This is a genomic window from Sinorhizobium meliloti (assembly GCF_017876815.1).
GTDB lineage: Bacteria > Pseudomonadota > Alphaproteobacteria > Rhizobiales > Rhizobiaceae > Sinorhizobium > Sinorhizobium meliloti.
Map to the genome: position 1 here is coordinate 2,107,275 of NZ_JAGIOS010000001.1, position 54,980 is coordinate 2,162,254.

Annotated in this window: 55 protein-coding genes, 1 tRNA gene and 1 pseudogene (2 of these 57 cut by a window edge); 29 read left to right on the forward strand and 28 right to left on the reverse strand. The window is 63.0% G+C overall.

The annotated features are described in order from the left end of the window. Positions 1–112, forward strand: the 3' portion of a protein-coding gene (locus JOH52_RS09910) for a prephenate/arogenate dehydrogenase family protein (RefSeq protein WP_013844824.1). The gene continues 815 nt to the left of window position 1, outside the view; only the last 112 of its 927 coding nucleotides appear in the window; the start codon falls outside the window, past its left edge; its stop codon occupies positions 110–112. A gap of 31 nt (positions 113–143) precedes the next feature. Here the strand turns inward: JOH52_RS09910 and JOH52_RS09915 are convergent, their stop codons facing one another. Further along, on the reverse strand, positions 144–1,157 hold the full coding sequence (locus JOH52_RS09915) for a DUF2125 domain-containing protein (protein WP_010970108.1): 1,014 nt from the start codon (positions 1,155–1,157) through the stop codon (positions 144–146). Positions 1,158–1,462: 305 nt separating this feature from the next. Here JOH52_RS09915 and JOH52_RS09920 point away from each other — a divergent pair, with 305 nt between their 5' ends. Beyond that, positions 1,463–2,017: a gamma-glutamylcyclotransferase gene (locus JOH52_RS09920; RefSeq protein WP_013844823.1), complete on the forward strand. Its 555-nt coding sequence runs from the start codon at positions 1,463–1,465 to the stop codon at positions 2,015–2,017. 9 nt (positions 2,018–2,026) lie between these two features. Here JOH52_RS09920 and JOH52_RS09925 read toward each other — a convergent pair whose 3' ends face one another. From JOH52_RS09925 to ftsE, 4 genes are all read right to left on the reverse strand, one after another. Continuing rightward, positions 2,027–2,809 (reverse strand): lysophospholipid acyltransferase family protein, encoded by a 783-nt coding sequence (locus tag JOH52_RS09925; protein WP_010970106.1) that lies wholly within the window; start codon positions 2,807–2,809, stop codon positions 2,027–2,029. Positions 2,810–2,910: 101 nt separating this feature from the next. After that, positions 2,911–3,609 (reverse strand): YdcF family protein, encoded by a 699-nt coding sequence (locus JOH52_RS09930; RefSeq protein WP_003527433.1) that lies wholly within the window; start codon positions 3,607–3,609, stop codon positions 2,911–2,913. A gap of 105 nt (positions 3,610–3,714) precedes the next feature. Beyond that, a complete protein-coding gene (locus JOH52_RS09935) occupies positions 3,715–4,731 on the reverse strand; it encodes a cell division protein FtsX (protein ID WP_013844822.1) in 1,017 nt (338 codons plus the stop codon). Continuing rightward, complete coding sequence (gene ftsE, locus JOH52_RS09940; protein WP_010970104.1) at positions 4,724–5,407, reverse strand: cell division ATP-binding protein FtsE; 684 nt, start codon at positions 5,405–5,407, stop codon at positions 4,724–4,726. Before ftsE ends, JOH52_RS09935 begins: the two co-directional genes overlap by 8 nt. Before the next feature lie 364 nt (positions 5,408–5,771). Here ftsE and JOH52_RS09945 point away from each other — a divergent pair. The 3 genes and pseudogenes from JOH52_RS09945 to JOH52_RS09955 all read left to right on the forward strand — a co-directional run bounded on the left by JOH52_RS09945 (position 5,772) and on the right by JOH52_RS09955 (position 7,408). Continuing rightward, positions 5,772–6,214 (forward strand): annotated as a pseudogene (locus JOH52_RS09945) (hypothetical protein). A gap of 63 nt (positions 6,215–6,277) precedes the next feature. Next, positions 6,278–6,823, forward strand: a complete 546-nt coding sequence (gene hpt, locus JOH52_RS09950; protein WP_003527423.1) for a hypoxanthine phosphoribosyltransferase — start codon at positions 6,278–6,280, stop codon at positions 6,821–6,823. Between the two features lie 225 nt (positions 6,824–7,048). Continuing rightward, positions 7,049–7,408 (forward strand): response regulator, encoded by a 360-nt coding sequence (locus JOH52_RS09955; protein ID WP_003527419.1) that lies wholly within the window; start codon positions 7,049–7,051, stop codon positions 7,406–7,408. Between the two features lie 99 nt (positions 7,409–7,507). On the opposite strand, the gene JOH52_RS09960 is transcribed toward JOH52_RS09955, so the two are convergent. Continuing rightward, the gene (locus tag JOH52_RS09960) at positions 7,508–8,671 is read right to left on the reverse strand and encodes an IS4-like element ISRm16 family transposase (protein ID WP_003537933.1); all 1,164 of its coding nucleotides are present in this window, start codon (positions 8,669–8,671) and stop codon (positions 7,508–7,510) included. 66 nt (positions 8,672–8,737) lie between these two features. Between JOH52_RS09960 and JOH52_RS09965 the strand changes: the two genes are divergently transcribed. Continuing rightward, the gene (locus JOH52_RS09965) at positions 8,738–9,940 is read left to right on the forward strand and encodes an IS256-like element ISRm3 family transposase (protein WP_010967204.1); all 1,203 of its coding nucleotides are present in this window, start codon (positions 8,738–8,740) and stop codon (positions 9,938–9,940) included. Positions 9,941–10,269: 329 nt separating this feature from the next. Here JOH52_RS09965 and JOH52_RS09970 read toward each other — a convergent pair whose 3' ends face one another. From JOH52_RS09970 to argH, 4 genes are all read right to left on the reverse strand, one after another. Next, the gene (locus tag JOH52_RS09970; protein ID WP_013844821.1) at positions 10,270–12,927 is read right to left on the reverse strand and encodes a TIGR02302 family protein; all 2,658 of its coding nucleotides are present in this window, start codon (positions 12,925–12,927) and stop codon (positions 10,270–10,272) included. Between the two features lie 140 nt (positions 12,928–13,067). Beyond that, complete coding sequence (gene lysA, locus JOH52_RS09975) at positions 13,068–14,336, reverse strand: diaminopimelate decarboxylase (RefSeq protein ID WP_010970101.1); 1,269 nt, start codon at positions 14,334–14,336, stop codon at positions 13,068–13,070. Positions 14,337–14,350: 14 nt separating this feature from the next. Beyond that, positions 14,351–14,551 carry an LPS translocon maturation chaperone LptM gene (gene lptM / locus JOH52_RS09980; RefSeq protein ID WP_003527415.1) on the reverse strand — a complete coding sequence of 67 codons (201 nt, stop codon included), beginning with the start codon at positions 14,549–14,551 and terminating at the stop codon, positions 14,351–14,353. Positions 14,552–14,746: 195 nt separating this feature from the next. Then, positions 14,747–16,150 (reverse strand): argininosuccinate lyase, encoded by a 1,404-nt coding sequence (gene argH / locus JOH52_RS09985; RefSeq protein WP_010970100.1) that lies wholly within the window; start codon positions 16,148–16,150, stop codon positions 14,747–14,749. 25 nt (positions 16,151–16,175) lie between these two features. On the opposite strand from argH, the gene tlpA reads away from it, so the two are divergent. Further along, on the forward strand, positions 16,176–16,850 hold the full coding sequence (tlpA, locus tag JOH52_RS09990) for a thiol:disulfide interchange protein TlpA (protein WP_010970099.1): 675 nt from the start codon (positions 16,176–16,178) through the stop codon (positions 16,848–16,850). Positions 16,851–16,887: 37 nt separating this feature from the next. Here the strand turns inward: tlpA and JOH52_RS09995 are convergent, their stop codons facing one another. From JOH52_RS09995 to JOH52_RS10005, 3 genes are all read right to left on the reverse strand, one after another. Further along, on the reverse strand, positions 16,888–17,760 hold the full coding sequence (locus tag JOH52_RS09995) for a 3-hydroxybutyryl-CoA dehydrogenase (RefSeq protein WP_010970098.1): 873 nt from the start codon (positions 17,758–17,760) through the stop codon (positions 16,888–16,890). Positions 17,761–17,903: 143 nt separating this feature from the next. Then, a complete protein-coding gene (locus JOH52_RS10000) occupies positions 17,904–18,833 on the reverse strand; it encodes an electron transfer flavoprotein subunit alpha/FixB family protein (protein WP_010970097.1) in 930 nt (309 codons plus the stop codon). 116 nt (positions 18,834–18,949) lie between these two features. Beyond that, the gene (locus tag JOH52_RS10005) at positions 18,950–19,699 is read right to left on the reverse strand and encodes an electron transfer flavoprotein subunit beta/FixA family protein (protein ID WP_010970096.1); all 750 of its coding nucleotides are present in this window, start codon (positions 19,697–19,699) and stop codon (positions 18,950–18,952) included. Between the two features lie 57 nt (positions 19,700–19,756). Between JOH52_RS10005 and JOH52_RS10010 the strand changes: the two genes are divergently transcribed. Continuing rightward, positions 19,757–19,963, forward strand: coding sequence for a hypothetical protein (locus JOH52_RS10010; protein ID WP_127510538.1), 207 nt, complete (start codon positions 19,757–19,759; stop codon positions 19,961–19,963). Positions 19,964–19,998: 35 nt separating this feature from the next. Here JOH52_RS10010 and JOH52_RS10015 read toward each other — a convergent pair whose 3' ends face one another. From JOH52_RS10015 to JOH52_RS10030, 4 genes are read right to left on the reverse strand one after another with little or no spacing between them, the layout of a single operon-like run. Next, complete coding sequence (locus JOH52_RS10015) at positions 19,999–20,790, reverse strand: rhomboid family intramembrane serine protease (RefSeq protein WP_010970095.1); 792 nt, start codon at positions 20,788–20,790, stop codon at positions 19,999–20,001. A 38-nt stretch (positions 20,791–20,828) separates the two neighbouring features. Continuing rightward, on the reverse strand, positions 20,829–21,407 hold the full coding sequence (locus JOH52_RS10020) for a cob(I)yrinic acid a,c-diamide adenosyltransferase (protein ID WP_010970094.1): 579 nt from the start codon (positions 21,405–21,407) through the stop codon (positions 20,829–20,831). Between the two features lie 17 nt (positions 21,408–21,424). Further along, on the reverse strand, positions 21,425–21,628 hold the full coding sequence (locus tag JOH52_RS10025; RefSeq protein ID WP_003533478.1) for a twin transmembrane helix small protein: 204 nt from the start codon (positions 21,626–21,628) through the stop codon (positions 21,425–21,427). Positions 21,629–21,650: 22 nt separating this feature from the next. Further along, a complete protein-coding gene (locus JOH52_RS10030; protein WP_003533481.1) occupies positions 21,651–22,484 on the reverse strand; it encodes an SDR family oxidoreductase in 834 nt (277 codons plus the stop codon). 170 nt (positions 22,485–22,654) lie between these two features. On the opposite strand from JOH52_RS10030, the gene JOH52_RS10035 reads away from it, so the two are divergent. Continuing rightward, entirely contained in the window at positions 22,655–23,530 is an 876-nt protein-coding gene (locus JOH52_RS10035; protein WP_010970093.1) for a YihY/virulence factor BrkB family protein, read from the forward strand. 18 nt (positions 23,531–23,548) lie between these two features. Here JOH52_RS10035 and gluQRS read toward each other — a convergent pair whose 3' ends face one another. Further along, positions 23,549–24,445, reverse strand: a complete 897-nt coding sequence (gluQRS, locus tag JOH52_RS10040; RefSeq protein WP_010970092.1) for a tRNA glutamyl-Q(34) synthetase GluQRS — start codon at positions 24,443–24,445, stop codon at positions 23,549–23,551. Between the two features lie 152 nt (positions 24,446–24,597). Between gluQRS and JOH52_RS10045 the strand changes: the two genes are divergently transcribed. Continuing rightward, positions 24,598–25,245, forward strand: a complete 648-nt coding sequence (locus JOH52_RS10045; protein ID WP_010970091.1) for a DNA-3-methyladenine glycosylase family protein — start codon at positions 24,598–24,600, stop codon at positions 25,243–25,245. Between the two features lie 105 nt (positions 25,246–25,350). Further along, positions 25,351–25,908: an HNH endonuclease gene (locus JOH52_RS10050; RefSeq protein ID WP_003533486.1), complete on the forward strand. Its 558-nt coding sequence runs from the start codon at positions 25,351–25,353 to the stop codon at positions 25,906–25,908. Between the two features lie 31 nt (positions 25,909–25,939). Here the strand turns inward: JOH52_RS10050 and JOH52_RS10055 are convergent, their stop codons facing one another. Beyond that, positions 25,940–26,449, reverse strand: a complete 510-nt coding sequence (locus JOH52_RS10055) for a disulfide bond formation protein B (RefSeq protein ID WP_013844819.1) — start codon at positions 26,447–26,449, stop codon at positions 25,940–25,942. Between the two features lie 318 nt (positions 26,450–26,767). Here JOH52_RS10055 and JOH52_RS10060 point away from each other — a divergent pair. Next, a tRNA-Leu gene (locus JOH52_RS10060) sits at positions 26,768–26,852 on the forward strand. A gap of 61 nt (positions 26,853–26,913) precedes the next feature. Here the strand turns inward: JOH52_RS10060 and JOH52_RS10065 are convergent. Together JOH52_RS10065 and JOH52_RS10070 are read right to left on the reverse strand one after the other, a co-directional pair. Further along, a complete protein-coding gene (locus tag JOH52_RS10065) occupies positions 26,914–27,396 on the reverse strand; it encodes a GNAT family N-acetyltransferase (protein ID WP_003533488.1) in 483 nt (160 codons plus the stop codon). Continuing rightward, entirely contained in the window at positions 27,396–27,680 is a 285-nt protein-coding gene (locus JOH52_RS10070) for a type II toxin-antitoxin system TacA family antitoxin (protein ID WP_003533490.1), read from the reverse strand. The genes JOH52_RS10065 and JOH52_RS10070 overlap by 1 nt, the downstream gene beginning before the upstream one ends. A gap of 204 nt (positions 27,681–27,884) precedes the next feature. Between JOH52_RS10070 and JOH52_RS10075 the strand changes: the two genes are divergently transcribed. Beyond that, entirely contained in the window at positions 27,885–29,531 is a 1,647-nt protein-coding gene (locus JOH52_RS10075; protein WP_010970088.1) for an AMP-binding protein, read from the forward strand. A 15-nt stretch (positions 29,532–29,546) separates the two neighbouring features. Here the strand turns inward: JOH52_RS10075 and JOH52_RS10080 are convergent, their stop codons facing one another. The 4 genes from JOH52_RS10080 to secA form a co-directional block, all read right to left on the reverse strand. Beyond that, positions 29,547–30,818 carry a GNAT family N-acetyltransferase gene (locus JOH52_RS10080; protein WP_010970087.1) on the reverse strand — a complete coding sequence of 424 codons (1,272 nt, stop codon included), beginning with the start codon at positions 30,816–30,818 and terminating at the stop codon, positions 29,547–29,549. Positions 30,819–30,821: 3 nt separating this feature from the next. After that, positions 30,822–32,210, reverse strand: coding sequence for a lipopolysaccharide biosynthesis protein (locus JOH52_RS10085; protein WP_003533497.1), 1,389 nt, complete (start codon positions 32,208–32,210; stop codon positions 30,822–30,824). A 153-nt stretch (positions 32,211–32,363) separates the two neighbouring features. After that, on the reverse strand, positions 32,364–33,563 hold the full coding sequence (cml, locus tag JOH52_RS10090) for a CmlA/FloR family chloramphenicol efflux MFS transporter (protein WP_013844818.1): 1,200 nt from the start codon (positions 33,561–33,563) through the stop codon (positions 32,364–32,366). 234 nt (positions 33,564–33,797) lie between these two features. Next, the gene (gene secA / locus JOH52_RS10095) at positions 33,798–36,509 is read right to left on the reverse strand and encodes a preprotein translocase subunit SecA (RefSeq protein ID WP_003533499.1); all 2,712 of its coding nucleotides are present in this window, start codon (positions 36,507–36,509) and stop codon (positions 33,798–33,800) included. 245 nt (positions 36,510–36,754) lie between these two features. On the opposite strand from secA, the gene JOH52_RS10100 reads away from it, so the two are divergent. The 6 genes from JOH52_RS10100 to JOH52_RS10125 all read left to right on the forward strand — a co-directional run bounded on the left by JOH52_RS10100 (position 36,755) and on the right by JOH52_RS10125 (position 41,171). Beyond that, complete coding sequence (locus JOH52_RS10100) at positions 36,755–37,609, forward strand: peptidylprolyl isomerase (RefSeq protein ID WP_010970085.1); 855 nt, start codon at positions 36,755–36,757, stop codon at positions 37,607–37,609. Positions 37,610–37,769: 160 nt separating this feature from the next. After that, positions 37,770–39,011, forward strand: a complete 1,242-nt coding sequence (argJ, locus tag JOH52_RS10105) for a bifunctional glutamate N-acetyltransferase/amino-acid acetyltransferase ArgJ (protein ID WP_010970084.1) — start codon at positions 37,770–37,772, stop codon at positions 39,009–39,011. Between the two features lie 76 nt (positions 39,012–39,087). After that, positions 39,088–39,906, forward strand: coding sequence for a GNAT family N-acetyltransferase (locus JOH52_RS10110; protein ID WP_003533502.1), 819 nt, complete (start codon positions 39,088–39,090; stop codon positions 39,904–39,906). 5 nt (positions 39,907–39,911) lie between these two features. Then, a complete protein-coding gene (gene mutT / locus JOH52_RS10115; protein WP_003533503.1) occupies positions 39,912–40,319 on the forward strand; it encodes an 8-oxo-dGTP diphosphatase MutT in 408 nt (135 codons plus the stop codon). Positions 40,320–40,599: 280 nt separating this feature from the next. Next, positions 40,600–40,920: a hypothetical protein gene (locus tag JOH52_RS10120; RefSeq protein ID WP_003533504.1), complete on the forward strand. Its 321-nt coding sequence runs from the start codon at positions 40,600–40,602 to the stop codon at positions 40,918–40,920. A gap of 77 nt (positions 40,921–40,997) precedes the next feature. Further along, positions 40,998–41,171 carry a Flp family type IVb pilin gene (locus JOH52_RS10125; protein WP_010970082.1) on the forward strand — a complete coding sequence of 58 codons (174 nt, stop codon included), beginning with the start codon at positions 40,998–41,000 and terminating at the stop codon, positions 41,169–41,171. A 9-nt stretch (positions 41,172–41,180) separates the two neighbouring features. Here the strand turns inward: JOH52_RS10125 and JOH52_RS10130 are convergent, their stop codons facing one another. Next, positions 41,181–42,077, reverse strand: a complete 897-nt coding sequence (locus JOH52_RS10130) for a methyltransferase domain-containing protein (RefSeq protein ID WP_010970081.1) — start codon at positions 42,075–42,077, stop codon at positions 41,181–41,183. Positions 42,078–42,271: 194 nt separating this feature from the next. On the opposite strand from JOH52_RS10130, the gene JOH52_RS10135 reads away from it, so the two are divergent. From JOH52_RS10135 to JOH52_RS10150, 4 genes are all read left to right on the forward strand, one after another. Further along, positions 42,272–43,018, forward strand: a complete 747-nt coding sequence (locus tag JOH52_RS10135) for a ComF family protein (RefSeq protein WP_010970080.1) — start codon at positions 42,272–42,274, stop codon at positions 43,016–43,018. Between the two features lie 48 nt (positions 43,019–43,066). Beyond that, positions 43,067–43,324, forward strand: a complete 258-nt coding sequence (gene grxC / locus JOH52_RS10140) for a glutaredoxin 3 (protein WP_003533511.1) — start codon at positions 43,067–43,069, stop codon at positions 43,322–43,324. A gap of 96 nt (positions 43,325–43,420) precedes the next feature. Then, on the forward strand, positions 43,421–44,278 hold the full coding sequence (locus tag JOH52_RS10145) for a carbon-nitrogen hydrolase family protein (protein ID WP_013844815.1): 858 nt from the start codon (positions 43,421–43,423) through the stop codon (positions 44,276–44,278). Then, on the forward strand, positions 44,275–44,703 hold the full coding sequence (locus JOH52_RS10150; RefSeq protein WP_010970077.1) for a DUF1178 family protein: 429 nt from the start codon (positions 44,275–44,277) through the stop codon (positions 44,701–44,703). Before JOH52_RS10145 ends, JOH52_RS10150 begins: the two co-directional genes overlap by 4 nt. Positions 44,704–44,715: 12 nt before the next feature. On the opposite strand, the gene ubiG is transcribed toward JOH52_RS10150, so the two are convergent. Then, positions 44,716–45,462 (reverse strand): bifunctional 2-polyprenyl-6-hydroxyphenol methylase/3-demethylubiquinol 3-O-methyltransferase UbiG, encoded by a 747-nt coding sequence (gene ubiG / locus JOH52_RS10155; RefSeq protein WP_014529871.1) that lies wholly within the window; start codon positions 45,460–45,462, stop codon positions 44,716–44,718. Between the two features lie 151 nt (positions 45,463–45,613). Further along, complete coding sequence (locus tag JOH52_RS10160) at positions 45,614–46,159, reverse strand: dihydrofolate reductase family protein (RefSeq protein ID WP_010970075.1); 546 nt, start codon at positions 46,157–46,159, stop codon at positions 45,614–45,616. A 348-nt stretch (positions 46,160–46,507) separates the two neighbouring features. Between JOH52_RS10160 and JOH52_RS10165 the strand changes: the two genes are divergently transcribed. The 6 genes from JOH52_RS10165 to clpB all read left to right on the forward strand — a co-directional run. After that, positions 46,508–47,782 (forward strand): aspartate kinase, encoded by a 1,275-nt coding sequence (locus JOH52_RS10165; protein ID WP_003533520.1) that lies wholly within the window; start codon positions 46,508–46,510, stop codon positions 47,780–47,782. 190 nt (positions 47,783–47,972) lie between these two features. Beyond that, entirely contained in the window at positions 47,973–50,240 is a 2,268-nt protein-coding gene (ptsP, locus tag JOH52_RS10170) for a phosphoenolpyruvate--protein phosphotransferase (RefSeq protein WP_003533522.1), read from the forward strand. A 68-nt stretch (positions 50,241–50,308) separates the two neighbouring features. Further along, complete coding sequence (prfA, locus tag JOH52_RS10175; protein ID WP_010970074.1) at positions 50,309–51,391, forward strand: peptide chain release factor 1; 1,083 nt, start codon at positions 50,309–50,311, stop codon at positions 51,389–51,391. 6 nt (positions 51,392–51,397) lie between these two features. Continuing rightward, the gene (gene prmC, locus JOH52_RS10180) at positions 51,398–52,279 is read left to right on the forward strand and encodes a peptide chain release factor N(5)-glutamine methyltransferase (RefSeq protein ID WP_010970073.1); all 882 of its coding nucleotides are present in this window, start codon (positions 51,398–51,400) and stop codon (positions 52,277–52,279) included. Between the two features lie 331 nt (positions 52,280–52,610). Then, positions 52,611–53,255 carry a DUF4167 domain-containing protein gene (locus JOH52_RS10185; protein WP_003533528.1) on the forward strand — a complete coding sequence of 215 codons (645 nt, stop codon included), beginning with the start codon at positions 52,611–52,613 and terminating at the stop codon, positions 53,253–53,255. A 341-nt stretch (positions 53,256–53,596) separates the two neighbouring features. Further along, positions 53,597–54,980: the 5' portion of an ATP-dependent chaperone ClpB gene (clpB, locus tag JOH52_RS10190; protein WP_010970072.1), read on the forward strand. The gene runs 1,223 nt beyond the window's last position; the window shows 1,384 of its 2,607 coding nt (coding positions 1–1,384); the start codon lies at positions 53,597–53,599; the stop codon falls past the right edge of the window.

Below are 54,980 nucleotides of genomic sequence, written 5' to 3' on the forward strand. Positions count from 1 at the left end.
CAAGCTCTTCGATCTCTTCACCCGCACGCGGGCGATACGCCGCTCGATCGTTCAGGCCGGTCAGGACACCGCGATGCCCGATTTCGGCCGGCACGCGATGGACCAGAAGTAGGCTGCCGGAAGCAGGCTGCGAAGACCGGCGCTCACAGCGCCGGTAGCATGCCGATCGGAACGAAGGCGAGGAAGGCGGTCCCGTCGCGGACGTTCAGTTTGACTGTCGCTTCGTTCTTGCCGCCCGCAAGCGCCTTCAACATGTTGGCGACGTTGTCGATCAGGTCGGTTTCGTCCGGAGCAATCTTCACAAAGTTTTCCCGCCAGGCATCGATGTTCGCAAGCGTGAGAGAGAATTCCCCCGAAATCAGCCCCTGATCATTCACCGAAAAGGGGCCGGTGAGTTTTGCGCTCATTCCGGAGCCCGCATCGAGCGTCAATTGCCGCAACTCGCCTCTGGTGCCGCGGAGCATATGGGGCGGCAAAGTGCCCGCCTGAAGCCACTCTGCCTTGTCCGCAACGGTCAGGTCCATTGCGACATCGGCCGGTGCGGCAAGACTGGGTCCCTGGTCAGGGCGCAGGTCGAGCTTTTCGATGCTGAGTGCCGCGTCTAGGTTACCGCCGTTCTGGCGCAGATGGAGCTCGCCATGGCTGGCGCCGAAGCCGAGGCCCTTGCCCGTCAGGGGGGAGCGCGCGGTGCCGGTCAGATTGTCATAGGCCAGCGAGGTGCGGTCGATGCCGGAGAGGGTCGCCGCGACACTTGCGCGGAGCAGCGTCCAGTCGGCGGAAATCGTGACGCCGGGGGAAACGCGGATTTCGGCGGGGCCGTCGAGCTCGAGGACCGCACGCCCGGGCTGATAGACCTGCGCCGCCGTTCGCAGCGCGCCGAAGGACGCGGAGGCGCCGCGGCGCGTATCGTCGAGGCGCACCTTGTCGCAGAACAAACCGAGGCGGAAGGGAAAGCCGCGCACCTCCATCTCGGCGCATTCGCCGCTGAAGCCGATCGCCTGGCCCTTCGTCAGATAGGCAGTCAGCCGCTTCTGGATCTGGTCCGCGGCAAGAAACCAGCTGGCGGAATAGAGGCCGCCCACGAACACGATACCTGCTGCCAGCCACAAGAATTTCCTGCCGGTAGGCGATGGCTTGGCGACGGCGGTCACAGTCATGTTGTCGGGTACTCCACACTGGATCACGATGATTTCAGGTCGGGTCGACCTAAAACTCATCTCGCTCTTGCCGCCGGGAGCGGCCTTTCGGGTGGCCGATTCCCCTGCGGCGAACTAACCTTCATCCGCAATCGCGACACGGCCTATCGGCGCGACCAGTTCGATTGCAAGAGAATTGCTGCACAATTTTGTCCTTCGACCGATACGGTCCCGGGAATTATGCAGTAAAAAATTCCGGTAGGCCGCAGGAGCGTCGAATATCGATTCGGTGGACTGATTCGGCGGCTTCCCGGCGGCACGTTTGAATGGCAGTGGATATGGACGAATTTTGGGTCTTTGGCTACGGCTCGTTGATGTGGAATCCGGGCTTTCGCTTCGAGGAGAAGCTGACGGCGCGCGCTTTCGGCTACCGCCGCTCCCTCTGCGTGCGTTCCTGGGTTCACCGCGGGACTGAACGGCACCCCGGCCTGGTACTCGGGCTCGACTATGGCGGCTCCTGCATCGGGACGGCATTCCGCGTGGCGCCTGCGCAAAAGGCGGAGGTGATCGACTATCTGCGCGAACGCGAGCTGGTCACCCACGTCTACAAGGAACGAACCATGCCGGTACAACTTTCCAGCGGACAGCGCGTGTCCGCGCTGACCTATGTGATCGATCGCTCACATGTCCAGTATGCCGGTGCGCTGAGCGCGGAGGAGGCGGCCGCGACGGTCGCCGTCGCCACCGGCAAGTCCGGGCCGAACAGCGAATACGTTCTCAATACGCTCGAACATCTTCGCGAAATGGGTATCCGCGACCATTGGCTGGAGGAGGTTGCCGCGAAGCTGGCGGCCGGCGGAGCTGAGTCGCTCCGGGCCTGAAGGGGGAGGCTACCGAGCCCCGAGTTCGCGCAGCCGCTGTTCGGCGGTGGGCGGCAGCGGCAGGTGCGGATTTGCCCGCACGGTTTCGATGAGGAGGTCGTCGCTCGCAGCCTCCGTAACTTCCACCAGCTTCGCCAGAAATGCGTCCGGATCCAGCCCGGCCTCGATCGGCGGGAGGACACGCACCTTGAAGTGGCCAGGGAAACGGAGGAACTTGCGCCGCGGCCAGAACAGCCCCGGATGCATCGCGACGGGAACCACCGGCACCTGGAGATCCCGATAGAGCCGGGCGATGCCGTATTTGTACTCCGGCGGTGCGCCGGGCGGGCGGCGGGTCCCCTCGGGGTAGATGATCAACTGACGCCCCGTCGCCATCTCGTTTTTCGTGCGGTCCATGACCTCGGTCATCGCCTTGCCGCGCGCGGCGCGGTTCACCGGAACCATGCGCTGCTTGACGATGTACCAGCCGAACAGCGGTATCCAGGTGAGCTCCCGTTTGAGGATATAGAAGGGATCGTCGAGCCAAGGCAGAAGCGCATAGGCGTCCCAGAAAGACTGATGCTTCGGCGCGAAGATGTAGGCGCCCTTCGGAATGTTCTCGAGGCCCTCGATCTCGAAGGTCGTGCCGACGATCTTCGCGAGCAGCCAGTGGTTGCTGCGCGCCCAGTTCTTGGGCACGAACCAGGCCGTCTTGCGCGGCACAAGGAAATAGAACGGCGTCAGCACGATCATCTGCACGATCAGGTTGGCATAGAAGACCAGATTGAAGAGGATCGAACGCAGGATGATCATCAGGCAGACTCTCGGGTGCGGGTGCGGTGCGCCACGCTGCCTACACGAATATGCGGCGGAGGAAAACAGCCTCGCGACGAGAGCACCTTTCTATGCCGGTCCTACTCCCCGGCCGGCGCAATATGAGAGGGGCCCGACCTGAGGCCGTTCGTCCAGCGGGCGCCCATCACATCGCGCAGCGTGGCGACCGAGTATTTGCCGTATTCGAGCAGAATGGCCTTCAGCACCAGCGGATTGCGCAGCCAGTTGGTCGTCTTGAGATCCGAATTGACGACCGGGTAGGCGATGAATTCGGTTTCGGGCCTGGCGCGGCGCAGTTCGAGCAGGCTGCGCGGCATGTGGTAATTGTTCGTCACCACGAGGATCGTCCGATAACCTCGGTTTCGGATCCACAGCGAGGTTTCGGTCGCATTGCCGATCGTATCGATCGCCGCATGACCGATATCGACGCAGCATTTGAACAGGTCGGCCGAGCTCTGGGTGTTGCGCCTGATCTGGCTTCGTGTCGTCGACGGATGAACACCGGAAATCAAGAGCCGCTTTCCGGCACCGAGTTTCAGGAGATCGACCGCCTGGTCTATTCGTTGGAAGCCGCCGGTCAGCACCACGATCGCATCCGCTTTCGGAGTGGCAGGCGGCTGCAGCGAGGCGACGGTATCGGCGAATTGCAGGAAGCCGGCGATGAATACGGTGAGAAAGGCGAGCAGCACGAAGAAGCCGCGGCGCAGCACTTTGCGCAGCAGGCTGCGGGACTGGCGACGGCGCGCGGCCCTCTCCAGCCATTTGCCCCTTTCGGCCATCCCGCTCCCGCGTAGTTCTCCCGCCTTCATGATTCTCATCACATAGCCGCAGATTGCGGCAGGGAATAGATCGATTGCGGGCAATTCATGGCCTTCCGGGCGATTTCAACCCTGAAAGGTGTCGGTCCGGCCCGGATCCGATCGGATAAGGTCGATCTCGTAGATCGTCCGCATGACGGTAAGGCGCGCCGTCAAGGTCGTCAGCAGGGCAATGACGACGATAATGCCGAAGATACCAAGATAGCCGGTGTAGCCGATGGCGAAGGTACCGAACAGAGCGGTCGCCTGATCCGTTTCAGGGGTTGCAAGCGTCTGCGACTGCCAGAAGCTCGCCAGCGCAAAGGACAGCGCAGCGAGAAGGCCGCCGGCGCCGGCGCCCTTCAGACTGATTCGGAGAAAGTGCTTCTGGAATTCGGCGGCGACGAAACTCGCTTCCGCTCCGACGAAATGAAGGACCTCGACGATGTGGCGATTGCCGGACAGCGCGCCGCGGGTGGCGAAAACCACCGTCAGCACCATCGCGGAGAAGACCAGTACCAAGACGCCGGTGCCGATCATCGTGGTTGTACTCGCCATTGCTACCAGGCGATCGACCCAGGTGCGATGATCATCGAGGAAGGCCTGCGGGATGGTTTCGGTGAGCGCCTTTCGCATCGCGGCGAAATCGGGGGGATTGCTCTCGTCGATCGTGACGACGACGAGCCGCGGCACGGGCAGTTCGTTCAGGTCGAGCCCGCCACCGAGCCACGGTTCCAGGAGGCGTGCCGTCGCCGCGCGGTCGATGATCGTGCCGCCCGTCGTGCCGCTGAAGGTCAGCGCCAGATCCCGGGCATCGGCGAGCGCCCTCTCCATGTCGAGGTTGTCGTCCGGCTTGATCTGGATGGTGATCTCACGGGAGATCTGCGATTGCCAGCTCTGGGCGGTCGCCCGCACCATGCTGACGCCGCCGAGGGTCAGGCAGGCGAGAAAGGACATGATGGCGATGACGCACATGAGCGCATGGCCGGAAACGTTGACCGAAGGCACGATCGGCCCCGTCGGGCGCACGCGCATCTCGCTGCGGCGTTGCTGCTGCTGCGGCGGAGGGTTTGACTCGCGGCGGGGAACACGGTTCTCATTCATAGATGTCGAGCCGTCCCTGTGACAGGATCATCCTCCGGGCCTCGACCTGATCCATCAAGGACAGGTCGTGCGTGGCGATCACCACCGCGGTCCCGAGTCGATTGAGTTCCATGAAGAGATTGAGCAATCGCCGCGCCATCGGCGGATCGACGTTGCCGGTCGGCTCGTCGGCAAGCAGAATCTCCGGCCGGTCGATCAGAGCCCGAGCGATCGCGGCGCGCTGCTTCTCTCCGCCGGACAGCACCGGCGGCAGCACGTTGAGGCGCTCGCCGAGGCCCACCCATTTAAGGAGCTCGAGCACGTCGGAGCGATAGCTCGACTCCTCCTTGCCGCGGACCCTGAGGGGCAGGGCGACGTTTTCATAAGTCGTCAGATGGTCGAGCAGCCGAAAGTCCTGGAAGACGATGCCGACCCGGCGGCGCAGCATCGGAAACTCCTCACGGGGAATGGAGGAGATGTTGCGGTCGAACATGCGGATGAGGCCGCGCGTCGGCTTGAGCGACAGGAAGAGGAGCCGGAGCAGCGTCGTCTTGCCGGCGCCTGACGGACCGGTCAGGAACTGGAAGGAACGGCGCGGAATATCGAATGTCAGGTCCCGGAGAATCTCTGGTCCCATGCCATAGCGCAATCCGACGTTTTCAAAGTGAATCAATGGGACAGCCCAGTCTCTCGTCACGACCCTCGCTAAATCCGCCGAAGGCCGGATTATCGCAGCTCCACCCGTCTATCAGATGCGCCACGGCCGGTGAAGCACTTCAAGCACCGCATGTCTGCTTGCACAGGCTCCGAATTCAGGAACATGCAGTAGGACGGCACTGCTGCCAAGGCAAAACCGCGCATGCCGCTATGGTTAAGCAAGGGTTAACGTTCCATGAAAAGACGCGGCTTTCGCGGCCTTCTTTCCAAAACATTAACCATTTCGGTTTACGTCTCGTCAGGATTCGAAGCAATGCCTTGCATCCATGCAGATGGCATGTGCATCGAGCGAAGACGTACGGCGCTGCAGGCAAGACGATCGGCGCCGTCACCGGGGAGCGCCCATGCAGGCATTTCGCGCAAAGACCGCGGGCATCGACCTCATTCCACCGGAGCGCGCCTCGCGTTCGAGCGCCGCTCAGCCGAGGCGCCTCGACTATATCGATGTCGAATTCGAAACGGTTGCGCCGACCGCACGGCGCAGCCCCTATCCGGGGTGTTCAACGACAACCGCCGGGCCGGCGCCCGGCAAAAGGCCAACGCGGCGGCCGCCCCGGGATTGCGGAGTGCAGCACGGCGGATCCTGGTCGCGGCCGGGACCAGGCTCGATGCGATGTCGCCCCGGCGCTTTGCCGGCCTGGCCGCCTTTCTCGGACTTACGGTATTCCTGCTGATCGCCGGTTTCGGCGGCGACGGGCGGGCCGACATGCACCCGCTGCCGACGAAGGGCGGAAAAATGCCGGACTTGACGGTTTCCTTTGCCGAAGGCGGTGCTTCCGCTCGCTGAATGTGCTAATCGCGGCTAAAGAAGGGAAGGCTGGTGTTCTTCCTTGCGAATGGAGAAACCCGCATGCCCGTCGTCCGCGGCAAGAATATCGAAGTCCTCTACAGCGCCGAAACCATTGCGGCGAGAAATCAGGAAATGGCCGCCGATATCGTTCGTGGGCCGCATAAGGACCTTCTGGTCATCTCGATCCTGAAGGGCTCCTTCATCTTCGCGGCCGATCTGATCCGCGCCATGCATGCGGCGGGCCTTGCTCCGGAGGTCGAGTTCATCACGCTTTCGAGCTACGGAACCGGGACCGAATCCAAGGGCGTCAGGATCACCAAGGATATCGACAGCGATGTGCGTGATCGCGACGTGCTCCTCATCGACGACATTCTGGAGTCCGGCCGCACCCTGCGCTTCGCCAAGGAACTGCTCCTGGAGCGCGGCGCACGAAACGTCACGATCGCGGTGCTGCTCGACAAGCGGGTGAAGCGCCGCGTCGACCTCGAAGCGGATTATGTCGGCTTCGAGTGCCCGGATCATTTCGTGGTCGGCTACGGAATGGATGTCGCCTACGCGTTCCGCGAACTGCCGTTCGTCGGAGTGGTGACGGGCGACGCAACCTAACTTGGCTCGTACCTTTTCTGCTGTGCGTCTGTCACGGGCACCGTCTCGGCGCCGCCGAATGATTAAAATGCCTCCTATCGTGTTTACCGGAATCAAACGAAAAGCTGTTTGTTTGGATGACGTATCGCGGTCGCATGAGGCGGCGGACGATACGGAGATCCAACGGAGCGTCCATGGCATCCAATCGCCGCGCCGCTCCCCGCAGAAAAAATACGGGAGGCCATGATGGCGAAAATCCTGATCACCGAGGACGAAGATGGCTTGCGCTCGTTCGTCGCGCGCGCTTTGCGGCTCGACGGGCACGAAACGGTTGAAGCCGGGGACGGAGCCGATGGGCTTGCCTGCCTTCGCGATCAGCCGTTCGACCTCTTGCTATCCGATATCCGGATGCCGGTCATGGACGGCATCGAGCTTGCGCATCAGGCGGCCGCCGCATTTCCGGCATTGAAGATCCTGTTGATGACCGGCTACGCCGAACAACGCGAGCGTGCCGACGACCTCTCCGGCAAGGTCGTCGACGTCATCGAGAAGCCATTTTCACTGCCCGACATCCGCAAGGCCGTAGCGCTCGCACTGGCCGCCTGACGCCGCCGTCGAGAGGGACGCGGTTGATGTGTCCGCGCGGCCCCTCATCCGGCTGCCGCCACCTTCTCCCCGCAAGCGGCAGGGCTGTCCGGGGAAAATTCATGCATAGCGGAAGACCATTTGGTTTGGGATGGTCCGGGGTTTTGGTCGGCTTGGATTGACCTGCGGCGGCTTGTGGATTTCGGCGATGCTTTTGCGCTGGAACAGGCACTGGGTGACGAGGTCGGTGAAGCGCAGGATCGGTAGAGGGACGCGGGCGAGGCGGGCGGCGATGCGCAACAGTGCATAGGCGATCATCGCGGCGAAGATCTGCAGGCGGATGGCGTTGTCGTTGTTGCCGAGGAACTTGCGGATCTTGAGGTGCTGTTTGATCCAGCGGAACAGAAGCTCGATCTGCCAGCGATCCTTATAGAGCTGGCCGATCTCGACGGCGGAGCGCTCGAGGTCGTTGGTCAGAAGCGTGATCGTATCGCCGTCCTGGCGCTTGACGATTACCCGGCGCAAGCCGATCGGCAGCTTGGAATCGCCCTTGCTGGCGAGGCTGACCTGGCTGTCTTCGAGGACCAGGAAGCCATCGCCTTGAGGTTGCTCAACGGGGCGTTCAGCGACCAAAGCCAGTCCCATGTTGGTCTTCGGCCGGGTGACGAAACTGGCGCCGGCTTCGGCGATCGCCGTCCACCAGCCGTAATGGCAGTAGCCCTTGTCGAAGACATAGGTTGCGCCCTTTTCGATGGTGATCGTGCGGCCGATCTGGGCGTCGTTGACGTTGGCGTCGGTGATGTCGAGGATGCCTGGACAATCGGCCTTGGGATCATAGACGACATGCAGCTTCATGCCGCGGATGCGGCCGTTCGACTTGGCCCAATCGTACAGCTTACCCAGCGGTATCGGGGTCGAATCGATCAGCCGCAGCATCTTGGTGCCCTCCCGGCGCGTCTGCCGGTCGAGCTGACCGGCCAGAAGCGCGAAGGTCTCGGCGAAGACGGCGACCGGGCGGCGGCGGTTGGCGTCCGACAGCGTCGAGCGCATCAGCCGGCCACTGCCGAGATGGTAATGATGCTGACTGTTGGCGTTGAAGCTCGCCTCCAACCCGCGCAGGCTGGTCGTGGCGCTCAACTGGGCATAGATCAGTGCCACCAGATGATCCCAGCTGGTAAAGCACTTGTCGTAGGCATCCCCGGCATGACGATCCACAATCGCCTGAAAGCTGCGGCGATCAATCGCTTTCAGCAGCTGGGCGAAAATGCTAGGGGTGAACCGCATGCTCCGTCGGGACTGTCAGGAATTCTGTGCGGTGGGCCATGATGATGAAAAGGAGAGAATCATCACATGGCTATCGAGAAAGAACTTCTGGACCAGCTCCTGGCTGGACGTGATCCATCCGAGGTTTTCGGCAAGGACGGTTTGCTGGACGATCTGAAGAAGGCGCTTTCAGAGCGCATCCTCAATGCGGAGCTTGACGACCATCTCGACGTCGAGCGCCTGGAGGGCGGCCCCGCCAACAGGCGCAACGGTTCCTCCAAGAAGACGGTTTTGACTGGCACATCGAAGATGACGCTGACCATCCCGCGCGATCGGGCGGGTACCTTCGACCCAAAGCTGATCGCCAGATATCAGCGCCGGTTTCCCGATTTCGACGATAAGATCATTTCGATGTACGCCCGTGGTATGACAGTGCGCGAGATCCAGGGGCATCTTGAAGAGCTCTACGGCATCGATGTGTCGCCGGATCTGATCTCGGCGGTGACCGATACGGTTCTGGAGGCCGTTGGAGAGTGGCAAAACCGGCCGCTCGAGCTTTGCTACCCCCTCGTGTTTTTCGACGCCATCCGGGTCAAGATCAGAGACGAGGGCTTCGTACGCAACAAAGCCGTCTATGTCGCCCTGGCCGTGCTCGCTGACGGCAGCAAGGAGATCCTCGGGCTCTGGATCGAGCAGACGGAAGGGGCAAAGTTCTGGCTGCGGGTCATGAACGAGCTGAAGAACCGCGGTTGCCAGGATATCCTAATCGCCGTGGTCGACGGCTTGAAGGGCTTCCCCGAGGCCATCACCGCCGTCTTTCCCCAAACAATCGTCCAGACCTGCATCGTCCACCTGATCCGGCACTCGTTGGAGTTCGTATCCTACAAGGATAGAAGGACCGTTGTGCCGGCGTTGAGAGCCATCTACCGCGCCCGAGATGCCGAGGCGGGCCTGAAGGCGCTGGAGGCCTTCGAGGAAGGGTACTGGGGCCAGAAATATCCCGCTATCGCTCAAAGCTGGCGGCGCAACTGGGAACACGTCGTTCCCTTCTTCGCCTTCCCCGAAGGGGTCCGCCGCATCATCTACACGACGAACGCAATAGAGGCCCTCAACTCGAAGCTTCGGCGAGCTGTGCGTTCCCGCGGGCATTTCCCTGGTGACGAAGCCGCGATGAAGCTGTTATATCTCGTTCTTAACAACGCGGCCGAGCAATGGAAACGGGCGCCGCGGGAATGGGTCGAGGCAAAGACACAGTTCGCCGTCATCTTTGGCGAGCGGTTCTTCAACTGATGAAACCGGCCCACCGCACAGAATTCCTGACAGTCCCTGCTCCGTCTCCTTTTCTGAGTCTCGACAACCAGAAAATAGACGGAAAAACGCCGTCTGACGGGGCATGCGCCTGCGACATTTCGATTCACCCGGAACTTTCCCCGGACAGCCCTGCGCAAGCGGGGAGAAGGGATATGCCGCGCCCGCTCGCTCCCTCGAACGGGCGGTGAATGCAGAGTTCAGTTGGCGCCGCTTGTCTCTTCGCCCCGCGTGCGGGGAGAAGGTGGCCGGCAGGCCGGATGAGGGGCTGAAACGCGCGTAAGCGCCGAAGGGCCCATCCGCCCTTGCCATCACCGCATGTCGAGCAGCCGCTCGAGATACTGCCGCTCCAGCTCGGGCGACAGGCTGTCACCCAACTTACGACGGATCTCTTCCAGAATCTGGCGGGCGCGCTGCGTGTCGATCTCGTCGGGCACCTTCACCTGATCGCCGAAATCGGGGCCGGCGTTCTGCTGCCGGCGTCCGAGCGGGTCACGTCCGTTCTGACCATATTGCGGAATGCCTTGTCCGGGACCTTGCCCCTGACCCTGGGCCTGCATTTGGTTCATCATGTCCTGCGCGCCCTCGCGCAGGGCCTGCAGGGCCCGGCCCTGGCTGCCGACCGCCTGCTCGCCCTGGCCCTTCCCGAGAGCGCCGGCGGCACCTTCCATCTCGCGCTGCGCCTGACCGAAGCCCTTGCCGGGCTTGATCCCCAAATTCTCGAGCCCCTTCTGCAGGTCGCCGAGTTGCTTGCCGAGCGATTCCTGCTGCTCTCTCAATAGCTTAAGAGCCTCCTTCAATTGCTCGGCGGTCATGTCGTCCATCGGGTTGGGTTGGCCATTGGGGTCACCCCGCTGCCCCGGCTCCTGGGGCATGTCCTGGCCGAAGAGTTCCTCGTCCTCGCCTTCGAGCGGATCGCCGCGCTGCATCCGGTCGCGCAGTGCCTGGTCCAGCTTGAAGGTTTCGTCCATCAGTTGCTGCTGCTGCTGCATCAGCTCGCCGAGCTTGTCCATCTGCTGCCGCATGGCGTTGTTCTGCTCGCCCATCTGCTGCTGCATGCGTCCGGCCTGGAGATTGTTCATCATCCTCTGCAGCTCGGAGAGCATCTGCCGCGCCTGATCGCGCGCGCCGGAACGGGCCAGATTTTCGATCTGGTCCATCATCTTCTGCAGGTCCTGCTGGCGCAGAACGTTGTTCATCTCGGGATTGGCGGCGACTGCCGGGTTCTTCGCGGCCTGCTCGGCGAGCGCCTGCATATATTCCTGCATCGCCTGGCGAAGCTCGTCCATCAGCCGGGCGATTTCCTCGTCCGAGGCGTTGCGTTCGAGCGCGTCCGACAGCGCCTGCTGCGCGTCGCGCAGCCGCCGGTCAGCGAGCGACAGGTCACCGTCCTCGATGCCGAGAGCGATTTCCCACAGGTGGTCGGCGGCATCGCGCAGCATGTCGTCATTTCGGGCGAGCTGCATGCGCGTGCGTGCCGACTTCAAGAGCAGGAAGTGGGTGGCATTGGGGATCGTCTCCTCGGGGTAAAGCGTGAGCGCATCATTGAGATCGATCGCGCGCGGCAATTGGTTGGCGTCGAGCGCGAAGACCTGGCGCTGTTCTGCGACGGCAGCGGCGAGGGGTTCGAAGAACCGGCGCGCAGGCAGAACGATCTCCTGCGGCACGCTTCGTCCCTCCTGGCCGGCTGCATCACGAGCGACGAGCGTGACGCTCACGCGCTTTCCGGCAAGCGGATGCTCACTCAGATTGCGGCTCGTCGTACCCTTTGCCTCACGGGCATTGCGGCGCGGCAGATCGAGGCGATATTCGGGAGGGGCATAGAGCGGATGGGCATCCTTTGCGGGCTCCTCGAGGGGCTTGATTTCGGCCCAGGCCTGGGCGATGCCGTAGTCGTCATGTGCCAGGTAGCTGATATCGAGCGCTGCATTGACGGTTGGACGCGGTGCGCCGTCGAAAGCGATGCCGGGCACGCTGTCGGGCGTGATCTTGAAGCTCCAGCTCTGGCCGCCGACGGAGAGCGTTCCGTCCTTGGCGATCTTGTAAACATGATTGCGGACCGCATTCGGAGTTGCCTGGGGCGTTTCAGACCGGGGCGTTTCAGGTTTGGCTGTTTCCGGCCTGGATGTCGCCTCCGCCTTGGCGTCGGACGGCGGGATTGCCAACGGCTCGTTGCCCGCCTCGGCGTAGCTGACCGTTTCCTCCGTCCCGGCCCCGGTTATCCGCACCGTAAGATCGCTGAACTGCGGTATCGTGATCTGAGCCTTCTCCTGCGGATCCTTCTCCTGTGCTGGGTCCGTCGCGTCCTGACGGCCCGTGAGAAAGATCGGCGCGCGGCCGGTATAGGCTGGCGGCGTCACCCATGCATCGATACGGATGTCGGCAGCCGTTACCTCCTGCTCGGGCAAGCGAAAGGCGTCCGAAATCAGTCCGGCGCGGTTCGAATAGGAATAGGCGAAGGCGATGCAGGCAAGGAGGACGGGGATGGCTCGCAGCGCCCACGGGTCATGCCGTGCGATATCGGGCCGCGGCAGACCCGTATCGAGTTCCCTGACCATGCGCGCCATACGCGCCTGATGTTCGCGCCAGAGTGCGGCGCCGAACGCGCCTTCCGTCGCGGGCGCATCGTCCTGGACGCGGATCGCCTGATGGGGCAGCCGGTTGCGCTCTTCCAGCATCCGGTCCGCCTCGGGCGTTTCCGGCCAGCGAATGCGGGTCAGCGGCAACAGGGAGACGAACAGCCCTACGACGAAGAGAAGAAGAAGGGCGGCATGCAGCCAGAACGGCGCGGCCCGAAAGAGGCCGACCCAGCCGGCGGAGAGAAACAGAAGAACGAGCGAGGCAGGGACGAGCATGCGTGGCAGCAGCTCTTCGGCCAAAAGAACAGAACGGGCGAGGAATCGCTTCGCCGCCAGCATCCTGGCGAACGACTGCGGTTTTGGCGTTTCATCCTGCCGGAATTGCGTCATCCGCCGAAACTTCCTTTCGATCCTTCGACCGCGGGCGGTCAATGGTCAGGATAACATTGTTTGTGGCGAAGACGAGGGCGGCCCGTAAAACAATGCGTGATCGCCGCAGGCAACCCCAATCGTGAACGCGTCGCTGGAGCTCAGTCGAGCCAGTCCGGCACCGAGTCGAGGCCGATCAGCTCGTCGTAGTCCCGGCGCGGGCGGATCACGTGGAAACGATCGCCCTTGACGAGCACCTCGGGCACCAGCAGGCGGCTGTTATAGGTTCCCGCCTGTACGGCACCGTAGGCGCCGGCCGAGCCGATCGCGAAAAGATCGCCGGGCTTCGGCATCGCCATCTCCCGGTCGAGCGCCAGATAGTCGCCGGTCTCGCAGACCGGCCCGACGACATCGGCCTTGATGCGCGGCGCGCTTGCGGCGGAAATCTTCACCGGCCGTATCTCGTGATAGGCTTCGTAGAGCGTCGGTCGGATGAGATCGTTCATCGCTCCATCGACGATGACGAAGGTCTTGTCGCCGCCGTCCTTCACATAGACCACTTCGGTCACGAGAATGCCGGCATTGCCGACGATCAGCCGGCCCGGTTCGGTGACGATCTTGCAGTCGAGGCCCTTGAGCTGGTTCTTGACGATATCGGCATAGGCGTCCGGCAACGGCGGCGGATTGTTGTCTTCACGGTAGGGAATGCCGAGACCGCCGCCGATATCGACGTGCTCGATGACATGCCCGTCGGATCGCAGCGTATCGACCAGTTCGCGCAACAGCTTGAAGGCATCGTCGAAGGGCTGCAGCTCGGTGATCTGGCTGCCGATATGCATGTCGATCCCGGTCACTTCGATGCCGGGAAGCTCGGCGGCATGAGCGTAGACGCCACGTGCCCGCTCCCAGGAAATGCCGAACTTGTTTTCCTTCTTGCCGGTCGAGATCTTCGCATGGGTGCGGGCATCGACGTCGGGATTGATGCGGAAGGAAACCGGCGCTCGTCTGCCGGCGCGAACGGCCCTCTGGTTCAGGACCTCCAACTCCGGCTCGGATTCGACATTGAAGCAATAGATGCCTGCCTCGAGAGCAAAATCCATCTCGCGCGCTGTCTTGCCGACGCCCGAGAACATGATCCGGCCTGCCGGAATGCCCGCTGCAAGCGCGCGGCGCAGTTCGCCCTCGGACACGACGTCCAGGCCTGCGCCGAGACGGCCGAGGGTTTTCAGCACGGCCTGGTTCGAATTGGCCTTCATCGCATAGCAGACCATGGCGTCCACATCGGCAAAGGCTTGCGAAAAGACCTTGTAATGGCGCTCCAGCGTGGCGGTGGAATAACAGTAGAACGGCGTGCCGACGGCGCGCGCGATCTCGGTCAGGGGCACGTCTTCGGCGTAAAGAATTCCGTCGCGGTATTGGAAATGGTTCACGGTCTTTCCTCGGCTCAGAGGAGGGGGTCAAGCAGGAATGGGCGGTCGTCGACGGTTTGCTTCGGCGCGACAGTACCGGCGGGCGTTTTCGTGTTGATCGGTGTGCTGGCTCCCGGCCGGTCGAGGTCGCCCTTACGCCCGCAGCCGGCGAGAACCAGCCCCGGGATTGCCAGAAGAAGCGCGATTCGGGCGGCCTTCCTGAATGTCATCGTCATTTCCCTTTGCCGAAGCTGAGAGCCGGTTGATCTTGGGAGCGCGGGGGCGGCAGGAACCTGTTCCCTGTACCGCTCCGGTGCGATGTCTTACCGATTTTTCAGCGCCTTGTGCACCCTGTTTCTGCGAAGGGCAGGGAGCCTTGGAGCCGACGCATTTTCCCACGGAAAACCGTTACACACTTTTCCTGAAGCGCTCTAGTTGCGCGCCCGCCACCAGGCGATCTGCTTGCGGACCTCGGAGGGCGCAGTGCCGCCGAAACTGGTGCGGCTTGCCACGGAGGCCTCGACCGTCAGGACGCCGTAGACCTTGTCCGTTATCGCGGAATTGATCGCCTGCAGCTCGGCAAGCGGGAGGTCGGCGAGATCGCATCCCTTCTGTTCCGCAAGCGCGACGACGCGGCCGGTCACATGGTGGGCGTCGCGGAACGGAAGGCCCGCCTCGCGCACCAGCCAGTCGGCGAGATCGGTGGCTGTCGAGTAGCCGGAGCCTGCTGCGGCCTTCATCCGGTCGGCGCGTATCGTCACGTCGCGGATCATGCCGGTCATGGCCGCGATTGCGAGTTCGAGGCTCTCGGCCGCATCGAAGACTTGTTCCTTGTCTTCCTGCATGTCCTTGGAATAGGCGAGGGGCAGACCCTTCATCACCGTCAGAAGGGCAACCAGCGAGCCGTTGACCCGGCCGGTCTTGGCGCGCACGAGCTCGGCCGCATCCGGGTTCTTCTTCTGCGGCATGATCGACGAACCGGTCGAAAAGGCGTCCGACAGGCGGATGAAGCCGAATTGCGGCGTCGACCAGATGACGATTTCTTCCGCGAGCCGCGACAGATGGGTCGCCGCGATCGCGGCGATCGACAGGAATTCAAGCGCGAAATCGCGGTCGGAGACGGTATCGATGGAATTGCGCGTCGGCTCGCGGAAGCCGAGTGCCTTGGCGGTCATGTGCCGGTCGATGGGGAAGCCGGTGCCGGCAAGCGCGGCTGCGCCGATCGGGCTTTCGTCCATGTGCTCGATCGCGTGGCGAACGCGCGCGCGGTCGCGGCCGAACATTTCCACATAGGCCATGCAGTGATGCCCGAAGGTGACCGGCTGCGCCGTTTGCAAATGGGTGAAGCCGGGCATTACCGTTTCGGCATGCTCCTCGGCGCGGTCGAGAAAGGCAGCGATGAGCCCGGTCAGCGCCTTCTCGGTCTTCTGCAGCTCCTCTTTGACCCACAGGCGGAAATCGAGCGCGACCTGGTCGTTGCGCGAGCGCGCCGTATGGAGGCGCCCGGCGGCCGGGCCGATGAGGGCCGCCAGCCGCGCCTCGATGTTCATGTGGATGTCTTCCAGCCGGCGCGAGAATTCGAATGCGCCGCTGTCGATCTCTGACAGGATCGTGTCGAGGCCGTGAACGATCTTGTCTTTGTCTTCGGCGGAAATGATGCCTTGATGCGCCAGCATCGTCGCATGCGCTATTGAGCCGCGGATGTCCTGGGCATAGAGCTTCTTGTCGAAGCCGATCGAGGCATTTATCTCCTCCATGATCGCGTCCGGGCCCGAGGCGAAGCGACCGCCCCACATCTGGTTGGAGGATTTCGTCTCGGAACTGCCGTCAGCCATCAGGATGCCCGCCTTGGAGAATGAAATGCCAGACCAGAAGAAACGCCCTCCGGCCCTTAAATTGTTCGCGCTCGCCGCCCTTCTGGGCGTGATCGCCGGTGCGGCTGCGGTATACGTGAAGGAGACGGGGTCTGGCAATGGCGGCGTCACGCCGACGGCGGACGCCAGCTGCCCGCTTGCCGGGCAAAAGGTGGCTTCGCTCACCCCGGTGATGCGCGGCCAGGTGGCGGCGATGACGCCGGCGGACAAGGCGCGCCCGATCGGCGGCCTCGATTTCGCAGGTCCCGACGGCAAGCCGCTGACGCTTGCCGCCTTTGCCGGCAAGACCGTTCTGGTCAACCTCTGGGCCACCTGGTGCGTGCCTTGCCGGGAGGAGATGCCGGCGCTCAACGCCCTGCAACAGACGCTCGGGGGCGACCGTTTCGAGGTGGTCGCAATCAACATCGACACCGGTGCCGACGACAAGCCGAAGGCGTTCCTCGACGAGGTCGGCGTTCATGCACTCGGCTACTACCGCGATGCCTCGATGGGGGTTTTCAACACGCTCAAGAAGGAGGGGCTCGCCTTCGGCCTTCCCGCTACCTTGCTCCTCGACGAAAAGGGCTGCCTTCTGGGGTCGATGAACGGACCGGCCGTATGGGACAGCGATGATGCGAAGAACCTGATCGAGGCGGCGTTGGCTCCGCCTGCGGGGAGTTGAGGGATCGCCGCAGGAGCCTTCCGCGTTGCCTGAAAGGTCAGCGCGTCGGTACGGGCACCTCGCCCCGGTAGTCGTAGAAGCCGCGGCCGGACTTGCGGCCGAGCCAACCGGCCTCGACATATTTTACCAGCAGCGGACAGGGGCGATACTTTGAATCCGCCAGGCCGTCATGCAGCACCTGCATGATCGACAGGCAGGTGTCGAGACCGATGAAGTCGGCGAGCTGCAACGGGCCCATCGGATGATTGGCGCCGAGCTTCATGGCCGTGTCGATGGCATCGACGGTGCCGACGCCTTCATAGAGCGTGTAGATCGCCTCGTTGATCATCGGCAGCAGGATGCGGTTGACGATGAAGGCCGGAAAATCTTCGGCGACGGTGACGGTCTTGTCGAGATGCGCGACGAATTCCTTTGCCGCCTTGAAGGTCTCTTCCTCCGTGGCGATACCGCGTACGAGCTCCACCAGCTTCATCACCGGGACCGGGTTCATGAAGTGGATGCCCATGAACCGTTCGGGACGATCGGTCGCGGAGGCGAGCCGGGTGATGGACAGGGACGATGTGTTGGTCGCCAGGATAGCATCCGGCCTCATGACCGGGCAGACCTGCCCGTAGATCTTGCGCTTGACGGTTTCGTCTTCGGTGACCGCCTCGATGACGAGATCGGCCTGCGCGAGGTCGTTGATGTCGCCTGAGCCCTTGATCAGGGAAAGCGCCCGCTTGCGGTCCTCGTCGCTCATCTTGCCGGAGGAGACCTGCCGGGCCAGATTGCCGTTGATGGTGGCAAGTCCCGCCTCGATGCGGTCCGCAGCGATATCGTAGAGCTGAACCTTATATCCGGCGGCTGCCGAAACATGGGCAATGCCGCAGCCCATCTGTCCTGCGCCGATAATTCCCACCGTCTTGATCATTGAAGCGAACACCCATGTTCAACAGGTTGCGGCAATGACGCTGCCGCAGATGCAAAAATACCGGACCGGCAGGGCCGGCCCGGTATGATTGTTAATGCCATGCCGGCACTTTTTCCAGCTTTTTCGTGCCGGTAGCCGGTGCGTCAAAGCGCCTTTTCGAGTTCCGGCAGGACTTCGAAGAGATCGGCGACGAGGCCGTAGTCGGCGACCTGGAAGATCGGCGCTTCCTCGTCCTTGTTGATGGCGACGATCACCTTCGAATCCTTCATGCCGGCGAGGTGCTGGATCGCACCGGAAATGCCGCAGGCGATGTAGAGGTCGGGGGCGACCACCTTGCCGGTCTGGCCGACCTGCCAGTCGTTCGGCGCATAGCCGGCATCGACGGCGGCGCGGGAGGCGCCGACGGCGGCGCCGAGCTTGTCGGCAACCGGCAGGATGACTTCCTTGAACTTCTCCGAGGAGCCGAGCGCCCGGCCGCCGGAGATGATGATCTTCGCCGAGGTCAGTTCCGGCCGGTCGGACGACGACAGGGCATCGGAAACATGGGCGGAAAGGCCCGGATTCGCCGCGGCGGCAACCGTCTCGACCGGTGCCGAGCCGCCTTCTTGAGCGGCGGCAAAGGAGGCGGTGCGCACGGTGATCACCTTCTGCGGCTCGCTCGTCTGCACCGTCTGGATGGCGTTGCCGGCATAGATCGGCCGCCGGTACGTGTCAGCCGAGACGACCTCGATGATCTCCGAAACCTGTGCGACGTCGAGAAGGGCTGCGACCCGCGGCATGACGTTCTTGCCGACCGAGGTGGCGGCGGCAACGACGGTGTCGTAATTGCCGGCGAGCGAAACGATCAGGGCCGCCAGCGGCTCGGCGAGATTGTTGGCGAGCGAGGCGTCCTCGGCGACCAGCACCTTGGCAACGCCCGAGAGCTTGGAGGCTTGTTCGGCGATGCCTTTGACGTTCTGACCGGCAACCAGCACATGCACGTCGCCGCCGATCTTCGCTGCCGCCGTTAGTGCCTTCGCCGTCTGGTCGGAAAGGTGGCTGTTGTCGTGGTCAGCCAGAAGCAGAATGGCCATGGTAGAATTCTCCCTTTCGATTGAGCTCAACGATCCGTTCCGGATCGGAGCTCATGAGTCTGAAGTGGTTCATGCGTTTGTCCGGAAACCGGTATCCACTTTCCGGACGCATGAACTTAAAGCACGCCGGCTTCGGTCTTGAGCTTCTCGACGAGCTCGGCGACCGTCTTCACCTTGACGCCGGCCTTGCGGCCGGACGGCTCTTCCGTCTTCAAGACTTTCAGCCGCGGGCTGGTGTCGACGCCGAAGTCGGCCGGGGTCTTCTTGTCGAGCGGCTTCTTCTTCGCCTTCATGATGTTCGGCAGCGAGGCATAGCGCGGTTCGTTGAGCCTGAGATCGGTGGTGACCACCGCCGGCAGCTTCAGTTCGACCGTCTGCAGGCCGCCGTCGACCTCGCGGGTGACGTTGACCTTGCCGTCGCCGATCTCGACCTTGGAGGCAAAGGTGCCCTGGGCCCAGCCGAGCAATGCCGACAGCATCTGGCCGGTCTGGTTGGAATCGTCGTCGATCGCCTGCTTGCCGACGATGATCAGCCCCGGCTGTTCGGCCTCGGCCACGCCCTTGACGATCTTGGCGACGGCGAGCGGCTCGACCTGGTCTTCCGTCTCGACCAGGATCGCCCGGTCGGCGCCCATGGCGAGCGCGGTCCTGAGCGTCTCTTCCGCCTTGGCCGGGCCGATCGACACGACCACCACTTCACTCGCCTTGCCGGCTTCCTTCAGCCGCAGCGCCTCTTCGACCGAGATCTCGTCGAACGGGTTCATCGACATCTTCACATTGGCAAGCTCGACGCCCGATCCATCCGCTTTGACCCGGATCTTGACGTTGTAGTCGACCACCCGTTTCACCGTCACAAGTATTTTCATGGATTCTTTCCCTCCAAGAACGTTCGCAGGAAAATGCGCCTTAACAAGGCGGCCTGATTGTCGGTTGGCGACATCGATACGCGTTTTTGCTCCATAGACAAGCCGTTCTTGACGCTAAATCGCGATGAACCAACGCCAATTCGATATGACCGCGCTTATTCGTACTTACGTTTACGTACAGGTAAAAAAATCCGCTGGCAAGCACAGCCGCAAGGCCGGCTTCTCTCGGGCATCGCCGCCAACGAAGCGCGTGCAATCCATTGAAAACTTGACGTTAATTTCTCGACCTTGCCTCGAGTTCAAGTCGGTCGGCCCCAATGCGGAGCGGGCTTGGAAGCTCCGGCGGCCACAGGCGATGTCTCTTCAGGCGTTCTCTCCCGGTGCTCGACGGCGCGTGGAGTGACGATTGTGCGATCGAACAGCGGCACACCGGGGCGTCGCAAAAGGACCACGAGCACAAGGCCCGCTACGATCCCGCCGACATGCGCGCTCCAGGAAACGCCGCCGCCGGGATCGGCCAGGAACATGAAAAACTGCTGGCCGATCCAGAAGGCGAGCGGAATGGCGGCGGGGAGCGGCAGGGGGATGCGGAAAAGCACGAGCACCCAGACCCGCACCTTCGGGTGCAGGAGGAAATAGGCGGCGACGACGCCGGATATGGCGCCGGAGGCGCCGATCAGCGGCGCCTCCGAGGCCGGCTCGAGGAGCCCATGGGCCAGCGCTCCGGCGGCCGCGCACAGAAGATAGAACACGAGAAAACGGAAATGCCCGAGCGCGTCCTCGACATTGTCGCCGAAGACCCAGAGGAAAAGCATGTTCATGGCGAGATGCATGAAATCGCCATGCAGAAAGGAGTAGGTGACGAAGGTGAATTCGTCCGGAACGATCACCAGCGAGGGATCGAGGTCGGCATAATCGAAGATGATCGCGGGGATATAGCCTAGCCCGAGGATCGCAGCATTGGCGAAATCCTCGGTTGCGACGGGCCCGATAGCGAGCCAGGCAACGAAATCGATGACGATCAGCGTGATCGTCACATACTGCATCCTTATGTGCTTCAGCTCGTTCCTGTCATGCAGCGGTATGAACATGTGATCCCCGAGACGACACGCGCCGAAACAAAAATACGTTATCTGTTGTTGCCGGGGACCCAAAGGACGTCGGCGCGCCCCTTGTCATTTGCCCAGCGGGCCGCGACGAACAGGAAATCCGAAAGGCGGTTGACATAGGCAATCGCCTCCGTGCTGACGGCCTCGCCTTCCATCGATGCGAGTGCGACCATTTGCCTTTCGGCGCGCCGCGCCACGGTACGGGCCACATGGAGGGCGGCCGAAGCGGCGCTGCCGGCCGGCAGGACGAAGGAGCGCAGCGGTTCGAGGTCGGCATTCAGCCGGTCGATCTCCCGTTCGAGGCGCTCGACCTGGGCAGCGACGATGCGAAGCGGCTCGTATTCGGGCTTCTCGCCCGTGTCCGGCGTGGCGAGATCGGCGCCAAGATCGAAGAGATCGTTCTGGACGCGCATGAGCATCGCGTCCAGATCCGGGATCGCATCCGTGTGCTGGCGGGCGAGGCCCACAAAGGCATTCGCCTCGTCTATCGCGCCGTAGGCCTCGACCCTGAGATCACTTTTCAGACGCCGCGGGCCGGAGACGAGGCCGGTCGTGCCGTTGTCGCCGGTCCGGGTGTAGATCTTGTTCAATTTTACCATGATGCTGTCGCTTTACCTCAGCTCGGGCGGCCGCCGCCGGTCACCCAGAGCGTCAGCATGATCAGCACGATGGCGACGGCCTGGAACAGCACGCGGGCCTGCATGAGTTTGTTGGAGGTGTTGCCGCTGCCGCCCTTGGCCATGTTGAGCAGGCCGCGGATCAGCACGATCGCTACCAGGCCCATGACGAGCAGGGTCAGACCGGTAAGGAAGCTGTTCATGGCGTAAATCCTTGTGGTTCGGTCAGCCGAGGCGACCGATGATGCGATAGAACAGTGCCGCCGGCAGGAGCTTTTTGAGAAGCGCTCCCTGCCTGGCCGGCCTTGTCACTATATAATGCGGCCTCGGACGGCGTGCCGTCAAAGCGTGTTTCAGTGCAGCGTAAACGGCGTCGGGGCCGAGCTTGCCGGGTGCTGGTTTGCTCTCGCCGCGCAGGCGCCGCATCTGCCGCTCGTATTCCGCACGATGGACGGAATTCTCGAGATCGATGAATCGCTCGATATAGGCGATCGCATTGGTCGTGAATTTCGAGGCGATCGGACCGGGCTCGATCAGGCTCACGCCGATGCCGCTGCCGGCGAGCTCCATCCTCAATGTGAGCGAGAGCGCCTCGAGCGCGAACTTCGAGGCATTGTAGGCGCCGCGCCAGCGATAGGGCACGAGGCCGAGAATGGAGGAGCACTGGACGATGCGGCCATGCCCGCGGGCGCGCATCGCCGGGATGACGCGCCGCGTCAGGTCGTGCCAGCCGATGACGTTGGTTTCGAGCTGGAGCCGCAGGGCCTCCGTCGGCAGGTCCTCCACCGCGCCGGCCTGGCCGTAGGCGCCATTGTTGAAAAGCGCATCGATCCGTCCGCCGCTCAGCGCCATCACGGCTTCCACCAGCGCGGCAATCGTCTCCGGCCGGGTATAGTCCATGATGAAGGTCTCGATGCCTTCGGCCTCCAGCGGTGCCTGATCCTCCGGCCGGCGCACGGTCGCGAAGACCCGCCAGCCGTCCCGCTGCAGCGCCCGGGCGCAATAGGCCCCGATTCCAGAGGAGCAACCGGTGACGATGATGGTGGGGCGATCCGGCATCCACGCGATTCCTGTAGAAATCCAAGCCCCATTTCCCATATTCATCGTTGGGATACAATTGAATTGCAAAGGCGATGGCTGGGACCCGAACGTGACGTCAAGGCCGGTCGCAGGTGCCGCGCCGGCTGGTCCTCATCAGGAGCGGGATTGGTGAAAGAGTGGGAGACGGAATGCCGGCATTCGTTCGCATCATCTGGAAGGTCGTGTTCGATGCGCTCTGGCATTTCAGCGAGGACGATGGCTGGGCGATGGCCAGTCACGTAGCGCTTTCTTCCCTGATGGCCGTCTTTCCCTTTCTGATCTTCGGCACCGCGCTCGCCAGTTTCCTGGGCGCCGATCAGTTCGCGCAGACGGCAGTCCATCTGATCTTCGACACCTGGCCGGAATCGATCGCCAAGCCGGTCGCCGACGAAGTCGTGCGCGTATTGACCATCCCGCGCGGCAGCCTGCTTACGATCTCCGTTCTTGCTGCAGCCTATTTCGCCTCGAACGGTGTCGAAGCATTGAGGATCGCGCTCAATCGCGCCTACAGGGTTGCCGAAAGCCGCTACTGGTATGTGACGCGGCTCGCGAGCCTCGGCTTCGTGCTCGGCGCCGTGCTCATCCTGGCCGCCCTCAGCATTCTTCTGGTCGCGGTGCCTCTGGCGGTCCGCAATGCGGATCAGTGGTTCCCCTGGCTGGATGCGCTGATGGCGGCGGTGGACGATTGGGGCTTGCCGCTGACGCTGACCATGCTGACGGCAGGCTTGCTCGTCGCCCATCTGTGGTTGCCGGCCGGCCACCGCAATGTCGTAGACGTGCTGCCCGGCATCTTCCTCACGCTCGTGCTGTGGTCCGTGGGCGCCTACGCCTTCGCCTCCTATATCGCGAATTTTTCCAACTACGTCACGACCTATGCCGGGCTCGCTTCCATCATGATCGTCCTGGTCTTCCTCTACATGCTTGGCGCGATCTTCATCATCGGTGCGGAAATCAACGCCGCCATCCTGAAATACAAGGTGAAGCTCATGGTCAGGCGCAGTTTTCAGGGAGGCCGAGGAGAGTAAGAACGCGGATTCCTCTCCTCATCGCTCGCCAAGAACCATCGCCCTGACATCCGCAGGCCTGTGCCCGGCGGCTCGGAAGGCGGCAATGCCCGTGTCGCTGTCGCTCTTCGACAGTTTCCGGCCGTCCGGTCCGAGCACGAGCCGATGATGGTGATAGACCGGCTGCGGCAGATCGAGGAGCCGCTGCAGCAGGCGATGCACCGATGTCGCGTGGTAGAGGTCGCGGCCGCGCACGACGTGGGTGATGCCCTGCAGGGCATCGTCGACCACGACCGAGAGATGATAGCTCGACGGCGCATCCGAACGCGACAGGATGACATCGCCCCAGGCGGCCGGATCGGCGACGATCGACGTGGCTTCGCCCGATTGGCTCAACCCCGTTTCCCGCCACGTGAGTGGCTCGCCCGCGCACCGCACGGCCTCTCCCATGTCGAGACGCCAGGCATAGGGTCGGCCGCTCGCCAGGAGAGCAGCCTGCTCGTCCGGCGTGAAGCCGCGCTCGCGGCCGGGATAGAGCGGTGTTCCGTCCGGGTCGCGCGGCCACGCTTGCCCCTTTGCCTCCGCCGCGGCCACCGCCGCCCGTATTTCACCGCGCGTCATCACGGCGGGATAGACGAGACCCATCGCTTTCAAGCGCTCGAGCGCAGCGGCATAGACGCCGAGATGTTCGGATTGGCGCCGCACCGGCTCTTCCCAATCGAGGCCGAGCCAGGCGAGGTCCTCGAAGATCGCGGCCTCGAATTCCGGCCGGCAGCGCGTCCGGTCGATATCCTCGATCCTCAACAGGAAACGGCCGCCCATGGCTGCCGCCATGTCGTGATTGAGGATCGCCGACAGGGCGTGGCCGAGATGCAGGAGACCGTTCGGACTCGGCGCGAAACGAAAAACCGGTTGTTCTGGTCGTGAAATCGGCATTCTTTTCCTTTGCCATGGAAGCGTTGTAAAGATCACCCGCTTTCTACAGGGCCGTGTGCGTGTCAGACGCAAGGGACGCTGCAGCACTTTGGTTTTGCTGCAAGTGTCCTTCAATCGGCGGCGATTTAAGGACACTTTCAGTGGGAGGATGCATGCGGATTATCCGGACACACGAGGATATAGAGGCCGGTCTTGCCGGTCTGGTGATGCTCGATGCCCGGCTCGAACACGTCATCGATAAGGCGGGGCCGGTACCCTTGAGGCGCACCGACCCCGGTTATCGCGGCCTCGCCAACATAATCGTCTCCCAGATGGTTTCGAAGGCGAGCGCGGCGGCGATCTGGAACCGGATGGAGGCCTCGCTCGGCGAGATCACCGCAGACGCGGTGCTTGCGCTCGACGACGACGATTGCCGACGCTTCGGTTTGTCCCGGGCCAAGGCCGATACGCTGAGAAGGGTCGCCGCTGCCGCGACCGCGGGCGAGATCGATCTCGACGCCATCTGCAACGAGGAAGCGGTTAAGGCAATTCACGAACTGACGGCGATCAAGGGTATCGGCCGCTGGACCGCCGAAGTCTATCTGCTCTTCTGCGCCGGCCATCCGGATGTGTTCCCGGCCGGCGATGTCGCCCTGCAGAATGCCATCGGCCATGCGCTCGGGCTCGAACTGCGACCGACGGCAAGCGAGGTCGATTCGCTCGCGGGCGGCTGGTCGCCATGGCGCAGTGTCGCCGCGCGGCTATTTTGGGCCTATTATGCGCAGGAAATGCGCCGCGATGCGCTTCCCGTGACGCCCTGAAGAAAAAAGCGGATCCTTTACTCCCTTTTCTTTGTGGCTTCACAATCCTGTCGCAACGCGCCTAATATAGAAGAGGCAGATGCCGAATCGCTCAGGAGAATACGCTTGACGATTGCAGTCTCACCTCAGGCCCTGCCGGCGCTCGTGTTGAACGCCGACTATAGGCCGCTGAGTTATTATCCCTTGTCGCTCTGGTCCTGGCAGGACGCGATCAAGGCGGTCTTTCTCGACCGTGTGACAATCCTCGCCGAATACGAACACTCCGTCTCGTCGCCGAGTTTCTCGATGCGGCTGCCGAGCGTCGTCTGCCTCAAGAGCTATGTCCAGCCGTCACGCCACCCGGCCTTTACCCGGTTCAACGTTTTCCTGCGGGATAAATTCGAGTGCCAGTACTGCGGCTCACCGGACGACCTGACCTTCGACCACGTGGTCCCGCGTGCCCATGGCGGCCAGACCACCTGGGAAAACGTCGTCGCCGCCTGTTCTCCGTGCAATCTGCGCAAGGGCAGCAAGCTGCCGAAGCAGGCAGGCATGTTCCCGCATCAGAAGCCCTATCATCCGACGGTCCAGGATCTGCACAATAACGGCCGGCTTTTTCCGCCGAACCATCTGCACGACAGCTGGATGGACTATCTCTACTGGGATGTCGAGCTGCAGCCGTAAGGGCGTCGGTGCCGCTGCCGGCGCTGCGGGCTTACGCCTTCAAGGCACCACGCAAAGCGATCGCTGCAAGAACGAGGCTCGCGATAACGTTCCAGCCTGCGAAAGAAAGCCCGAGCACGCGCATTGCCGCGTCGCTGCAGGAAGGCGCGTGTTTGGCGTCGAGATCGCCGAGCAGGTCGCCGACGTCGGGAGAGATGCCCTGGGCCGTGGTGGCGCAGGTCGAGGGTCCTTCCCAGAAATGCCACTCCGCGCCGGCATGATAGACGCCGAGGCCGGCGCCGACCAGCATCAGCATGCCGACGGCGAGCAGCAGCGTGCGCGTGGTCCAGGCGGGCAGCTTCAGGACACTGGCGAGGATGGCGAGAACCCCGAGCGGTATGCCGTAATAATAGGGATCGCGCTGGAGCAGGCAGAGCGCGCAGGGTATGTAGCCACCGATGTGCTCGAAGCCGAGCGCCCCACCGACGGTCGCCACCATGCCGATCGTGACGAGCACGGCGCAAAGAAACTGCCGGCGCTGAGCAAACGAAGCCTCGATCATGCACACCTCTCGCCGCGCGCAGAGCGGCGAACATGTCGCCCGGGCGCCCGTTAAATCGAATTCCGGCTTCTTAAGCAGGATTGCTCCCTCTGTAAATCGCCTCGTGCGTTCAACCGCTTGCACGCTTTTGTGATCGGTCGGAGCGGGGCGGAGAAGAACGGAAGCGGGTTTGTACGCTTGCGGTTCCCAGGGGCGACCGATGCCGTTCGTGCCGCATCGGACCAAAATCATGCGATCGACGAAAATCGCAAACTTCGTGGTTGACCGGCGCGAAAACGATCGTGTAAATCCCAAGCGCTGATATCACGCAAGCCTCTAGCCCCATTGGCGGAATTGGTAGACGCGCTCGACTCAAAATCGAGTTCCGAAAGGAGTGCTGGTTCGACTCCGGCATGGGGCACCATCCTGCTACCGCGACCTTTGCGCGTCTGTACGGAGAACGGCACAGACTTCGTGGAAGTGCTCTAACGGCGCTTGCCCTTGAGCGACAACACCAGCGTCATGGGATGGTTGGGTGAGCACTGGAAGCCGTAATGTTCGTAAAAGGCTTTCGCCTCGCCCGAGATGGCATGCACGAGCAAGCCCCGTATTCCCATGATGTCGGCCGCCTGCGAGGACCGCAGGACGGCATCTTGCAATAGCGCCGCGCCCAACCCTTTGCCCTGCCAGTCGCGGTCGATAGCAAGGCGACCGAGCACCGCCATCGGGATGGGATCCGGCATGTTGCGCCGGACAGAGCTCGGCGCGTCGGCCAGATCGAGGGCACCGGATGCAAGGCAGTAATAGCCGACCACGCGCCATTCTTCAGCGATAACATAGGTGCGCGACGCGCCACTGGCCTGATTAGCGTGCGCACGGCGGCGCAGCCAGTCATCGAGCGTGTCGTTGCCGCTCTGGAAGAGATCGAAGTCGTGGGCTTCACCAAGAGGCGTCGGCGCCGACAGCATCAGGACTGCCAGGGTTTCGGCGCATTCATCAGGCGTTCGAAGCCGTCGCCACTTGGCGGCTGGTCAAGAATGTCTAGGTAGTGCCGATAGCTGTGCTCATCGACCCGCACCAGCGTCTGATCGAGCAGCGTGTCTTCGGCCGCGCGGTAGGCTGCGTCGATCATAAAATCGGAGCGGGTCTTGCCGCGAATGCTCGCGGCGCGATCGATCACCTTGCGTATATCCTCTCGGATTCGCAGGTTGACGGGCTTCGCGTGGGTGTCAGTCGACGATTTCGTGGCCATGAAGGACTCCTTCCACGGCGCATGATAGCATATCCAGATACACAATGTGTATCCGCCCCGGCGAATTTTCGTGCGGGACGCTTCTGAAGCGCAGTGGAATCGTGATGAGGCCTGCGTCTGCTCCGCTTCCCCGTCGGCTGCCCCATTGAATTCGCCCGCCCGCAAATGTTAGCTGCGTTGCAGCAATCTCAGTGCAGCAGGCCCATGCTCCCGAAGATCGAAGACTACGACGAACTCTATCGCGAATTCCGCTGGCGGATCCCTGAGAGGTTCAATATCGGCGTGGCCGTGAGCGACGCCTGGGCCGCGCGTGATCCGGAGCGCATCTGTCTTCAGCATTTCAGCCCGGACGGCGCGCATCTTGCGCTGACCTATGGCGACTTCGCCGCGCGTTCGTCCGCCTTTGCCGGCGGGCTTGCCGCGCATGACGTGAGCCCCGGCGAACGCGTCGCCATCCTGCTGCCGCAGGGTTTCGAGGCGGCGATCGCCCATGCGGCGATCTATAAACTCGGCGCCATCGCGCTGCCGCTGGCACTGCTCTTCGGCGTCGAGGCGCTTGCCTATCGGCTGAAGGATGCGGGCGCGGCAGCAGTCGTCACCAATCGCTTCGGCTATGAGCGGCTTGCGGCGATCCGCGGCGAGCTGCCGGAACTTCGTATGGTCGTCCTGGCCGAGGAGGACGAGAAGCCCGGCACGGTTCGTTTCCGCGATATCGCGGCAGGGCAGGGCCGCTTCGACCCCGCGGAGACGAAGCCGGACGATCCGGCGCTGATGATCTACACCTCGGGAACGACCGGACCGCCGAAGGGGGCCTTGCACGGGCACCGCGTGCTGCTCGGCCATCTGCCGGGATTTCAGTTCCATCATCATTTCCTGCCACAGCCGGGCGACCGCATGTGGACGCCCGCCGACTGGGCCTGGGCAGGCGGTCTCCTGAACGCTCTGCTGCCGTCGCTTTTCTTCGGTGTGCCCGTGGTTTCCTCGCCTGCGCAGAAATTCGATGCCCATACGGCGTTCCGGATCATCGAAGAGATGGAGGTGCGCAACGCCTTCATCCCGCCGACGGCGCTCAGGCTCCTCAAATCCGTCGAGCGGCCGCGCGATCGCTGCGCGCTCAAGCTCCGCACCGTCGGTTCGGCGGGAGAGGCGCTCGGGCGGGAGACCTTCGAATGGGCCAGGGCGGCGCTCGGCGTCGAGGTGAGCGAATTCTACGGCCAGACGGAATGCAATATCGTCATCTCCTCTGCGACCGGTCTCGGCGTGGCGAAGGCCGGCTCGATGGGCAAGGCGGCACCGGGTCATCAGGTCGCGATCATCGACGGCGAGGGGCGGGTGCTGCCGCCCGGCACGGTCGGGCAGGTGGCGATCAGGCGTCCCGATCCGGTGATGTTCCTCGGCTATTGGCGCAACGAAGAGGCGACCGAGGCCAAGTTTATCGGCGACTGGATGACCACCGGCGACCAGGGCGTCATGGACGAAGAGGGCTATTTCACCTTTTTCGGCCGTGACGACGACGTCATCACGTCGTCAGGCTATCGCATCGGTCCGAGCGAGATCGAGGATTGTCTCGCCGGGCACCCGGACGTCCAGCTCGCCGCGGCCGTCGGCAAACCGGACCCGCTCCGGACCGAGATCGTCAAGGCCTATGTCGTGCTGAAACCCGGCGTCGCTGCCGGCGACGAGACCGCGGCAGGGATCCGCGACTGGGTGAAGAACAGGCTGTCGATGCATGAATATCCGCGCGAGATCGCTTTCGTCGACAGCCTGCCTTTGACCACCTCGGGCAAGGTGATCCGCCGGCTTCTGCGGGAGAAGGCGGCGGCAGAGGCGCGCGCCGCGTCCGGCGGCTGACGGCCGGCTGCAAGATCAGCGGCCTGCCAGCGCCCGGATCTTTTCACGCAGCAGCCGGGCCATGTTTCGGGTATTGCGATAAAGATGGAGCTGCGCGGCGACCTGGCGCACGTCGCGGTCGCGGTTCTGTGCCAGCCCGATCACGAGCGTGCCCATTTCCTCCCGCTCCTGCCACAGGCGGCTCATCACCGGATGATCGGGCACCGCGCAGGAGTCGGAGCGGATGATATTGGCATCGTCGAGATGCCACTCCGTGAGCTCCGCGACAAGCAGCTTGCCCGGGGAGTATTTTGCGTAGCGCTCGTCATAGGCGGTCTTCCAGGCAAAGGCTTCGCCGGCCATCAGCAGAACGATGACGGTCGCGATCGCCTTGCCGTCCAGGTCGAGCGTGTGAATGCGCACGCTGTCAGCCTCGGCGAGATTGTTTACCGCTTCCCTCGCGAAAGCGGCGCGGAACCGGTCCATGATCATGGCGCTGCGTTCGCGGCCTTTCCAGCCGGACGCTTCGAGGACCAGGAACTCCTCCATGCGCAGGCGGATCTCATCGGGTTGGCGCGCGACATTGTAAACCAGCGCCCCCTGCTTCGCGAGATTGTTCCACTGCCGCTTCAGCTCCCTCAGGTGCTGGGAGCTCACGGCCTCGCGCAAATAGGTGGGGCCGTCCAGCAGGCTTTCGAGCATCGGCCGGCTGAATGTATCCGTCACCGTCAGCGGCAGGTTTTCGCCGATCGCAACGGCACGGGCAAGCTGCGCAAATTTGCCGTTCAACCTGATATCCGGAAGCACGAGCACCGGCGGCAGGCCGGCGGAAGGTGCGGCCAGCGCTTCATAAAGATTGCTGATCGTTTCGGCCGCGTCCTCCGCATCGAGGAGAGGCGTGCCCAGCGGCCCGAAGGGATTGGACCAGGCGCGAATAATGGTCGCGCCGATCGAAAAACCCGGCTTTTCTATCGAGAACGGCATGAGAAAGCGGAGGCGGCTTCTCTGCTCGCTTTGGTCGCGGATGACCGCAAGCCGGATCACCCGATCCTCGAGGCGCGGCATGGCGGGCGCGAGAAAGCGCCCGGTAAAGAAGACGTTCTGCTCGATGGCGCGATTGGAGAGAAAGTCGAGCTCCCGCTGCAGGTCGTATCCGGCTCTCGCCGGATAGACCGCGAGGTGCCGTCCGGGCCTTCCGACCATCAATGTCCGTTCGGACTGCAACGTATCGGGTCCGGATTGCGCGAGGCCGCCAAGCAGGCGGTTGGCGCTGCCGTTCACGTCTGCGGGAAGGACATTGCCGATCATGGCTCAAATCGCCTCGTTCTTGTTGTTCATGCGCCCCGCGCCGGCAACGGCCCGCAGGGGAAAGCCGAAAGTGCGCCTGACGGCGAAATGCAGGATGGCTGCCTCCACGAACATCGCGCCCGCAGTGGCGGCAGCTGCGCCCGTCAGGCCGAAGACCGGGATGAGTGTCACGTTCAAGGCGATGTTGGCTCCGAGCGCAGCCGCATAGAGCAGGACGCAGAGCTTTTGCCGCCCCGCCATCGTGAGCAGCGTTTCGGCCGGCCCGACAAATGCCTTGGCGAGAATTCCCGTCAGCAGGATCGCCATCAAGGGGGCGCCGGTGGTGAAGGCCGGGCCAAACAGCGAAAGCAGCATGTTGCCGGCTGCGAGCACGCAGCCGCCGATCACCAGGGACGGCCAGAAGGACCAGCGCGCGCTTTCGACAGCGATTTCCGCCAGCTGCCGGCGGTCGCCTGCGGCCATTGCCGCGGAGAAGCGCGGACCTGCCGCTGCCTTGACGGCGAACATGACGAAATGGACGAGTGCCATGGTCTTGGCCGCCGCAAAATAAACCGCCACATCGTCGGGTTTCAGATAGAGGCCCACGATGACGACGTCGGAATTGGTGAGCAGGAACCCGAAACCGTCGACCAGAAAAATGGGAAGGGAGACGCTGAGCCACCGCCCGAGCTCGATCTTCATCGGTCCGCGCACGTAATGGCGGCCGAGCCGCCATGCCATCGTCACGAATTGTCCGAGCGTGGTGACATAGGCCGCCGCCAGCGCAGCGCCCATGGCTGTCGTCGCGTCGCGCGGAAGCCCGGCGGCGATCGCGATGACCATGAAACCGAGGATCAGCAGCGGCCGCACGAGATAGGTCGGGCTCATCGCGACGATGGGCCAGCTATGCGCCCGCGCGGTGCCGTCCAGTACATCGCCGAGCGCGATCATCGGCAAGGTGAACAGGCCGAGATAGAGGGGAATCACATAGTAGCTTTCGATGGCGGAGCCGAAGAGCCAGAGGCCGGCTCCGCCGACGGCGGCGAGCACGGTCGCGGAAAGCATCGCAAAGACGCGCGCCGTCGTGGTCAGGCCGCGGATATTCGCAAGCGCGGCGGTCGTATGGTATTCCGGCAGAAAGCGGATCACGGTCGCATGGAAGCCGAGGCAGGACAGGTTTCCGAAGAGGACGACCAGCACCCAGACGAAAATGAAGATGCCGTATTCGAACTCGCCGACCAGGCGCGCAAGGACGATTTGCGAGACGAAGGCGATGGCTGCGCTGACGATGCGGATCAGAAAGGCGATGAGCGCCACGCGCTGTGCACGGTTCCTGGGATCGTCCCCCGCAAGAAGCGGCGCGAGGCCGTGCAGGAGACGAGGCAGGCGATATCTCAGCGCCGACGGCAGCATTCGTCCGGCCGATTGACATACCGCCATGAACACGAGGACACCCTGACATTACGCAATACTGGGCTTCACTTCTGTCAGATCAGCGTTAACAAAGGGTTCAGCACCCTCGCTTGAGAGCGGGGAAGCCGGGCTCTTGCCCGACTTCCTCTTCAATCATGCCTGCACATGCCTTCTGGAATGCAACTGCCGGCGCGCGATCAGCACAACGCCGGCCATAATCGAGGCATAGACGACAAGCGGCCACGCGCTGTCGCCGGGCAGTCCGATCACGAGCAGTGTCCCCGCCGTCCCGACGATGAGGCTTTGGACGCAGAAATAGACTGCGACCGCCGAACCCGCCATGTCTCCAAAATCCTCGAGAGCGCCGTTTGCGGTCACCGATACGGTGAAGACGATGCCGACCGCCATCACCCACATCGGCATGACGAAGGTCCAGGACGAAGGGACGCCGAACGTTTCCCCGGCAATCAGGAGCGCTGCCCCGAGAAGCAACATGCACATGCCCCGCAGGAGGCTGCCCGAAGTTCCCCATCGGGAGACGAACCGCTCGGCAAAGCGCGCCGTGATGATCATCACGATTGCTACAGTTGCAAAGGCGAGGCTGAACTGCAGCTCCGAATATCCTGCCTTGTCGATCAGCACGCGCGGCGAGGTGGAAAAGAACACGAAGAACGTGCCCATGGCGGCGCTGAAGCCGAGGGTATAGGTCCAGAAGGCGAGGCTGCGGAAAAGGGGGCCGAATGCGTGCCGCGACAGCGCTGCCGCCGAAGGGCGGGATTCATGCCAGCGAGGCAGTGCCTGCAGCAGCGCGATTATGGCTAATGCACCCAGCGTAACGAAGATCGAGCGCCATCCGAACCTCTCCGCCAGCATGGCACCGGTTATCGGCCCCAGAGCGGGAACGAATGCCAGAATGGAACTGAACAGGCTGTAGATGACCACGCTTTCCGGGCGGTCGGCATATACATCCCGGATCGTTGCAAAGGTGGCCACCAGAGCCGCAGATGCGCCAACCGCCTGGAGGAAGCGGAAGGCGACGAAAGGGATGGCGCTGGAGGAAGCCGCGAGGCAGAACGATGCGGCGGCGAACAGCATCGCTCCGCCGATCAGGACTGGCCGTCGCCCGATGCGGTCGGAGACGGGCCCGAAGACGATCTGGCCGAGGCCGAGCATCACCATATAGAGGCTCAGCGTGAGCTGAACCACGGCGGGGCTGGTGCCGAGAATACCGGGCATCGCAGGAACGATCGGGAGATAAATATCCATGGCCAGAGAGGCGAGGATATCGAAGGGCGCCATCAGCAGCAGCGCTGCCGGCAGCGAATAGCGCCAGACATGGTTTTTTGTAGGCATGGAAAGACATCCGCTCAAATGAGGAACATTCGGCGGCGGTCTGCCTGCGGCACGGGGGGTCGGCTCGACAGACGCCGCAACAACAAGGAAAAGCGTTGTTGCGGCTTACTTGTCCGACGACTTTTGAGCTCCCATGCTACGGCTCCATGCACATCTTGAGGCGAAGTTGCCTGCCATGTCAGTGGCAGGCCGACAATCGTCCGCGCGCCCGACGGGACGCGCAGCGCCGTGCGGTCAGGCTTCGTAAATGCCGTGGCAATGCTTGTATTTCTTGCCCGAGCCGCAGGGGCAGGCTTCGTTGCGTGCGACCTTACCCCAGGTGGAAGGGTCGGCCGGATCGCGGTTCGCAGGGGCGACCGCCAGCAGCGTCTCGCCGGCCTGCGCGAAGTCGTCCTCGCCTGTCAGGGGATCGATATGATGCGCCTGCATCGGCGGCAGCGGCTGCGGTTCCTCCGGCGCCTCGCGGACCAGTTCGACCCGCATCAGCTGCGCCGTGACCGCCTGGCGCAGATTGCCGAGGAGGGCCTGGAAGAGCTCGAAAGCCTCGGACTTGTATTCCTGCAGCGGATCGCGCTGGGCGTAGCCGCGGAAGCCGATGACCGACCGCAGGTGGTCGAGGTTGACGATATGCTCGCGCCAGAGATGGTCGAGCGTCTGGAGAACGACCGAGCGCTCGACATATTGCATGATTTCGGGGCCGAAACGCTCCGCGCGCTCGGCAGCCGCCTTGTCCACCGCGGCAGTGATGCGCTCGCGGATATCGTCCTCGGCGATGCCTTCTTCGGCGACCCATTCGGCGATTGGCAGGTCGAGATTGAAATACTGCTGGACGTCGGCCTTCAGCCCCTCGGCATCCCATTTTTCGGCATAGGCCCGCTCCGGGATGCGCTTGGCGACGATTTCCTCGATCACTTCGTTGCGCATGTCGGTCACCGTATCGGTGACGCTCTCCGCGTCCATCAGTTCGATGCGCTGCTCGAAGATGACCTTGCGCTGGTCGTTGAGCACATCGTCGTACTTCAGGAGATTCTTGCGGATGTCGAAGTTGCGCGCCTCCACCTTCTTCTGGGCGCGTTCGAGCGCCTTGTTGATCCAGGGATGGACGATCGCCTCGCCTTCCTTCAGGCCGAGCTTCTGCAGCATTCCGTCCATGCGGTCGGAGCCGAAGATGCGCATCAGATCGTCCTGAAGCGACAGGTAGAACTTCGAGCGGCCCGGGTCGCCCTGGCGGCCCGAGCGGCCACGCAGCTGGTTGTCGATGCGGCGGCTTTCGTGCCGTTCGGTGGCCAGGACGTAGAGCCCGCCGGCGGCAAGCGCCTTTTCCTTGAGTTTCTGGACCTCTTCGCGGATCGCCTTTTCGCGCGCCTCGCGCTCCGGCCCGGGCTCGACATCGGCCAGCTCCTGCTGGATGCGCATGTCGGGGTTGCCGCCGAGCTGGATGTCGGTGCCGCGGCCGGCCATGTTGGTGGCGATCGTGACCGCGCCGGGGACGCCGGCCTGCGCGACGATATAGGCTTCCTGTTCGTGATAGCGGGCGTTCAGCACCTGGAACTTGGAGAAGCCGCTCTTCTTCAGCATATCGGCGAGAAGTTCTGACTTCTCGATGGAGGTGGTGCCGACGAGCATCGGCTGGCCGCGCTCATGGGCGGATTTGATCTCGTCGATGATCGCCTTGAATTTTTCGCCGACGGTGCGATAGACCTCGTCGTCCTCGTCGATGCGCTTGATCGGCAGGTTGGTCGGCACCTCGAGAACTTCGAGGCCGTAGATGTTGCCGAATTCCTCCGCTTCCGTCGCTGCCGTACCGGTCATGCCCGCAAGTTTGTCGTACATGCGGAAATAGTTCTGGAAGGTGATCGAGGCGAGCGTCTGGTTCTCGGGCTGGATCTGCACCTTTTCCTTGGCTTCGAGCGCCTGGTGCTGGCCTTCGGAATAGCGGCGGCCGGGCATCATGCGTCCGGTAAACTCGTCGATGATGACGATCTCGCCGTTGCGTACGATATAGTCCTTGTCGCGGGTGAAGAGTTTGTGGGCCTTCAAGGCGTTGTTGACGTGGTGAACGATCGCCACGTTCTCGATGTCGTAGAGCGATTCGCCCTTCAACAGGCCGGCCTCGCGCAGCATGTTTTCGAGCTTCTCGGTGCCTTCTTCCGAGAAGTTGGCCGAGCGCTGCTTCTCGTCGATTTCATAGTCTTCCGGCGACAGGAGCGGAATGAATTCGTTGATGGTGTTGTAGAGATCGGAGCGGTCGTCGAGCGGGCCGGAGATGATGAGCGGCGTGCGCGCCTCGTCCACCAGGATCGAGTCGACTTCGTCGACGATGGCGAAGAAGTGGCCGCGCTGGACCATCTGCCCGCGCTCGTACTTCATGTTGTCGCGGAGATAGTCGAAGCCGAGCTCGTTGTTCGTCGCATAGGTAACGTCGCAGGCATAGGCGTCGCGGCGTTGCTCGTCGGAAAGACCGTGGACGATGACGCCGGTGGTCATGCCCAGGAAGCCGTAGATGCGGCCCATCATGCCGGCGTCGCGCTGGGCGAGATAGTCGTTGACGGTGACGACATGCACGCCCTTGCCGGCGAGCGCATTGAGATAGACGGGAAGGGTTGCGACGAGCGTCTTGCCTTCACCGGTCTTCATTTCCGCGATGGCGCGCTCGTGCAGGATCATGCCGCCGATCAGCTGGACGTCGAAAGGGCGCAGCCCGAGGACGCGGAGCGCAGCCTCGCGAACGACCGCAAAGGCCGGCACGAGAATATCGTCCAGGGTCTTGCCATCGGCGAGCTCACGGCGAAATTCCGCCGTCTTCGCCGCCAAGGCCTCGTCGCTCAGCGCCTTCATTTCGGCTTCGAGAGCATTGATGGCGTCCACCCGTCCCTTGTAGCCGCGGACGCGGCGATCGTTGGCGGAACCAAACAACTTGCGGGCAAAGCCGCCGAGACTGACCATGCAAATGGTCCTTTCCTTATTTGTCGCCTGGGGTTTCAGGCGCGCGGTCGAAAAACCGCGTCACGCCGCGAAACGCCCGGAAACTGTTCTGGACGCGAGGTTGCGTGACAGATAAGAGGGGGGTCGGATTATGTCAACGCACTTGCACGGCCGGACGGCTACAGAACCGCCACATTCTGGTTGTTGTGCAGCCCCTCGGGGCCGGAGGCAATCGCGCTGGCGGCCAATGGTGAAAGGTTAGAAACATGTCTAGATACAAGACCCTTGCGGCCGCGGCACTGGTCGCGATGATCGCGGCGGGTGTCGCCCGCGCCGAAGGGACCGATCCGGTCATCGCGAAAGTCGGCGACCAGGAAATCCGCCAGTCGGAACTTGATCTCGCAATCACGAGCCTCGATCCGCAGCTCCAGCGGATGCCCGACGAACAGAAGCGCGCGGCAGCACTTTCGGCCGTCATCGACGTCAAGCTTCTTTTGAAGGACGCCGAGAAGGAAGGACTTCAGAACGACGAGGCGTTCAAGCAGCGCGTCGCCTTCCTGACCGAACGCGAATTGCACAACGCATTCTTCAAGAAGCACGTGGTCGATGCCGTAACTTCCGAGGAAGTGAAGGCGCGCTACGACAAGGAAGTCGCAGCGATTCCGCCGCAGGAAGAGGTCAAGGCCCGCCATATCCTCGTCAAGACCGAAGACGAGGCGAAGGACGTCATCAAGGAGCTCGATGCGGGCAAGAACTTCGCCGATCTTGCGAAGGCCAAGTCCACCGACCCGAACAAGGAAGAGGGCGGCGATCTCGGCTACTTCACCAAGGGCCGCATGGTGCCTGAATTCGAGACGGCCGCCTTCGCGCTCGAAAAGGGCGCCTATACGAAGACGCCGGTCAAGACGCAGTTCGGCTTCCATGTGATCCTCATCGAGGACAAGCGTCCCCAGGCTCCGCCGACGCTCGAACAGGTCGAGCCGCAGGTTCGCCAGCTCGTCATGCGTGACAAGTACCTCGAGCTTCTGAATTCCGCGAAGGAGAGCACTGCGGTCGAAATCTCCGATCCGGCGCTCAAGAAGGCCTATGACGAGGCCGGCAAGCCGCAGGAAACCAAGTAATTACGGCCGGGCGGCCCCTTGGGGAGGCGCGCCCCGAGCGGAGGCTGAGGTCGCTCGCATTTGCTCCGCTCTGCCTTCAAAGATCCGGATGCCCGACGGCTGAATGCCGTTCGGGCATTTCGCACAACATCCGAGGCTTCTGAAAAGCAGGTTCAATCCCATGTCCGGTTCCGTCTCTCCGCTTGCTCCGAAAACCTTTGCCGAAATGCCGGCCCTTCGCGGCGTACGCATGGCGACCGCTGCCGCAGGGATCAAGTATAAGAACCGGACCGACGTGCTGATGATGCTCTTCGACCGGCCGGCATCCGTGGCCGGCGTGTTCACGCGGTCGAAGTGCCCCTCCGCTCCGGTCGATCATTGCCGGCAGAACCTGCCGGGCGGCATTGCGCGCGCCGTCGTCGTCAACTCGGGCAATGCCAACGCGTTCACCGGCAAGAAGGGCAGGGAGGCGACCAGGCTCACGGCCGAGGCCGCGGCAAAGGCCGTCGGCTGCAGCGAGGCGGAGGTCTTCCTGGCGTCGACGGGCGTCATCGGCGAGCCGCTCGACGCCACCAAGTTCGCCGGTGTTCTCGACAAGCTTGCCGCGTCCGCCACCCAGGACTTCTGGTTCGAAGCGGCCAAAGCGATCATGACGACCGATACCTATCCGAAGGTTGCCACCCGCAGCGCCGAGATCGGCGGTGTCAAGGTCGCGATCAACGGGATCGCCAAGGGCGCCGGGATGATCGCGCCCGACATGGCGACCATGCTCTCCTTCGTCGTCACCGATGCGGACATTGCCCCGGCGGCGCTTCAGGCACTGCTTCAGGCAGGCGTCGAACCCACCTTCAATTCGGTGACGGTCGACAGCGACACGTCCACCTCCGACACGCTGATGCTGTTTGCGACCGGTGCGGCGGCAGGCGATGGCCAGGCGAAGGTCGAGGACGCGGCCGACCCGCGTCTCGATGGGTTCCGCGCCGCGCTCGACGATCTGCTGCGTGATCTGGCGTTGCAGGTCGTGCGCGACGGCGAGGGCGCGCGCAAGATGGTCGAGGTGACGGTCGAGGGCGCGGAAAACGATGCCGCCGCCAAACGTATCGCACTTTCGATAGCCAATTCGCCGCTCGTCAAAACGGCGGTTGCGGGCGAGGACGCCAATTGGGGGCGCGTCGTCATGGCCGTCGGCAAGTCGGGAGAGATGGCCGAGCGCGACCGGCTGGCGATCTGGTTCGGCGATATCCGCGTCGCAGTCGAGGGCGAGCGCGATCCGGCCTATTCGGAAGCGGCCGCGACTGCGGTCATGCAGGGCGAGACCATTCCGATCCGCGTCGATATCGGTCTGGGTTCGGGCCGCGCCACGGTCTATACCTGCGACCTGACCAAGGAATATGTCGAAATCAACGGCGACTACAGAAGCTGATACGGTCGAGGAGTTGAGAGAGCGGGTTGCGGCCGGAAAGCCGCGCGCTCTTTCCGGCCCCGCAGCATTCAAGGCTATGGACATGACATCGAACGGCAGAGAGCCGCCCGGCGACGGGGCGGGGAACGGGGAAACGGTCGCGGTCGACCTACCGAGCGTGCGGCGGCTGGAAGCAGTGGGTTTTCGCGCCTGGCCGGCCTCGTCGGTGCAATATGACGGCAGCTGGCTTATCCGTCTGACGGCGGGGCACCCTTCCAAGCGCCTGAATTCCGTCAACCCGCTCGATCCGTCCGACTATCGCGACATAGCCATCCGGTTGGAGAAGGCGCGCAGGCTTTTTGCCGAATCGGGCCGCTCGCTCACGGTTCGCCAGACGCCGCTGACGCCGCCGAAGATGATCGACCATATGGATGGCGAGGGCTGGACGTCGTTCGCGCACAGTCTGGTTCTGGCGCTCGACCTGGCGGAGCGCGATTTCAGCGAAGGCATCGACCATCTGCCGATCAAGGATGTCGGCCGTTTCGTGGATGCCCGCATCCTGATCGGCAGGGATCCTCCGGAAGCCAAGCAGGCGCTGACCGGGATCATCAACGCCATCAAGCCCGAATGCGGCCTGTTCCTGTTCGAGGACCGAAAGATCGGGCCGACGGCGGTGTCGCTCGTCGTGCACGACAATGATCTTGCCGGCATCATGCAGTTCGCGGTTGCCGAAGCGGTTCGCCGGCGAGGGGTCGGCAGTGCGCTCCTCGACGCCTCGCTCCGTTGGGCACGTCTCAAGGGCGCAAAGAAGGCCTGGTTGCAGGTGGAGGCCGACAACGGGGCTGCGATCGAGCTTTATCGCAAGGCCGGTTTCACCGAGGTCTACCGCTATCTCTATCGAACGCCGAAGGTCTGACGGACATGCAGGGTAAGAAGATCGTGCTCGTTGCCGCCTGCGCGCTCGTCGATGCCGATGGACGCGTTCTGCTGGCGCAACGCCCGGAAGGCAAGCCTCTCGCGGGCCTGTGGGAGTTCCCGGGCGGCAAGGTCGAGAGTGGCGAGACCCCGGAGGAGACGTTGATCCGCGAGCTCGAAGAGGAGCTCGGCATCCGCACCAAAGTCGCCTGCCTCGCGCCGCTGACATTCGCGAGCCACGGCTACGACGACTTTCACCTCCTGATGCCGCTTTACATCTGCCGTCGCTACGAGGGGTTTGCCGAAGGCCGCGAAGGCCAGGCGATCAAGTGGGTGCGCCCGAAGGCGTTGCGCGACTACGCCATGCCGCCCGCCGACGAGCCGCTGATCCCGTTCCTGATGGATTTGCTTTAGGAGCACTTCCAGGAAAAGCGTATAACGTTTTTCCGTGCGGAAGGGCTGTTTCAATGAATCAGTGAAACGCCCTGACAGAGCCGTGAAGAACTTCGCCCTCGGCGCGCAATCCCGCTAAATTCGATAATTCGTTAATCGAACGTTTATCACCCTCGGGCAAGATGGGGTCAGTTCCGGCGCGCGTCACCTCGACGGCGCCGTTTTCGGGCAGTTGTGGTCAGGACGAGGCTTTGGGAAGGGTGCTTCGCCCGCCGCTCTTTACGTGTTTCATGAGGCTGGGATGGTGGACGAGGATTTCTGGAGGACGGTTCAGGACAAGGATCTGGTGACGAGCCAGTCCCGCCGGACAGGCGTGCTCAATCTGTCGCTGCTGTTCGGCACGGCGGTCATTGCGCTGACGCTCATCCTTACGCCGATGCTGTCGTCCAAGAGCGACAAGCGAATGCTTGCGAACACGCCGATCGACTATGACAACATCTCGACGGGCTCCATACCCTCGGGCGGTACGGCCAAGCGCTACACCGTTCGGCGCAGCGTGCTTCAGGAGATGCCGGGTGCCGTCTGCATCATCGATGCCGATGGCAGCAGGAGTGGATGCTGAGCGCAGCGGAGCGCCGAAAGGCGACGCTGAGCTTCAATCTTTTGAAACTACGCACGTCCTGAGCGGCTGGAGGACCAATGGAGACGCTGAGACGCCTGCTTCGAGACCACGACGGCGCTACGGCGGTGGAATACGGACTCCTGGCCGCGCTGATCTCGGTCGGCCTTCTGATCGGCCTGCAGAATTTCTCCGGCGCACTGCTCGGCATGCTGACCTTCGTCACCAACACGATCGAGGCAGCCTGGATCTAAGAGCCTGGATCACGGCTCGCCTTCATCCTTGAGCTTGTGCTCGCTCGCGCCAAGCGCGTCGGACAGTCTCTGCTTTGCCGAGCCGGGTTTGAGCGGCTTCTGCTGACTCTCGTGCGGCGCCCAGCCCGAAAGATAAATGATCGAGAAGGTCGCGCGGATGCGCCCGTCCGGATCGGAGAAGCGCTGCGCGTAGATTTCTGCGGCTCTGAGAAAGAAGCGCCGCGGCATCGGCTTGCGATTGCGCGAAGCGAGCGGGTTCGTCATGCCCATTGCCCGCAAGTCGCGGATGAGGCCGAAAAGCGAATCGTAGCGGACGGTGTAGGTCTCGGTATCCGCCACCGGCAGGGCAAAGCCCGCCCGCTGCAGAAGGGCTCCCATGTCGCGCACGTCGGCGAAGGGGATCACCCGGGGGCTCGCCCCGCCCGTCAGTTCCGCCTCGGCTGCGAGAAGCGCCTCGCGCAGCTCCTGCAGCGTGCCGCTGCCGGGTATTGCGGCAAGGAACAATCCGTCGGGCTTCAGCACGCGGCGCGCCTGGATGAAGACGCCGGGCGTATCGTTGGTGAGATGGAGCGACAGGGGCGACACAAGGAGATTGAGCGACGCCGGTTCGGCCGGGATGCGCTCCAGAGGCGCCTCCGTCACCGGCTCGCGGGCCGAACCGAAGGCGCTGTCGGTTTCCACCCGCTCGATCGCGCCGACGTTGCCGGTCGTGGCAAGGCTGCGCGCGGCGGCACCCGTATAGCCGTGCAGCTCCATGGCCGTTTCGAACTGCCGTTCGACGACGCTCACGCGCTCGGCAAGTTCCTGTGCGACGATGTCGAGCAGGAAGCCTGCCTTCTCGTCGCCCTGGCGCAGCGCGCGCCGGCGATGCGCCTCGACGAGGCTCTGGTCAAAGATGATTTCCACGACAGTCTCTCCGAAATCGCGGGGTGCGACAGAAACCCTGCAGCGCCGCGCGTCTTATCGGACGCGCAGAGACCGCTGCAGCGCTTTAAAGCTTGCTGCACCCTCCGTCCTCTGCTCAGTTAGGGTCTAACGCGACAGACAGCAACACGAATTAAGTCAAGCGCATGAAACGGGGCGGGCAGGAAAACTGGGCAATGGATTGGGCGGGCATCCTCCGCCGGATTTCGGCCCAGGCGGTCGATCTCATCTTTCCGCCAGTCTGCTCGGGATGCGGCCGGCTGACCGGATATGCCCATGCCGTCTGCGCTTCCTGCTGGGCAGGCATGCCGTTCATCGAGCGGCCCTATTGCGAGGTCCTGGGCTTGCCCTTCGCCTACGATCCGGGCGAGAGCGCGGTTTCGCCCGAGGCCATTGCCAATCCTCCGGTCTTCGACAGGCTGCGATCGGTGGCCATTCACGAAGGGATCGTCCGCGACCTCGTGCATGGCCTGAAATACCGTGATCGCACCGACCTTGCACCCATGATGGCGGAGTGGATGATCCGCGCCAGCGACGGTGCCGTGGCAGCGGCGGACATGATCGTGCCGGTTCCGCTCCATGCGCTCCGCCTCTGGAGACGCAAGTTCAACCAGGCGGCGGAGCTTGCACGCGTCATTGCCGAACGTTCCGCAAGAGCCTATCGGCCGGATGTCCTTCGCCGCATCAAGCGCACGAGCCGGCAGGTCGGACTCGGTGCCAGGGCACGCGAGGACAATGTCCGCGGCGCCTTCGCAGTACCCGAAGGCGCGAAGCGGGAACTCGCGGGCAAGCGCATCGTTCTCGTCGACGACGTCTATACGACCGGCGCGACCGTCGCCGCCGCGACCCGGGCGCTGAAGCGTGCGGGCGCCGGAGACGTCACGGTTTTGACCTTTGCAAGGGCCATGTCCGGTCCTATATGACAAGAAGATGTCCGGCGATCGATGCCGGTGAAGGAGCAGTTGGAGACCATGGCTTCGGTCGTCATTTATACGCGTCAGTTCTGCGGCTATTGCACGAGGGCGAAGAAACTTCTGGAAAGCAAGGGCGTCGACTTCACCGAGTATGACGCCACTTATGCACCTGAACTTCGCCAGGAGATGATCGAAAAATCCAGGGGCGGCAGGACCTTCCCGCAAATCATCATCAACGATGTTCCCGTCGGCGGCTGCGACGATCTGCATGCGCTCGATCGTGCCGGCAAGCTCGACGATCTGCTCGCGGCCTGAAGTGAAATGCCACGACTGGCCTTTCCATCCGAAAGAGATGAATGCTGCGATGCCGGATAGGTCTGATCCAAAGTTCCGCTTGGGAGAAAGAAAGCGATGACGTTCAAGGCTGCCGCCGTCCAGATGTGCTCCGGTGTCGACCCCGCAGGAAATGCGGAGACGATGGCGAAGCTGGTGCGCGAAGCGGCTTCGCGGGGCGCAACCTATGTTCAGACGCCGGAGATGACCGGAGCGGTCCAGCGCGACCGGACGGGTTTGCGGTCGGTGTTGAAGGATGGGGAGAACGACGTCGTCGTTCGCGAGGCATCCCGGCTTGCCCGCGAGCTCGGAATTTACCTGCATGTCGGCTCGACACCGATCGCGCGCGCGGATGGAAAGATTGCCAATCGCGGCTTCCTGTTCGGGCCTGACGGCGCGAAGATCTGTGATTACGACAAGATCCACATGTTCGACGTGGATCTGGAGAATGGCGAAAGCTGGCGCGAGAGCGCCGCCTATCATCCGGGTAATACCGCCCGTACTGCCGATCTTCCCTTCGGCAAGCTCGGTTTTTCGATCTGCTACGATGTGCGCTTCCCCGAGCTTTTCCGCCAGCAGGCCGTGGCGGGAGCCGAGATCATGTCGGTGCCGGCGGCGTTCACGCGCCAGACCGGCGAGGCGCATTGGGAAATCCTGCTGCGCGCCCGGGCCATCGAAAACGGGCTCTTCGTTATTGCCGCCGCCCAAGCGGGCACGCATGAGGATGGCCGGGAGACCTTCGGCCACTCGATGATCGTCGATCCCTGGGGCAGGGTGCTGGCCGAAGCCGGAGCGACCGGCGAGGAGATCATCGTCGCCGAGATCGATGTGGCGGCGGTGCACGCGGCGCGCGCCAAGATTCCCAACCTCAGGAACGCGCGCAGCTTCGTGTTGGATGAGGTGGTTCCGGTGGGAAAAGGAGGCGCTGCAGCTTGATCCACTACAATCTTGCCTGTGACAAGGGCCACGCCTTCGAGGGCTGGTTCTCTTCGAGCGACGATTTCGACCGCCAGGTCGCCCGGCGCCTGGTCACCTGTCCCAGTTGCGGTTCCGATTCCGTCAGCAAGCAACTGATGGCACCTGCCGTCTCCACGGCGCGCAAGAAGGAAGCACGCCGCGAACTGGTAATGGACCAGGCCCAGAAGGAAACGGTTGCCAAGCTCAAGGAGCTGGTGAAGTCGATTCGCGAAAACGCGGAAGACGTCGGCGAGCGCTTCCCGGACGAGGCGCGCAAGATTCATTACGGCGAAGCCGACCAGCGCGGGCTGATCGGCAAGGCGACCGCGGAAGAGGCGATTGCCCTCATCGAAGAGGGAATCGAGATCGCCCCGCTGCCGGTGCTGCCGGACGACACGAACTGACGACGACAGGGCTCAGATCGGCCGTTTCGCCACGATCATGTAATTGACGTCCATATCCCTCGACAGGTTCCACTGGTTGGCCAGCGGATTGAAGAAGACGCCGGTGCGGTCGGCAATCTCCATGCCGCTCGCCTCGAGCGGTCTTTCCAACTCGTCCGGCCGAACCAGTTTGTCGTATTGGTGGGTGCCGCGGGGCAGCCAGCGCAGCACGTTTTCGGCCGCGAAGATCGCGAGTGCTGCGGCTTTCAGTGTGCGGTTGATTGTGGCGACGAACATCAGGCCGCCCGGGCGCACCATATGCGCACAGGTCGTCATGAAGAATTCGACGTCTGCGACATGCTCGACCACTTCCATGTTCAAAACGACGTCGAAGCTCTCGCCGGCTTCGGCAAGGGCCTCCCCCGTGACGGCGCGATAATCGACGCTGACGCCGCTGCCGGCCGCATGCGTTCTGGCGATGCCGATGTTCTTTTCCGAGGCGTCGGCCCCGACGATGTCCGCTCCCATCCGGGCCATCGGCTCGGAAAGGAGTCCGCCGCCGCAGCCGATATCAAGGACCCGCAGCCCCTCAAGCGGCTGCCGGCTCTTCGCATCGCGGCCGAAATGCTCCGAGACCCTGTCGCGGATATAGGTGAGGCGCACAGGATTGAATTTATGCAGCGGGCGGAACTTGCCGGTCGGATCCCACCATTCGGCCGCCATGGCAGAAAAGCGGTCCACCTCGCTCTGGTCGATCGTCGTGCGCGCCGTCTCGCTCATCAGAGCCTCCTTGCCTCATCCTTCAGCGCCGCGCGCCTCGATCAGGCGCGCAAAGATCGCTGTAGCCCTTCATTCCGATGTTGAAGTCGGACGATCGAAGGGGGATGTCAAGGGCCTGAGGCTCGTCTGGCGGTCGATCGGTCTCGGTCGCTCACGCCGATTCCGGCCGGTAATGCAGGATGACGACACCGGACTTCAGAGGGCGGACATGAGTGAGATCAAGCTTCGTCCGCTCTGGAACGTTCTGAAAGAGGGGCGTGCCCTTGCCGAGCAGCACCGGATTGATGCCGAGACGGTATTCATCGACGAGTCCTTGAGCGATCAGCGTGGAAGCGAAATCGGCGCTGCCGAAGATGAAGATCGCGCCGCCTTCGCGTTCTTTCAGGCGCCTGACCTCGTCGGCGGCATCGCCGGAAACGAGGGTCGTGTTGTTCCAGTCGGCACTCCTGAGCGTCCTGGAGAAGACGTATTTCTCGACCCCGTTCATGAAGGCGGCGATATGATCCCGGGACGAGGGCCAATAGGCGGCCATGAGTTCGTAGGTGGTGCGGCCGAAGAGCAGTGTGCCGGCCTCGAACTGCGTCTCGCGGATATAGGCGTCGAGTTCCTCTTCAAAAACGAACCAGCCGATGTCATGCCCCGGAGCTTCGAAAAACCCGTCGACACTGACCATGTCCCACATGATGACTTTGCGCATTGTCCTTCCTCCCGTTGGGCGGCCGCCGCCCTGCGTCTGGAGTGAGATTGGCAGAACTGATATTGTTATGCAAGTGGTTTTTAAATGAGAGCAGTGTTCATGTCCAGCGCGATTGGGCCGCCGCTCTGACGGCCATTGCACGCGGCCCCCTGATCCGCTAAGAGACGCCGCGACTTTCCGCTCCCCGAGGCGGCGACTTGCTGATGTCCGAGAAGTCTCCTCAAGCTTTTTGATCGTCAGGCGCCGGCGGGGGCGTTTTCCTGTCGCGCCTACGGCGCCGCGCGTCTTTTTGGACGCTCCAAGGTCGCTGTGGCAGGCGCGCAAACATGTTGTTACGGTAGAGGCGAAATGGCACGCATCGTGATGAAATTCGGCGGGACCTCCGTCGCAGATTTGAACCGCATCCACAATGTCGCCCGCCATGTGAAACGCGAAGTCGATGCCGGCCATGAGGTTGCTGTCGTCGTTTCCGCCATGTCCGGCAAGACCAACGAGCTGGTCGGCTGGGTCGAAAACATGCCGAAGGTCGCGGGCTCGAACGCCCCCTTTTACGATGCGCGCGAATATGACGCGGTCGTCGCCTCAGGCGAACAGGTGACCTCCGGCCTGCTTGCGATCGCGCTGCAGTCGATGGGCATCAACGCCCGCTCGTGGCAGGGCTGGCAGTTGCCGATCAAGACCGACAACGCCCATGGTGCGGCCCGCATTCTCGAAATCGACGGCGCCGATGTCATCCGACGCATGGGCGAGGGTCAGGTGGCGGTCGTCGCCGGCTTCCAGGGTCTCGGTCCGGACAACCGCCTGGCGACGCTCGGCCGCGGCGGCTCGGACACCTCCGCCGTCGCAATCGCAGCCGCCGTCAAGGCCGATCGCTGCGACATCTACACCGACGTCGACGGCGTCTACACGACCGACCCGCGCATCGAACCGAAGGCCCGGCGATTGAAGAAGATCGCCTTCGAGGAAATGCTGGAAATGGCGTCTCTCGGCGCCAAGGTGCTGCAGGTACGCTCGGTCGAGCTCGCCATGGTGCACAAGGTACGCACATTCGTGCGTTCTTCTTTCGAGGATCCCGATGCGCCGGGCATGGGTGATCTCATGAACCCGCCCGGAACGCTGATTTGTGATGAGGATGAGATCGTGGAACAGGAAGTCGTAACCGGCATCGCCTATGCCAAGGATGAAGCACAGATCTCGCTGCGCCGCCTGGCCGACCGGCCGGGCGTTTCCGCCGCGATCTTCGGGCCGCTTGCGGAAGCCCACATCAATGTCGACATGATCGTCCAGAACATTTCGGAAGACGGCTCGAAGACCGATATGACCTTCACCGTGCCGTCCGGCGACGTCGACAAGGCCCTCAGGGTTCTGGGCGATAACAAGGAAAAGATCGGCTATGACGTCATTCAGTCGGAGTCGGGCCTCGTCAAGGTCTCGGTGATCGGCATCGGAATGCGCAGCCATGCGGGCGTCGCCGCTTCCGCGTTCCGGGCACTTGCCGACAAGGGGATCAACATCAAGGCCATCACCACCTCCGAAATCAAGATCTCCATCCTGATCGACGGACCTTACGCCGAATTGGCCGTTCGCACTTTGCATTCCGTCTACGGTCTGGATAAGAGTTAAACGGCAGGCATTTGATTTGGGATTCGCGACCCGGCGCCGCGCGTCTGAAAAGACACGGAAGACGTCGCTGTAGTGATTGGAACTGCTGCATGGTCTTGTCCTCGGATCGATTTCGCTTCGAGGATGCATGCAGAGGCCGCGGCGTCCCGCATGGGCCCGACGTTTATTCTTATTCAGGAGACCCCACGCGATGAGAGACCTTTCCGCAGGTCCGCGCGTTCTCCTCAAGCGGTTGCGCGAGCTCATGGCGGAACCGCTCGAGCCGCAGGAGCGCCTTGACCGGATCGTTCGCCAGATTGCGCAGAACATGGTTGCGGAAGTGTGCTCGGTTTACGTGCTGCGCTCCGATGGCGTGCTCGAACTTTACGCGACCGAAGGTCTGAACAAGACGGCGGTGCATCTGGCGCAATTGAAGATGGGACAGGGTCTCGTCGGTACGATCGCCGCTTCGGCACGGCCGCTCAATCTCTCCGATGCCCAGTCGCACCCCGCCTTCACCTACCTGCCGGAGACGGGCGAAGAGATCTATCACTCTTTCCTTGGCGTTCCGATCCTGCGCACGGGACGCGCGCTCGGCGTCCTCGTCGTGCAGAACAAGGCGCAGCGCAACTATCGCGAGGACGAGGTCGAGGCGCTGGAAACGACCGCTATGGTGCTCGCCGAGATGGTCGCGACCGGCGAGCTCAAGAAGATCACCAAACCCGGGCTCGAGCTCGATCTGTCCCGCCCGGTGACGATCGAGGGCAACAGCTACGGCGAAGGCATCGGGCTCGGTTACGTCGTCCTGCATGAGCCGCGCATCGTCGTCACCAATCTGCTCAACGAGGACACGGAGCACGAACTGCAGCGGCTTGCGGAGGCGCTCGGCTCGCTGCGCATCTCCATCGACGACATGCTGTCGCGCCGCGACGTTTCGATGGAAGGCGAACACCGCGCGGTGCTCGAGACCTACCGCATGTTCGCCCATGACCGCGGCTGGGTGAGAAAGCTCGAGGAGGCGATCCGCAACGGCCTGACGGCGGAAGCGGCGGTGGAGCGGGTGCAGAGCGAGACCAAGGCGCGGATGATCCGGCTGACCGATCCGTATCTTCGCGAGCGGATGCACGATTTCGACGATCTTGCGAACCGGCTGTTGCGCCAGCTTTCGGGTTATGGCGCCAAGCTTTCGGCTGCCGATTTCCCGAATGACGCGATCGTCGTCGCGCGCGCCATGGGTGCCGCGGAGTTGCTCGACTATCCGCGCGAGAACGTGCGCGGCCTCGTGCTGGAGGAGGGGGCGGTCACCAGCCACGTGGTCATCGTCGCCCGCGCCATGGGCATCCCGGTGGTCGGCCAGGCGGCGGGGGCAGTGGCGCTCGCCGAAAACCGCGATGCGATCATCGTCGACGGCGACGATGCGAAGGTGCATCTGCGGCCGATGGCCGATCTGCAGCGCGCTTACGAGGAGAAAGTGCGCTTCCGTGCGCGCAGGCAGGCGCAGTTCCGCGCTCTCCGGGATGTCGAGCCGCTGACGAAGGACGGCAAGCGCATTACGTTGCAGATGAATGCCGGGCTGCTGGTCGACTTGCCCCATCTGAACGAGGCGGGTGCCGAAGGTATCGGTCTCTTCCGGACCGAACTGCAGTTCATGATCGCTTCAACCATGCCCAAGGCCGAGGAGCAGGAAGCCTTCTATCGCAACGTCATGAAGCAGACGGCGGGGAAGCCGGTCACCTTCCGGACGCTGGATATCGGCGGCGACAAGGTCGTACCCTATTTCCGTGCCGCGGAAGAGGAGAACCCCGCCCTCGGCTGGCGCGCCATCAGGCTGTCGCTCGATCGGCCGGGTCTGCTGCGTACCCAGTTCCGGGCAATGCTGAGGGCGACGGCCGGCGCCGAACTCAAGATGATGCTGCCGATGGTGACGGAAGTCGCGGAGCTGAAGAGCGCGCGAGAACTCCTGCAGAAGGAGATCGAGCGCCAATCGAAGCTCGGCGAACAATTGCCGCGCAAGCTGCAGTTCGGGGCGATGCTGGAAGTGCCGGCGCTGCTTTGGCAGCTCGACGAACTGATGGCCGAAGTCGATTTCGTTTCGGTCGGCTCGAACGATCTCTTCCAGTTCGCCATGGCGGTCGACCGCGGCAATGCCCGTGTTTCCGAACGATTCGACATTCTCGGCCGGCCGTTCCTGCGGATTCTCCGGGAGATCGTGCGGGCCGGCGAGCGCAACAATACGCCGGTGACGCTTTGCGGCGAGATGGCAAGCAAACCGCTTTCGGCCATGGCGTTGCTCGGGCTCGGCTTCCGGTCGGTTTCGATGTCGCCGACGGCTGTCGGACCGGTCAAGGCAATGCTCCTGGCGCTCGATGCCGGCAGGCTCAACGAACTCCTCGAGGCAGCGCTCGACGACGTCAAATCCGACACGTCGATCCGCCAGCTCCTGGTCGATTTCGCTGCGGCGAACGGCATACCGGTTTAGATTGAACAAGAGGGCTCTCGTCTCCGTCCGGACGCGATCCGGGCGAGGCGAGTGCATTGGAGTGAGATTTGGCAAAGCTTCCCGTTGAAAAGATGCGCGAACTGGAGCGGCGGTTCGGCGAAATCGAGGCGCGCATGTCCGCCGGCCCGTCGGCCGACGTTTACGTGAAGCTGGCCTCGGAATATTCCGAGCTGCAGCCGGTCGTCTCGAAGATTCGCGCCTATGAGAAGGCGACTGCCGAGCTCGCCGACATCGCAGCAATGCTTGCCGACCGGGCGACCGACAAGGACATGCGCGACCTCGCGGAGATGGAAAAGCCGGAGGTCGAAGAAAAGATCGAAGCGCTCGAGCAGGAAATCCAGATCCTGCTTCTGCCGAAGGATGCGGCCGACGAAAAGAGCGCGATTCTCGAAATCCGCGCCGGTACGGGTGGCTCGGAAGCAGCCCTCTTTGCCGGCGATCTCTTCCGCATGTACGAGAGATACGCCGCGAGCAAGGGCTGGCGCGTCGAAGTGCTGTCGGCGAGCGAGGGCGAGGCCGGCGGCTACAAGGAAATCATCGCAACGGTATCGGGCCGCGGTGTCTTCTCGCGGCTGAAATTCGAGTCCGGCGTCCACCGGGTGCAGCGCGTGCCGGAGACGGAAGCGAGCGGCCGGATCCATACCTCGGCGGCGACGGTCGCGGTGTTGCCGGAGGCCGAAGAGATCGACATCGACGTCCGCCCGGAGGACATCCGCGTCGACACGATGCGTTCCTCGGGAGCAGGCGGGCAGCACGTCAACACGACCGATTCGGCCGTGCGCATAACCCATATTCCGACCGGCATCGTCGTCACCAGTTCGGAGAAGTCGCAGCATCAGAACCGTGCCAAGGCGATGCAGGTGCTGCGCTCCCGGCTTTATGACATGGAACGGCAGCGCGCCGACAGCGAGCGTTCGGCCGACCGCAGGAGCCAGGTAGGTTCCGGCGATCGTTCCGAGCGCATACGCACCTACAATTTCCCGCAGGGACGCTTGACCGACCACCGTATCAATCTCACGCTCTACAAGCTCGACCGAATGATGGAAGGTGAGATCGACGACGTGGTGGATGCGCTGCTCGCCGACTATCAGGCAAGCCAGCTCGCGCTGCTCGGCGAAAGGCAGAACTGAGTTTCAATGGCCCAAACCCTCGACAGCCTCCTAGCCGAGAGCCGCGACAGGCTCAAGGCCGCCGGCCTCGAATCGGCGGGGCTCGATGCACGGCACCTGATCTCCGGCCTGCTCGACCTTGCGCTTGCCGCGCTCCTGACGCGCGGAAGGGAACCCATCAGCGACGAGGATGCCGCGCGCATTCGTGCCGCGGTCGAGCGCCGCGCGGCGCACGAGCCGGTCTATCGGATTCTCGGCGAGCGGGAATTCTTCGGCCTGAAGCTCAAGCTCTCCAAAGAGACGCTGGAACCGCGTCCGGACACCGAGATCCTGGTCGACTGCCTGATTCCCCATGCGCGGCGGATCGCCTCAAGCAAAGGGAGTTGTCGCATCGTCGACCTCGGAACGGGCACGGGTGCGATTTGTCTCGCTCTTCTCGCAGCGGTACTTGACGCGCGCGGTCTCGGTACCGATATATCCGAAGACGCCCTGGCGACGGCACTTGAAAATGCTCGCAGGAATGGCTTGGCGGAGCGCTTCGGAACCGTTCGAAGCAAGTGGTTCGAGGCGGTGGATGGACGGTTCGATATCATCGTCTCAAATCCGCCTTATATCCGGTCCAATGTAATACCGGAGCTTGAACCGGAAGTGAGATACCACGATCCGGTCGCCGCACTTGATGGCGGAGAGGATGGGCTTGATGCCTATCGTGCCATTGCTTCTCACGCTGGTCGCCATCTTGAAACAGACGGCGTAATAGGCTTGGAAATCGGTTTCGATCAAAAACGAGCGGTAACGGCGCTATTCGAAGCGCAGGGCTTTCGTTTGCTCTCTGCCGCAAAGGACCTCGGCGGCAACGATCGGGTCCTGGTGTTCCAGCAGGATATTGAGCGCAGCAATAACCGTTGAAAAAATGCTGCACTCGCACTTCTCTTTCCGGAAGAGCAAAGAAAGGGCTTGGAATCCCGAAGGAAGCGGGCTAGTTTCACCCCGCGCACTGGGCAGAAGGTCTTGGACCAAAGATTCGTTCCAGTATGACCTGGCCACGGGGATTGCTCTCAAGAAAGAGTTGCTAGGGTTCGACAGTGCCTTGTGCGGGTACCTGTTAATTTAACGTCGACCGGCGCCGAGATCGCGAAGAGGCGATCTGCCATGGCGCATGTTTTCTCGGGTGCGGACTTCCGCACCGAGAGCGGAACCACATGATCATCATTATCAAGAAAATTCAGGTGAATGGACTATGAGGCCAGGACAGCAAAACAAGCGCGGCCGTGGGCGGAATAACAACAACAGCGGAAACAACAACAACAACAATCGCAAGGGATCCAATCCCTTGACGCGGACCTACGATAGCTCCGGCCCGGATGTGAAGATTCGTGGTACCGCACAGCACATCGCCGAAAAATATGCGGCCCTTGCTCGCGACGCGCAGAGCTCCGGCGACCGCGTGATCGCTGAGAACTATCTGCAGCACGCCGAGCATTACAACCGCATCATCGCGGCTGCGCAGGCTCAGATGCAGGACCGGTTCCAGCGCGACGAACGCCAGGACTATCAGGATCGTGACTCTGCCGATCGCGATCAGGACGATCTGGATCAGGGCTATTCAGAGGAAATGCCGGTCGCTCCGTCGGCCGCAGCGGCTCCGGCCAACGAGCCTCAGCCGGTCATCGACGGTTCGGGTCCTCAGCCCGTGATCGAGGGCATGCCTGCCGAAGTCGCCATGGAAGAGGAGGCGCAGGGCTCGGCCGGTCGTTCGGCCTCCCGTCGCCGCAGCACGAGCCGGCCTCGCCGGCAGCCGCGCCGTGGCGCGCAGGAAGAGGCAGGGGGCGACGCGCAGCCCGAAACCGATGGCAATACCCCGGCGCTCGCCACCTCGGAATAACCCTTCCGCAGCAATTCTTCTAAAGGCCCGGCCCGTAACGGCCGGGCTTTTTGCTTTCGCGGAAGATCTCGACGCGTGCCGCATCCACCGCGCGAGCGCATTCGCACGCGATTGTCTCTGCCGCCTCCATTTGCCGCTCTTTAATTCAGAAGTGCGCCGCCCCATATTTCGCTTCGAAGACCTGATCTCGCAATGCGAGGACGGGTCAGGAACTCAAATTGTCAGCGCCTCCAAAGAGGCGCGCGGCGATGAATTAAACGGGCTTGCCGAATGCGGGAGCCCGATCCTGAAACACCGGCTAGTGCCACGTTGATGGGCTCGCCGGGCTATGGAGGTAAAGAATGGATATCGAAAAATATTCGGAACGCGTCCGCGGTTTCCTGCAGTCGGCCCAGACCTATGCGCTGGCCGAAGGGCACCAGCAATTTACGCCGGAGCACGTTCTCAAGGTATTGCTCGACGACGATCAGGGCATGGCGGCTTCGCTTATCGAGCGCGCCGGCGGCAATGCGCGGGAAGCCAAGGTCGGTACGGCCGCAGCTTTGGCGAAGCTTCCGAAGGTGACCGGCGGCAACGGCTCGGTCTATCTGTCGCAGCCGCTCGCCAAGGTTTTCACCGCAGCCGAAGATGCGGCCAAGAAGGCCGGCGACAGCTTCGTAACCGTCGAACGCCTGCTCCTGGCGCTGGCGATCGAAAGCTCGGCCGCGACGGCGTCGATCCTCTCCAAGGCCGGCGTCACGCCGACGAAGCTCAACCAGGTCATCAACGAAATCCGCAAGGGCCGCACCGCCGACAGCGCCAATGCCGAACAAGGCTTCGATTCGCTCAAGAAATATGCGCGCGATCTGACCGCCGAGGCGAGGGAAGGCAAGCTCGATCCGGTGATCGGCCGCGACGACGAGATTCGCCGAACGATCCAGGTGCTCTCGCGCCGGACGAAGAACAATCCCGTGCTGATCGGCGAGCCGGGCGTCGGCAAGACCGCCATCGCGGAAGGCCTGGCGCTCAGGATCGTCAACGGCGATGTGCCTGAAAGCCTGAAGGACAAGCGCCTGATGGCGCTCGACATGGGCGCGCTGATCGCCGGTGCGAAGTTCCGCGGTGAATTCGAAGAGCGGCTCAAGGCCGTGCTGAACGAAGTGCGCTCGGAAGGTGGCGAGATCATCCTCTTCATCGATGAAATGCACACACTGGTCGGTGCAGGCAAGGCGGACGGGGCTATGGATGCCTCGAACCTCCTGAAGCCCGCGCTTGCCCGCGGCGAACTGCACTGCGTCGGCGCGACGACGCTCGACGAATACCGCAAGCATGTCGAGAAGGACGCAGCCCTTGCCCGCCGGTTCCAGCCGGTGATGGTCGAGGAACCGACGGTCGAGGATACGATCTCGATCCTGCGCGGCCTGAAGGAAAAATACGAGCAGCACCACAAGGTGCGGATCTCCGATTCCGCGCTGGTTGCGGCTGCGGCACTTTCCAACCGCTACATCACCGATCGTTTCCTTCCGGACAAGGCGATCGACCTCATGGACGAGGCAGCCTCGCGCCTCAGGATGCAGGTCGATTCGAAGCCGGAAGAACTCGACGAACTCGACAGGCGCGTCATTCAACTGAAGATCGAACGTGAGGCCTTGAAAAAGGAGACCGACGTTTCCTCCAAGGATCGCCTTGCCAAGCTCGAACTCGATCTGTCTTCGCTCGAAGAGGAGGCAGCCGCATTGACGGCGC

Excerpts from the sequence above, each read along its gene's own strand:
- JOH52_RS09915 (WP_010970108.1), bottom strand. The coding sequence starts at position 1,157 with ATGACTGTGACCGCCGTCGCCAAGCCATCGCCTACCGGCAGGAAATTC.
- JOH52_RS09920 (WP_013844823.1), top strand. The coding sequence starts at position 1,463 with ATGGCAGTGGATATGGACGAATTTTGGGTCTTTGGCTACGGCTCGTTG.
- JOH52_RS09925 (WP_010970106.1), bottom strand. The coding sequence starts at position 2,809 with ATGATCATCCTGCGTTCGATCCTCTTCAATCTGGTCTTCTATGCCAAC.
- JOH52_RS09930 (WP_003527433.1), bottom strand. The coding sequence starts at position 3,609 with ATGGCCGAAAGGGGCAAATGGCTGGAGAGGGCCGCGCGCCGTCGCCAG.
- JOH52_RS09935 (WP_013844822.1), bottom strand. The coding sequence starts at position 4,731 with ATGAATGAGAACCGTGTTCCCCGCCGCGAGTCAAACCCTCCGCCGCAG.
- hpt (WP_003527423.1), top strand. The coding sequence starts at position 6,278 with ATGCCCGTCGTCCGCGGCAAGAATATCGAAGTCCTCTACAGCGCCGAA.
- JOH52_RS09955 (WP_003527419.1), top strand. The coding sequence starts at position 7,049 with ATGGCGAAAATCCTGATCACCGAGGACGAAGATGGCTTGCGCTCGTTC.
- JOH52_RS09960 (WP_003537933.1), bottom strand. The coding sequence starts at position 8,671 with ATGCGGTTCACCCCTAGCATTTTCGCCCAGCTGCTGAAAGCGATTGAT.
- JOH52_RS09965 (WP_010967204.1), top strand. The coding sequence starts at position 8,738 with ATGGCTATCGAGAAAGAACTTCTGGACCAGCTCCTGGCTGGACGTGAT.
- JOH52_RS09970 (WP_013844821.1), bottom strand. The coding sequence starts at position 12,927 with ATGACGCAATTCCGGCAGGATGAAACGCCAAAACCGCAGTCGTTCGCC.
- lptM (WP_003527415.1), bottom strand. The coding sequence starts at position 14,551 with ATGACGATGACATTCAGGAAGGCCGCCCGAATCGCGCTTCTTCTGGCA.
- argH (WP_010970100.1), bottom strand. The coding sequence starts at position 16,150 with ATGGCTGACGGCAGTTCCGAGACGAAATCCTCCAACCAGATGTGGGGC.
- tlpA (WP_010970099.1), top strand. The coding sequence starts at position 16,176 with ATGCCAGACCAGAAGAAACGCCCTCCGGCCCTTAAATTGTTCGCGCTC.
- JOH52_RS09995 (WP_010970098.1), bottom strand. The coding sequence starts at position 17,760 with ATGATCAAGACGGTGGGAATTATCGGCGCAGGACAGATGGGCTGCGGC.
- JOH52_RS10000 (WP_010970097.1), bottom strand. The coding sequence starts at position 18,833 with ATGGCCATTCTGCTTCTGGCTGACCACGACAACAGCCACCTTTCCGAC.
- JOH52_RS10005 (WP_010970096.1), bottom strand. The coding sequence starts at position 19,699 with ATGAAAATACTTGTGACGGTGAAACGGGTGGTCGACTACAACGTCAAG.
- JOH52_RS10015 (WP_010970095.1), bottom strand. The coding sequence starts at position 20,790 with ATGTTCATACCGCTGCATGACAGGAACGAGCTGAAGCACATAAGGATG.
- JOH52_RS10020 (WP_010970094.1), bottom strand. The coding sequence starts at position 21,407 with ATGGTAAAATTGAACAAGATCTACACCCGGACCGGCGACAACGGCACG.
- JOH52_RS10025 (WP_003533478.1), bottom strand. The coding sequence starts at position 21,628 with ATGAACAGCTTCCTTACCGGTCTGACCCTGCTCGTCATGGGCCTGGTA.
- JOH52_RS10030 (WP_003533481.1), bottom strand. The coding sequence starts at position 22,484 with ATGCCGGATCGCCCCACCATCATCGTCACCGGTTGCTCCTCTGGAATC.
- JOH52_RS10035 (WP_010970093.1), top strand. The coding sequence starts at position 22,655 with ATGCCGGCATTCGTTCGCATCATCTGGAAGGTCGTGTTCGATGCGCTC.
- gluQRS (WP_010970092.1), bottom strand. The coding sequence starts at position 24,445 with ATGCCGATTTCACGACCAGAACAACCGGTTTTTCGTTTCGCGCCGAGT.
- JOH52_RS10045 (WP_010970091.1), top strand. The coding sequence starts at position 24,598 with ATGCGGATTATCCGGACACACGAGGATATAGAGGCCGGTCTTGCCGGT.
- JOH52_RS10055 (WP_013844819.1), bottom strand. The coding sequence starts at position 26,449 with ATGATCGAGGCTTCGTTTGCTCAGCGCCGGCAGTTTCTTTGCGCCGTG.
- JOH52_RS10065 (WP_003533488.1), bottom strand. The coding sequence starts at position 27,396 with ATGCTGTCGGCGCCGACGCCTCTTGGTGAAGCCCACGACTTCGATCTC.
- JOH52_RS10070 (WP_003533490.1), bottom strand. The coding sequence starts at position 27,680 with ATGGCCACGAAATCGTCGACTGACACCCACGCGAAGCCCGTCAACCTG.
- JOH52_RS10075 (WP_010970088.1), top strand. The coding sequence starts at position 27,885 with ATGCTCCCGAAGATCGAAGACTACGACGAACTCTATCGCGAATTCCGC.
- JOH52_RS10080 (WP_010970087.1), bottom strand. The coding sequence starts at position 30,818 with ATGATCGGCAATGTCCTTCCCGCAGACGTGAACGGCAGCGCCAACCGC.
- JOH52_RS10085 (WP_003533497.1), bottom strand. The coding sequence starts at position 32,210 with ATGCTGCCGTCGGCGCTGAGATATCGCCTGCCTCGTCTCCTGCACGGC.
- cml (WP_013844818.1), bottom strand. The coding sequence starts at position 33,563 with ATGCCTACAAAAAACCATGTCTGGCGCTATTCGCTGCCGGCAGCGCTG.
- secA (WP_003533499.1), bottom strand. The coding sequence starts at position 36,509 with ATGGTCAGTCTCGGCGGCTTTGCCCGCAAGTTGTTTGGTTCCGCCAAC.
- JOH52_RS10100 (WP_010970085.1), top strand. The coding sequence starts at position 36,755 with ATGTCTAGATACAAGACCCTTGCGGCCGCGGCACTGGTCGCGATGATC.
- argJ (WP_010970084.1), top strand. The coding sequence starts at position 37,770 with ATGTCCGGTTCCGTCTCTCCGCTTGCTCCGAAAACCTTTGCCGAAATG.
- JOH52_RS10110 (WP_003533502.1), top strand. The coding sequence starts at position 39,088 with ATGGACATGACATCGAACGGCAGAGAGCCGCCCGGCGACGGGGCGGGG.
- mutT (WP_003533503.1), top strand. The coding sequence starts at position 39,912 with ATGCAGGGTAAGAAGATCGTGCTCGTTGCCGCCTGCGCGCTCGTCGAT.
- JOH52_RS10120 (WP_003533504.1), top strand. The coding sequence starts at position 40,600 with ATGGTGGACGAGGATTTCTGGAGGACGGTTCAGGACAAGGATCTGGTG.
- JOH52_RS10125 (WP_010970082.1), top strand. The coding sequence starts at position 40,998 with ATGGAGACGCTGAGACGCCTGCTTCGAGACCACGACGGCGCTACGGCG.
- JOH52_RS10135 (WP_010970080.1), top strand. The coding sequence starts at position 42,272 with ATGGATTGGGCGGGCATCCTCCGCCGGATTTCGGCCCAGGCGGTCGAT.
- grxC (WP_003533511.1), top strand. The coding sequence starts at position 43,067 with ATGGCTTCGGTCGTCATTTATACGCGTCAGTTCTGCGGCTATTGCACG.
- JOH52_RS10145 (WP_013844815.1), top strand. The coding sequence starts at position 43,421 with ATGACGTTCAAGGCTGCCGCCGTCCAGATGTGCTCCGGTGTCGACCCC.
- ubiG (WP_014529871.1), bottom strand. The coding sequence starts at position 45,462 with ATGAGCGAGACGGCGCGCACGACGATCGACCAGAGCGAGGTGGACCGC.
- JOH52_RS10160 (WP_010970075.1), bottom strand. The coding sequence starts at position 46,159 with ATGCGCAAAGTCATCATGTGGGACATGGTCAGTGTCGACGGGTTTTTC.
- JOH52_RS10165 (WP_003533520.1), top strand. The coding sequence starts at position 46,508 with ATGGCACGCATCGTGATGAAATTCGGCGGGACCTCCGTCGCAGATTTG.
- ptsP (WP_003533522.1), top strand. The coding sequence starts at position 47,973 with ATGAGAGACCTTTCCGCAGGTCCGCGCGTTCTCCTCAAGCGGTTGCGC.
- prmC (WP_010970073.1), top strand. The coding sequence starts at position 51,398 with ATGGCCCAAACCCTCGACAGCCTCCTAGCCGAGAGCCGCGACAGGCTC.
- JOH52_RS10185 (WP_003533528.1), top strand. The coding sequence starts at position 52,611 with ATGAGGCCAGGACAGCAAAACAAGCGCGGCCGTGGGCGGAATAACAAC.